Source organism: Nostoc sp. NMS9 (genome assembly GCF_017114995.1).
GTDB lineage: Bacteria > Cyanobacteriota > Cyanobacteriia > Cyanobacteriales > Nostocaceae > Nostoc.
Window position 1 is genome coordinate 1 of the sequence record NZ_JABXKL010000051.1, and the last position, 40,526, is coordinate 40,526.

46 protein-coding genes and 1 pseudogene are annotated in these 40,526 nt (G+C 41.7%); 28 read left to right on the forward strand and 19 right to left on the reverse strand.

Going from position 1 to position 40,526, the window contains the following annotated elements:
* The first annotated feature begins 196 nt into the window (after nucleotides 1-196).
* Both HWQ40_RS16070 and HWQ40_RS16075 read left to right on the forward strand, forming a co-directional pair.
* Complete coding sequence (locus HWQ40_RS16070) at nucleotides 197-1,108, forward strand: hypothetical protein (RefSeq protein ID WP_292779554.1); 912 nt, start codon at nucleotides 197-199, stop codon at nucleotides 1,106-1,108.
* A gap of 33 nt (nucleotides 1,109-1,141) precedes the next feature.
* Nucleotides 1,142-1,420, forward strand: coding sequence for a zinc-binding dehydrogenase (locus HWQ40_RS16075; RefSeq protein WP_334985565.1), 279 nt, complete (start codon nucleotides 1,142-1,144; stop codon nucleotides 1,418-1,420).
* A 523-nt stretch (nucleotides 1,421-1,943) separates the two neighbouring features.
* Here HWQ40_RS16075 and HWQ40_RS16080 read toward each other — a convergent pair.
* From HWQ40_RS16080 to HWQ40_RS16095, 4 genes are all read right to left on the reverse strand, one after another.
* Complete coding sequence (locus tag HWQ40_RS16080; protein WP_292779486.1) at nucleotides 1,944-2,312, reverse strand: type II toxin-antitoxin system PemK/MazF family toxin; 369 nt, start codon at nucleotides 2,310-2,312, stop codon at nucleotides 1,944-1,946.
* Nucleotides 2,306-2,536 carry a DUF2281 domain-containing protein gene (locus tag HWQ40_RS16085; protein ID WP_292779488.1) on the reverse strand — a complete coding sequence of 77 codons (231 nt, stop codon included), beginning with the start codon at nucleotides 2,534-2,536 and terminating at the stop codon, nucleotides 2,306-2,308. Before HWQ40_RS16085 ends, HWQ40_RS16080 begins: the two co-directional genes overlap by 7 nt.
* 84 nt (nucleotides 2,537-2,620) lie before the next feature.
* Nucleotides 2,621-4,012 carry an asparagine--tRNA ligase gene (gene asnS, locus HWQ40_RS16090; protein WP_292779490.1) on the reverse strand — a complete coding sequence of 464 codons (1,392 nt, stop codon included), beginning with the start codon at nucleotides 4,010-4,012 and terminating at the stop codon, nucleotides 2,621-2,623.
* Between the two features lie 2 nt (nucleotides 4,013-4,014).
* Nucleotides 4,015-4,377, reverse strand: coding sequence for a hypothetical protein (locus tag HWQ40_RS16095; protein ID WP_292779493.1), 363 nt, complete (start codon nucleotides 4,375-4,377; stop codon nucleotides 4,015-4,017).
* A 128-nt stretch (nucleotides 4,378-4,505) separates the two neighbouring features.
* Between HWQ40_RS16095 and HWQ40_RS16100 the strand changes: the two genes are divergently transcribed.
* Nucleotides 4,506-4,781, forward strand: coding sequence for a DUF6439 family protein (locus HWQ40_RS16100; RefSeq protein WP_292779496.1), 276 nt, complete (start codon nucleotides 4,506-4,508; stop codon nucleotides 4,779-4,781).
* A gap of 79 nt (nucleotides 4,782-4,860) precedes the next feature.
* Here the strand turns inward: HWQ40_RS16100 and HWQ40_RS16105 are convergent, their stop codons facing one another.
* Entirely contained in the window at nucleotides 4,861-5,310 is a 450-nt protein-coding gene (locus HWQ40_RS16105) for an anti-sigma regulatory factor (protein WP_094348589.1), read from the reverse strand.
* Between the two features lie 394 nt (nucleotides 5,311-5,704).
* A complete protein-coding gene (gene rlmD / locus HWQ40_RS16110; protein ID WP_292779499.1) occupies nucleotides 5,705-7,111 on the reverse strand; it encodes a 23S rRNA (uracil(1939)-C(5))-methyltransferase RlmD in 1,407 nt (468 codons plus the stop codon).
* A gap of 169 nt (nucleotides 7,112-7,280) precedes the next feature.
* Between rlmD and apcD the strand changes: the two genes are divergently transcribed.
* From apcD to purF, 5 genes are all read left to right on the forward strand, one after another.
* Nucleotides 7,281-7,766: an allophycocyanin subunit alpha-B gene (apcD, locus tag HWQ40_RS16115; protein ID WP_292779501.1), complete on the forward strand. Its 486-nt coding sequence runs from the start codon at nucleotides 7,281-7,283 to the stop codon at nucleotides 7,764-7,766.
* A 714-nt stretch (nucleotides 7,767-8,480) separates the two neighbouring features.
* Nucleotides 8,481-8,795 carry a hypothetical protein gene (locus HWQ40_RS16120; RefSeq protein ID WP_292779504.1) on the forward strand — a complete coding sequence of 105 codons (315 nt, stop codon included), beginning with the start codon at nucleotides 8,481-8,483 and terminating at the stop codon, nucleotides 8,793-8,795.
* A complete protein-coding gene (locus tag HWQ40_RS16125; protein ID WP_292779507.1) occupies nucleotides 8,782-9,174 on the forward strand; it encodes a type II toxin-antitoxin system death-on-curing family toxin in 393 nt (130 codons plus the stop codon). The genes HWQ40_RS16120 and HWQ40_RS16125 overlap by 14 nt, the downstream gene beginning before the upstream one ends.
* A gap of 43 nt (nucleotides 9,175-9,217) precedes the next feature.
* Complete coding sequence (gene purL / locus HWQ40_RS16130) at nucleotides 9,218-11,623, forward strand: phosphoribosylformylglycinamidine synthase subunit PurL (protein ID WP_292779510.1); 2,406 nt, start codon at nucleotides 9,218-9,220, stop codon at nucleotides 11,621-11,623.
* 424 nt (nucleotides 11,624-12,047) lie between these two features.
* The gene (purF, locus tag HWQ40_RS16135) at nucleotides 12,048-13,547 is read left to right on the forward strand and encodes an amidophosphoribosyltransferase (protein ID WP_292779513.1); all 1,500 of its coding nucleotides are present in this window, start codon (nucleotides 12,048-12,050) and stop codon (nucleotides 13,545-13,547) included.
* Between the two features lie 146 nt (nucleotides 13,548-13,693).
* Here the strand turns inward: purF and lysS are convergent, their stop codons facing one another.
* Complete coding sequence (gene lysS / locus HWQ40_RS16140; RefSeq protein WP_292779516.1) at nucleotides 13,694-15,232, reverse strand: lysine--tRNA ligase; 1,539 nt, start codon at nucleotides 15,230-15,232, stop codon at nucleotides 13,694-13,696.
* Between the two features lie 101 nt (nucleotides 15,233-15,333).
* On the opposite strand from lysS, the gene HWQ40_RS16145 reads away from it, so the two are divergent.
* The 3 genes from HWQ40_RS16145 (at nucleotide 15,334) to HWQ40_RS16155 (ending at nucleotide 16,540) form a co-directional block, all read left to right on the forward strand.
* Entirely contained in the window at nucleotides 15,334-15,498 is a 165-nt protein-coding gene (locus HWQ40_RS16145; protein ID WP_292779519.1) for a hypothetical protein, read from the forward strand.
* A 380-nt stretch (nucleotides 15,499-15,878) separates the two neighbouring features.
* Complete coding sequence (locus HWQ40_RS16150) at nucleotides 15,879-16,112, forward strand: EF-hand domain-containing protein (RefSeq protein WP_292779520.1); 234 nt, start codon at nucleotides 15,879-15,881, stop codon at nucleotides 16,110-16,112.
* 188 nt (nucleotides 16,113-16,300) lie between these two features.
* Nucleotides 16,301-16,540, forward strand: coding sequence for a Uma2 family endonuclease (locus tag HWQ40_RS16155; RefSeq protein ID WP_292779521.1), 240 nt, complete (start codon nucleotides 16,301-16,303; stop codon nucleotides 16,538-16,540).
* An 18-nt stretch (nucleotides 16,541-16,558) separates the two neighbouring features.
* On the opposite strand, the gene HWQ40_RS16160 is transcribed toward HWQ40_RS16155, so the two are convergent.
* From HWQ40_RS16160 to HWQ40_RS16180, 5 genes are all read right to left on the reverse strand, one after another.
* The gene (locus tag HWQ40_RS16160; protein WP_292779522.1) at nucleotides 16,559-16,984 is read right to left on the reverse strand and encodes a hypothetical protein; all 426 of its coding nucleotides are present in this window, start codon (nucleotides 16,982-16,984) and stop codon (nucleotides 16,559-16,561) included.
* Between the two features lie 76 nt (nucleotides 16,985-17,060).
* A complete protein-coding gene (locus HWQ40_RS16165) occupies nucleotides 17,061-18,182 on the reverse strand; it encodes a geranylgeranyl reductase family protein (protein ID WP_292779523.1) in 1,122 nt (373 codons plus the stop codon).
* A gap of 134 nt (nucleotides 18,183-18,316) precedes the next feature.
* Complete coding sequence (gene frr, locus HWQ40_RS16170) at nucleotides 18,317-18,865, reverse strand: ribosome recycling factor (RefSeq protein ID WP_292779525.1); 549 nt, start codon at nucleotides 18,863-18,865, stop codon at nucleotides 18,317-18,319.
* The gene (gene pyrH / locus HWQ40_RS16175; RefSeq protein WP_069074277.1) at nucleotides 18,852-19,580 is read right to left on the reverse strand and encodes a UMP kinase; all 729 of its coding nucleotides are present in this window, start codon (nucleotides 19,578-19,580) and stop codon (nucleotides 18,852-18,854) included. Before pyrH ends, frr begins: the two co-directional genes overlap by 14 nt.
* 71 nt (nucleotides 19,581-19,651) lie before the next feature.
* Nucleotides 19,652-20,206 (reverse strand): thioredoxin family protein, encoded by a 555-nt coding sequence (locus HWQ40_RS16180; protein ID WP_292779527.1) that lies wholly within the window; start codon nucleotides 20,204-20,206, stop codon nucleotides 19,652-19,654.
* Nucleotides 20,207-20,674: 468 nt separating this feature from the next.
* Between HWQ40_RS16180 and HWQ40_RS16185 the strand changes: the two genes are divergently transcribed.
* Complete coding sequence (locus HWQ40_RS16185) at nucleotides 20,675-21,601, forward strand: alpha/beta fold hydrolase (RefSeq protein WP_292779529.1); 927 nt, start codon at nucleotides 20,675-20,677, stop codon at nucleotides 21,599-21,601.
* A gap of 200 nt (nucleotides 21,602-21,801) precedes the next feature.
* Here HWQ40_RS16185 and HWQ40_RS16190 read toward each other — a convergent pair whose 3' ends face one another.
* Together HWQ40_RS16190 and HWQ40_RS16195 are read right to left on the reverse strand one after the other, a co-directional pair.
* Entirely contained in the window at nucleotides 21,802-22,476 is a 675-nt protein-coding gene (locus HWQ40_RS16190; RefSeq protein ID WP_292779530.1) for a hypothetical protein, read from the reverse strand.
* A gap of 119 nt (nucleotides 22,477-22,595) precedes the next feature.
* Entirely contained in the window at nucleotides 22,596-23,297 is a 702-nt protein-coding gene (locus tag HWQ40_RS16195; protein ID WP_292779532.1) for a diacylglycerol/polyprenol kinase family protein, read from the reverse strand.
* A 61-nt stretch (nucleotides 23,298-23,358) separates the two neighbouring features.
* Here HWQ40_RS16195 and yidD point away from each other — a divergent pair, with 61 nt between their 5' ends.
* From yidD to ychF, 3 genes are all read left to right on the forward strand, one after another.
* Nucleotides 23,359-23,595, forward strand: a complete 237-nt coding sequence (gene yidD, locus HWQ40_RS16200; RefSeq protein WP_292779533.1) for a membrane protein insertion efficiency factor YidD — start codon at nucleotides 23,359-23,361, stop codon at nucleotides 23,593-23,595.
* A 199-nt stretch (nucleotides 23,596-23,794) separates the two neighbouring features.
* Entirely contained in the window at nucleotides 23,795-24,022 is a 228-nt protein-coding gene (locus HWQ40_RS16205) for a hypothetical protein (protein ID WP_292779534.1), read from the forward strand.
* A 45-nt stretch (nucleotides 24,023-24,067) separates the two neighbouring features.
* Nucleotides 24,068-25,159 (forward strand): redox-regulated ATPase YchF, encoded by a 1,092-nt coding sequence (gene ychF / locus HWQ40_RS16210; RefSeq protein WP_292779535.1) that lies wholly within the window; start codon nucleotides 24,068-24,070, stop codon nucleotides 25,157-25,159.
* 273 nt (nucleotides 25,160-25,432) lie between these two features.
* Here the strand turns inward: ychF and HWQ40_RS16215 are convergent, their stop codons facing one another.
* Nucleotides 25,433-25,717, reverse strand: coding sequence for a zinc-binding dehydrogenase (locus HWQ40_RS16215; RefSeq protein WP_334985545.1), 285 nt, complete (start codon nucleotides 25,715-25,717; stop codon nucleotides 25,433-25,435).
* On the opposite strand from HWQ40_RS16215, the gene HWQ40_RS16220 reads away from it, so the two are divergent.
* The gene (locus HWQ40_RS16220) at nucleotides 25,697-26,005 is read left to right on the forward strand and encodes an NIL domain-containing protein (RefSeq protein WP_292779536.1); all 309 of its coding nucleotides are present in this window, start codon (nucleotides 25,697-25,699) and stop codon (nucleotides 26,003-26,005) included. The two genes, HWQ40_RS16215 and HWQ40_RS16220, sit on opposite strands and share 21 nt — an antisense overlap.
* A gap of 76 nt (nucleotides 26,006-26,081) precedes the next feature.
* On the opposite strand, the gene HWQ40_RS16225 is transcribed toward HWQ40_RS16220, so the two are convergent.
* Both HWQ40_RS16225 and HWQ40_RS16230 read right to left on the reverse strand, forming a co-directional pair.
* Complete coding sequence (locus HWQ40_RS16225; RefSeq protein WP_012407592.1) at nucleotides 26,082-26,759, reverse strand: response regulator transcription factor; 678 nt, start codon at nucleotides 26,757-26,759, stop codon at nucleotides 26,082-26,084.
* Nucleotides 26,760-27,365: 606 nt separating this feature from the next.
* Nucleotides 27,366-27,560, reverse strand: a complete 195-nt coding sequence (locus HWQ40_RS16230) for a hypothetical protein (RefSeq protein ID WP_292779538.1) — start codon at nucleotides 27,558-27,560, stop codon at nucleotides 27,366-27,368.
* 294 nt (nucleotides 27,561-27,854) lie between these two features.
* Between HWQ40_RS16230 and groES the strand changes: the two genes are divergently transcribed.
* The 3 genes and pseudogenes from groES (at nucleotide 27,855) to HWQ40_RS16245 (ending at nucleotide 30,797) form a co-directional block, all read left to right on the forward strand.
* Nucleotides 27,855-28,166: a co-chaperone GroES gene (groES, locus tag HWQ40_RS16235; RefSeq protein ID WP_094348596.1), complete on the forward strand. Its 312-nt coding sequence runs from the start codon at nucleotides 27,855-27,857 to the stop codon at nucleotides 28,164-28,166.
* 109 nt (nucleotides 28,167-28,275) lie between these two features.
* Nucleotides 28,276-29,910: a chaperonin GroEL gene (gene groL, locus HWQ40_RS16240; protein ID WP_292779558.1), complete on the forward strand. Its 1,635-nt coding sequence runs from the start codon at nucleotides 28,276-28,278 to the stop codon at nucleotides 29,908-29,910.
* A gap of 82 nt (nucleotides 29,911-29,992) precedes the next feature.
* A pseudogene (locus HWQ40_RS16245) lies at nucleotides 29,993-30,797 on the forward strand (DUF4351 domain-containing protein).
* 151 nt (nucleotides 30,798-30,948) lie between these two features.
* Here HWQ40_RS16245 and HWQ40_RS16250 read toward each other — a convergent pair.
* Complete coding sequence (locus HWQ40_RS16250) at nucleotides 30,949-31,746, reverse strand: ParA family protein (protein WP_292779540.1); 798 nt, start codon at nucleotides 31,744-31,746, stop codon at nucleotides 30,949-30,951.
* A gap of 99 nt (nucleotides 31,747-31,845) precedes the next feature.
* Here HWQ40_RS16250 and HWQ40_RS16255 point away from each other — a divergent pair, with 99 nt between their 5' ends.
* The 9 genes from HWQ40_RS16255 (at nucleotide 31,846) to HWQ40_RS16295 (ending at nucleotide 40,122) form a co-directional block, all read left to right on the forward strand.
* Nucleotides 31,846-32,631 (forward strand): class I SAM-dependent methyltransferase, encoded by a 786-nt coding sequence (locus tag HWQ40_RS16255; protein WP_292779542.1) that lies wholly within the window; start codon nucleotides 31,846-31,848, stop codon nucleotides 32,629-32,631.
* Between the two features lie 60 nt (nucleotides 32,632-32,691).
* Nucleotides 32,692-33,630, forward strand: a complete 939-nt coding sequence (locus tag HWQ40_RS16260) for a radical SAM protein (protein WP_292779543.1) — start codon at nucleotides 32,692-32,694, stop codon at nucleotides 33,628-33,630.
* Nucleotides 33,623-34,906, forward strand: coding sequence for a photosystem II assembly protein (locus tag HWQ40_RS16265; RefSeq protein ID WP_292779559.1), 1,284 nt, complete (start codon nucleotides 33,623-33,625; stop codon nucleotides 34,904-34,906). The genes HWQ40_RS16260 and HWQ40_RS16265 overlap by 8 nt, the downstream gene beginning before the upstream one ends.
* Nucleotides 34,907-34,983: 77 nt before the next feature.
* A complete protein-coding gene (locus HWQ40_RS16270; RefSeq protein WP_292779544.1) occupies nucleotides 34,984-35,823 on the forward strand; it encodes an urease accessory protein UreD in 840 nt (279 codons plus the stop codon).
* Nucleotides 35,824-35,886: 63 nt separating this feature from the next.
* Nucleotides 35,887-36,189: an urease subunit gamma gene (ureA, locus tag HWQ40_RS16275; protein ID WP_292779545.1), complete on the forward strand. Its 303-nt coding sequence runs from the start codon at nucleotides 35,887-35,889 to the stop codon at nucleotides 36,187-36,189.
* A gap of 124 nt (nucleotides 36,190-36,313) precedes the next feature.
* Nucleotides 36,314-37,051: a hypothetical protein gene (locus tag HWQ40_RS16280; RefSeq protein ID WP_292779547.1), complete on the forward strand. Its 738-nt coding sequence runs from the start codon at nucleotides 36,314-36,316 to the stop codon at nucleotides 37,049-37,051.
* 41 nt (nucleotides 37,052-37,092) lie between these two features.
* Nucleotides 37,093-37,398 carry an urease subunit beta gene (locus HWQ40_RS16285; RefSeq protein WP_292779560.1) on the forward strand — a complete coding sequence of 102 codons (306 nt, stop codon included), beginning with the start codon at nucleotides 37,093-37,095 and terminating at the stop codon, nucleotides 37,396-37,398.
* A 51-nt stretch (nucleotides 37,399-37,449) separates the two neighbouring features.
* On the forward strand, nucleotides 37,450-39,165 hold the full coding sequence (gene ureC / locus HWQ40_RS16290) for an urease subunit alpha (protein WP_292779548.1): 1,716 nt from the start codon (nucleotides 37,450-37,452) through the stop codon (nucleotides 39,163-39,165).
* Between the two features lie 3 nt (nucleotides 39,166-39,168).
* Nucleotides 39,169-40,122 (forward strand): transposase, encoded by a 954-nt coding sequence (locus HWQ40_RS16295; RefSeq protein ID WP_292779550.1) that lies wholly within the window; start codon nucleotides 39,169-39,171, stop codon nucleotides 40,120-40,122.
* A gap of 93 nt (nucleotides 40,123-40,215) precedes the next feature.
* Here the strand turns inward: HWQ40_RS16295 and HWQ40_RS16300 are convergent.
* Nucleotides 40,216-40,526 (reverse strand): ATP-binding protein (locus HWQ40_RS16300; protein WP_292779552.1); only part of this gene is annotated, 311 nt, incomplete at its 5' end.

Genomic DNA, 40,526 nt, shown 5'->3' on the forward strand with positions numbered 1-40,526 from the left:
TCCGCGCTTCCTAAATATTCTCGAATGGCTGGTACTTTATTTTTTCGCAAGTCCCTTGGTTGATTGATGCAAGTGCAAATTGTCTGCATTTGATATGATTGAGCATCGACTAATACCCTCCTCTTACGGAGTGTGGGGCACTGGAAAGAGTTTTTCTAACCCAATGCCCAATGCCCAATGCCCAATCCCTTTTAATATGCCTCGGTTTGTTAGGTTAATCATCAATATAGTAGTCTTAGGTGCATTGTTATTCATATCCCAGCAAGTTTGGGCGCAAGACTGGCGTCCGGTTCGCGGTGGCATCCCTTTCGGTATCAGTGGTATAGCTTTGATAGAGCAACAAAGCAATAGGCTCGATTTTCTGATTGTCCATGACAACAAACAAAAAAAACAAGGTCGTTTAGCAATTATTACGATTAAAGGTAAAAGGCAGCCTGAATATTTCCCCTTGAATTGGCCAAATAATACAGAATTGCCCATTGACTTAGAAGCTTTAACATCTGTTCCAGAGAAAACAAAATCTTCTTTTATCGCTTTAAGCAGTTCTGGGAAAGCTTATCACATCCGGTTCGAGCCTGCCAACAAAACCATCTCAGTTCTCAAAGAATTCAGTCTACCAGAAATTATTCAAGGGAATAATTTTGAAGCATTTGGATTACAAAATATAGATAGTAAATTAATTGCTATTTGGGGGCATCGAGGTGAAGGAGAACAACCAGCAACTATTTTTTGGGGAATATTTGACTTGGCTAAATATCAAATTACCCTCGCAGGTTCTGCCAATCTGAAAGTACCGTTTCCATCTGGCAATGTTCGCCATATTTCAGATATTAAAGTAGACCCCGTAGGAATTGTATATATCACTTCAGCAAGTGATGCTGGAGATGATGGCCCATTTCAGTCAGCTGTGTATGTCGCTGGTTACTTGGGATTGCGTGGCAACAAAATTGTATGGCAGCAAAATTCTCAATTTGTTCCTCTCTACCGCTCTGATTATCACAAAATTGAAGCTATGGAACTTGTTCCCGGTGCAGAAGGCGGTGTAGTGGTTGGTACAGACGACGAGAATTTGGGTTCTTATGTGTACATTGTGGGTGGAAGTAGCTGAACAGAGATCGGCAGAAGAAAGGAAGGACAATCAATCGCTTGTCGATCACAAGCAAAAGTTGAATTTCTCAAGCAGCTTGGCTGTCATCGAGCGATTAATTACTCTCAAGAAAATCTTGATGAAGTTCTCAAAAAAGAATATCCCCAAGGCATTGACTTAGTTTATGAATGCGTTGGGAGTGAGTTGTTTGATATATGTGTTGATCACCTGGCACGGCGCGGTAGATTAGTTATCGTCGGATATATTTCTGAATACTTATCATCCGAACTAGAGTTGGTAAACCGTCCGAGAATATACAACAAATTAACGTGAGTTCGATGGTTATAAAAAGGCAAAAAGCTTGCTAGATATGAAGCATAAGAAATTGAGTAGGTATTGCGATCGCTAAGATTGATTGAGAATCGGCAAAAAAGTCACAAAAAAACACCGAGACTAAAAATATCTTAGAAAAATCAACGTTAGGGCTTAGTCTACCATTGTATCTCGCCTCTCAAGTTACTGAATTATCTATTGAGCAAGTTCAAGTTTTACAAGAAGAGATTAAAAAATCTTAATTTTAATTAATTGCTTTATAAAATACGCGGCTACACAAGCAAAACCTGCATTCGCAGTTTTCAAAGTTTTTATTAATTCGCGCAGACGGACTTGGTTTGTATAGACGCGATTTTTAATCGCATTATTTAAATTTTCAAACTAAAATTCAGCATTTTGCGGTGTATGAGGAAAGGGAATCACATCACAAATATTTCCTATACCCGTTATAAAAACCCAACCTAAAACTAGCATGGGGAACGGTTCATCACCACACAAATAATGTGATAATATCTAATATTTATCAATCATTATTATTGTTTATAATCCTTAAGCCAAGGATAGTACACAAAGCTATTGCCAACTTATCTAAATAATTATCATCTAAATGATCAATCACTCTGATAATTCTTGATTTATCAACAACCCGAAGTTGCTTACAAAGCACAACAGAATCTTGGCTTAAACCACCTATACCAGCAGGTACAAACACATGAGAGGCTAAAATAGCGCATCTAATTTTTGAGGTGCATGGTGCGATAATGGTATGGGGACTAACAGAATTTGCCCGATCAATTTGCACTACTACAACAGGTCTAATGCCTGCTTGTTCTGTCCCAATAACAGGATTGAGATCACACAAAAGGACATCTCCTCTTGAGATATCTACCACTGAATTTCTCCACGCGCCAAGCGTTCTTCATAATCTTTTAAATTAGATAAATAGTCAGAAAAATCTGATTCCACTGTTTCCAATGACTCGCTAAACTGAAGCCATAGTTCCCAGTTATTACCGCTATGCTTTATTAATAGGAAGTCGATAAAATCACTTACTTCCTGAACTAAATCTTCTGGCATTTGCCGGATTTTACCAATGGTTTGGTCTTGTATGTTCATGATAAATATTTTCAGATGGATTTCTATTTATTCACAAAAATCAAAAACCTGGCGATTAGAAATGGCCAGGTCTAAAATTTAAAACTAAAACTCTGCACTTTGTGGTGTACGCGGAAACGGAATCACATCACGAATATTTCCCATACCAGTCATAAATTGCACGAGCCGTTCAAAACCTAGTCCAAAACCAGCGTGAGGGACAGTACCATAACGACGCAAATCGAGATACCACCACAAATCTTCTGGGTTTAACCCTTGTGCTAAAACGCGGCGTTCTAAGACTTCTAGGCGTTCTTCGCGCTGGGAACCGCCAACAATCTCGCCAATTTTGGGTGCGAGAATATCCATTGCGCGGACGGTTTTTTCATCGTCATTCAAGCGCATATAAAATGCTTTGATTTGCGCTGGATAATCTGTAACGATCACAGGCTTTTTAAATAATTGTTCAGCTAAGTAACGTTCGTGTTCTGATTGTAAATCTAAACCCCAACTCACAGGATATTCAAATTTGACATCAGCTTTTTCTAAAAGTGCGATCGCTTCTGTATAACTTAAGCGTTCAAACTGATTATTAATAATATTTTCGGCTGTTGCCAACACAGATTTATCAATGCGTTCATTGAAAAATTCCATATCTTCTGGGCAAGTTTCCAACACATATTTAAAAATGTGTTTGAGAAACGCCTCAGCTAAATCCATATCACCTTCTAAGTCACAAAAAGCTATTTCTGGCTCAACCATCCAAAATTCTGCTAGGTGGCGCGAGGTGTTGGAATTTTCTGCACGGAAGGTAGGACCAAATGTGTAGACGTTAGAAAACGCCATCGCCATCACTTCTGCTTCCAGCTGGCCGCTAACTGTTAAATATGTGGGTTTAGCAAAAAAGTCTTGGCTGTAATCTACTGCTTGGTTTTCTGTGCGGGGAATATTCTTTAAATCTAAACTGGTAACGCTAAACAGTTCACCCGCGCCTTCGCAATCGCTAGCAGTGATGATCGGTGTGTGTACCCACAAAAAGCCTCTTTCTTGGAAAAATTGGTGAATTGCTGTTGAACAAGCATTTCTGACGCGGAAAACTGCACCAAAGGAATTGGTACGCGATCGCAAATGTCCAATGGTTCGCAGAAACTCAAAGGAATGGCGTTTCTTTTGCAGGGGATATGTATCGGGATCAGCTTCTCCGTAAACTTTCACCGTCTCGGCTTTCAACTCAATTCGCTGTCCTTTACCCAGAGAAGCCACTAATACCCCTGTGGCCTCGACAGCAGCACCCGTATTTAATTTTTTCAATATAGCTTCATAATCTGGCAAATCCTGATTAATCACGACTTGCAAATTAGCTAGTGATGAGCCGTCATTGACTTCAATAAAAGCAAACCCTTTTGACTCACGTTTCGTCCGCACCCAGCCTTGCACTTGGAGGGACTCATCAGGTTGGCCACTTCGCAATATTTCTGCAATCCGTCGATTTACCATATTTATCCAGCATAAGACTTTAATATCCAGCCTATGATAACGCCCATTCCACCAAAGCGGACGACTTGCCAGAAAGGTTTTTTGAGGCTACGCCAAGAAAACAACTGGCTTTCTAAGTTTAGTTCTAGCATTTCCAACTGCCGTTGAATTTGCCGTAACTCTGCTTTGATTTCTGGTGTCTGAGATTTATTGTGCTTTAGTTGATCGCGGCGCTGTTGCCATTGTGCCTGTTGTTGGCGATCGCGTCGCACTTGATCGTAACGTTCTCTCAAGGATAGGAGCGATCGCTCTACTTCCTCTAGTTCTTGTTCAAAATCTGGTTCGGGATTTTCTGCTGACGGCTGTGATTGTTTAGACGGCTTCATGTACAAGTAGTAAACTAAGATTAAATGCGACCTGCCAACAGTCAAAATTAAAACTATGAGTTTTTGACTCAGCACGGGCTAAACGCCCCGCTTCCGCTAACAGCACTCATCACTCAGCACTCATAATTATGTCTCAATCTACTCAGCTGCCTAAAACCAGTCAACTGAATGAACTTACTACTCTGGAACTAGCTCAAGCCCTTATGGAAAGGCTGACTATTTCCCCTAATGATTGGCATCGCCTCAAGTCTAACCGCAATTCCCGCGCTAATGAACAAGTGGCAGCAGCAATTGTGTATCTTTTAAAGAATCAGCCAGAAGAAGCTCAAGCTAGATTACAACAAGCAGTTGGTTGGTTAGATCGCTCCATTTGTGCCCCTCCCTGTCCGACTCACGGAAAATAGAGAGTAGGCAATAAAAATCAATCAACCAATAACTTTCTCCCCTTCCCAGACGCGATTAATCGCGTCTCTACTAGCCCTGTTATCGCCGCAGAGATAATCCCCGGCGATTTTCCATTTGTTTACAAAGCCTCAATTCTGTTCCTTTGCGGTTCCACTCTACCTGATCAAAAATTTGATGCAGAAGACATAAACCACGGCCATTTTCTGACTCATCTGGTGGAAGATAGTCTGTTGGTTCTTCATTACTAGTAGATGAAGGAGTAAAGCCACTACCCTGGTCTGATATTATCCACCAATATTGATTATCTATTACGGAAAAACGAACTACAACTGTTTTACTCGGATCGAGATTATTACCATGTTTAGCTGCGTTTACTAGGGCTTCTTGAAGTCCTAGCCGCAGTTCTGCTTGTAATCGTGCTGGAATTTCTGCCAACAATAAGTCTAAGATGGGACAAAGGTAGAGGGTTGAGGCAAAACTAATAGTGCCCCAATAACGTCCAACTGGACGGAGTGAAATAGTAATCACAAGAGAAACCCCATAGCTTTCAGTTAGCTAGACATCAGTTTGCTATTACAGTCACCCTGATAAAACTTGAGGTGGTCATGCTGCCTTCAAACTTGCGTCTTTAAAACTAAATTTTGAAAATGCTAGGGAGCATTGGCTCTATAACTATGAATTGGGATTGTTTAGGTATATAATATCGGCTGGAATAAGTTTGATAATGAAGTCAGCAAATTAAGAATATGCTGTTAATTTTAGAGAGTATTGTCATACTCTAGTTAGTTGCCGATTTATAATTTACACAATCTTCTTCATGTTTTTAAGAACCCATGCAACTTGAATTTATTTAAACAAAATGAATTTTTATTTTTGGCTTAATTCAATTTTAGCATCTTTAGTATGCACTAGACTAAAATTTTCAAATTTCAGTTTTTTTGAAGGAATTACTACCCTTGTCAAAATGTGATAGCACAAGAAAGGCGGCAGTTTCAACATGAGCAGTTTGAGGAAAAAAATCAGCAGGTTGTACCCGTGTGATGGTATATTGCCCATCTTGGCAAAGCAATTTCAGGTCACGGGCGAGGGTAGCTACTTTACAGCTGACGTAAACGATCCGAGATGGTTTCAATTGCCGTAAAGTATCTATGACTGCGCGATCGCACCCCTTACGTGGCGGATCGAGTATTACTACTTCTGGTATTGTGCCCATTTTGGGAAGCAATTTCTCTACTGCGCCGACTTGGAATGTCACATTATCAATTCCGTTGCGGTGGGCATTCAAAATTGCTTGTTCTACTGCTGCTGGTTGCACTTCTAATCCTGTAGCAATACGTACTTTTTTGGCGAGGGGTAAAGTTAAAGTCCCAATACCACAGTAGGCATCAACTAGGAACTCATGCCCTTGAAGATTGAGTTCTGATTGAATTACCTGCAATAGTGCCTCTGCTGTTTCGGTATACACTTGGAAAAACGTATCTGGGCGTACTTGAAATTCCAGTCCAGCAAAATTTTCACGCAGGTGGGGTACTCCAGCGATGCAACGGGTTTCTGATCCAAAGATAGCATTTGTGCGATCAGAGTTGCGATTGAGCGACACTCCCACTAACTGCGGATAGCGCTTTAACCATTCCTGGGCTTGGGTTTCAATTCCTGATAAATTCCAGTCCTTCACCACCAAAGTCAGCAACATTTCCCCTGTGTGTCGGCCAATGCGTAAACCGAGATGGCGAATTTTTCCTTGGTGGCGCTGTTCATCGTAAATTTGCCAACCTTGCTGTTGAATATCCTGTTTAACTTCGGCAAGTAAGGGATTTAATCGTGAGTCTTGGACTGGACATTGATTTAAATTAATTAATTGGTGACTACCTTTTTGATAGTAGCCAGCCTGTACTTGTCCTGTTGCTGATGTGCCCAGAGGATATGTAGATTTATTACGGTAGCCGAAAGCAGAAGGGGCGGCGAGTACCGGATCTACTGGTGATTGGGCAAAACCGCCAATGCGTTCCAAAGCTTGAATAACTTGATTTTGCTTGGCTACTAGCTGGTAATCATAATTAATATGCTGCCACTGGCAACCACCGCACTTATCAGCCACAATACAACTGGGTCGGATACGGTGAGGAGATGGTGACAATAGCTGTTGGAGCTTACCGTGGGCGTATTTAGGTTTAACATGAACTAAGCGGACAATGGCGCGATCGCCTGGGACAGTATCTGGGACAAACACTACACGTTCATCAGCGCGTCCCACACCATCGCCTGTATCACTCAGGTTAGCGATCGTCACTTCAATTAATTCACCCTGTTGCCAAATTATTTTTGTCATTTGTCATTTGTCATTAGTCATTGGTCATTGTCCCCTTCATTTCGCCTACTCCCTACTCCCTACTTTCCCCAAACAGATAAATTCAATACATAAGTAGCTCCTATCCCTTCACTTGTGTACCTCCAACTCGCTAAACTAACAGATAATATTTCAGGTGATTTCAATAATCATGACTGTAATTAGCCAAGTTATTCTCAAAGCTGACGACGAACTGCGTTATCCCAGCAGTGGCGAACTTAAAAATATCAAAGACTTTTTGCAAACCGGCGTAAAAAGGACGCGGATTGTGGCTACCTTAGCCGAAAACGAAAAAAAGATAGTTCAGGAAGCAACCAAACAACTTTGGCAGAAGCGTCCTGACTTTATCTCCCCCGGAGGTAATGCTTACGGTGAACGCCAACGCTCTCTATGTATCCGTGATTTTGGGTGGTACTTACGCCTAATTACCTATGGTGTACTTGCCGGTGATAAAGAGCCAATTGAAAAAATCGGTTTGATTGGTGTGCGGGAAATGTACAATTCATTGGGCGTTCCCGTGCCTGGAATGGTAGAAGCGATTAATTCCCTCAAAACAGCCTCCCTTAGCTTACTGAGTGCAGAAGACGCTGCCGAAGCAGCACCTTACTTTGATTACATCATTCAAGCGATGTCTTAATACAAAGTGTGTGCTGGTTCTAGGAATATACTTTCGGTCTACTAGAGTGAGTGCCAGGTATTAGCACTCGATAGGCATAAAATCCCCAATTTGATCATACCTTCCCCACATTTGGTAGTGGCTGTGGCAATATCTCTGTCAAGTTACCAACCAGTTGTGGGGAAATTTTATGGATATGGGCATGGGGCACTTGTACTGAGTGCGTAGCTCTCGTAGAGAAGTATTGGGCATTGAGCATTGGGCATTGGGCATTGGGCATTTAACTAATGACTAATGACTAATGACTAATGACTAATGACAAATACAAAAAACCGACAGTCCTTGATTAAGGCTGTCGGCTATTAAGTGTGTTCCCTATTAATGACTCGGCTAGAGTTCAGTTGTCATTAATTATGCCTAGTTACCGATCGCTGGGAGACGATCCTAATCATCGATATGTGTGATTCTCGTCACTTGATTGTTACATCTAAACTGCATATACCCGAATAATCTCTGAGTGGACACTAGATTCACGTAAGTAAAGGAGCTAGAAATTTCACTGAGATTAAAAAATCAAGTTATCTTTAAAGACTAAAGCATTTGGTGTAAGATGGATATCCGTGCCTAAAAGCTTCGATTACTGTTGACCTGGAAGCCCTCACTCAGCGCGATAAGCTAGAGTTAGCAGCAGAACTGATTCACAACGTCTTGCAACAAACCTAGCTTGGGGTAAGGATGGCAACAGATCAAAAGCACAGCAATTATTTATCAGAAGCCGAAAGCCGTTTGCGTCAACTTTCTCCTGAAAAGTTGCGAGTAGCAGTTGCAATTATTGCTTATCTACAAAAAACAGAAGAAAACGAAGCTACTGAAAAAATCTTATTAAATATTCCTGATTTTGCCAAATATTTGCGCGAAATTGAACAAAATGAAGACAAATTAGAAAATACTGCCTCAAATCATATTGCCTCAGATGAAGAAGTATGGCAGACTTACTTAGCAGTTGAAAAAAAATGGGAAGAGGTATTCCTTCAGCTTGCAGACTCTTAAATTTCTCACTATTTCTCAAGTCTTAGATATTCACCAACGCCAAATTCAAAGATTTGGTGGAACATCAGGTGCTAGAGACGAAGGTTTGCTAAATTTAGCACTAGCACAACCTCAAGCTACTTTTGGCGGTGAACTTCTCCATCCAACAATTCATAAGCAAGCAGCAGCGTACCTTTACCATTTAGCAATGAACCATCCGTTTATTGATGGCAATAAGCGTACCGTTTTCGCTGTTATGCTTACTTTTTTGAACTTAAATGGCTACACTCTCAACCTATCTCAAGAGCAAGCTTACAACTTGGTGATTCAAGTAGTTCAGAAAGAAATATCCAAAGAAGAATTATCTGCATTTCTGGAACTGTACTTACAGGGCAAGTAAATCGATAGAATAATGCTCTGTCCCCCCAGAGTGCATTACTTCCATGACTGCAACCTCAAAACCAGCCTTTTCCCCCCAAGAAATTGCTGCTGAAGGTCTTAAACCAGAAGAATACGCAGAAATTGTCCGTCGGCTAGGCCGTCATCCCAACAAAGCTGAACTGGGAATGTTTGGCGTGATGTGGTCAGAGCATTGCTGTTATAAAAATTCTCGACCTCTACTCAAACAATTTCCCACCGATGGCCCCCGCATCCTGGTGGGGCCTGGTGAAAATGCTGGTGTTGTAGACTTGGGTGATGGACTCCAACTAGCTTTTAAGATTGAATCTCACAACCATCCCTCAGCGGTAGAACCCTTTCAAGGAGCTGCAACGGGAGTCGGAGGTATTCTCAGAGATATTTTTACAATGGGTGCGCGTCCCATTGCCCTATTAAACTCGTTACGCTTTGGTTTCTTAGAAGATCCCAAAACCCAACGACTGTTTAGCGGTGTGGTGGCAGGAATCTCTCATTATGGTAACTGTGTGGGAGTACCCACCGTTGGCGGCGAAGTTTACTTTGACTCTGCTTACTCTGGAAATCCTCTGGTGAACGTTATGGCACTAGGGTTGATGGAAACGCGAGAAATCGTCAAATCTGGAGCATCTGGCTTAGGCAACCCCGTGTTGTATGTTGGTTCCACCACTGGGCGCGACGGCATGGGAGGCGCGAGTTTTGCTAGTGCAGAATTGAGCGATCAATCCATAGACGATCGCCCTGCTGTGCAAGTTGGCGATCCCTTTTTGGAAAAGTCGTTAATTGAAGCTTGTCTGGAGGCATTTAAGACGGGTGCAGTTGTCGCCGCCCAAGATATGGGAGCAGCGGGAATCACCTGTTCTACCTCAGAGATGGCGGCAAAAGGCGGTGTAGGAATTGAACTAGATTTAGATAAGATTCCCGTCAGAGAAATAGGGATGGTTCCTTATGAATATCTGCTTTCGGAATCTCAAGAACGAATGCTGTTTGTTGCTCATAAAGGGCGCGAGCAAGAATTAATCGAAATTTTCCATCGGTGGGGACTTCAAGCCGTTGTCGCCGGGGCAGTCATCGCTGATCCTATTGTGCGAATTCTCTTTCAGGGTGAAGTAGCAGCAGAAATTCCCGCTGAGGCTTTGGCGGAGAATACCCCACTATATAACCGGGAGTTACTGGCAGAAGCACCAGAATATGCGCGTCAAGCTTGGGAATGGGCTGCTGATTCCCTACCTCCTTCTACAACTGCTGGAATAGAACTTCCAGGAGGACTGCAAAGTTGGAATGATATTCTCTTAACTTTGCTCGATACACCCACGATCGCTTCTAAAAATTGGGTATATCGTCAGTATGACCATCAAGTACAAAATAATACAGTCATGCTGCCAGGTGGTGCAGATGCAGCTGTTATTCGTTTGCGCCCCCTTGAAGAGGATAGGGGGCGAAGGAGCGGGGGGGCAGAGGAGCAGAGAAGAATTCACAATGTCCAACGCGGTGTTGCGGCTACGGTAGATTGTAATCCTCGTTATGTTTATCTTGACCCCTACGAAGGAGCTAAGGCAGTAGTGGCAGAAGCTGCACGCAATCTTAGCTGTGTGGGCGCAGAACCTCTGGCGGTGACGGATAACCTAAATTTTGGCTCTCCAGAAAAACCCATTGGTTACTGGCAATTGGCAGAAGCTTGTCGCGGTTTGGCGGAAGGTTGTCGAGAATTGGCAACACCAGTCACAGGCGGAAATGTCTCTTTGTACAATGAAACTCTTGATTCTCAAGGCATCCCACAACCCATTTATCCCACTCCTGTTGTCGGTATGGTGGGCTTGATTCCTGATATAACCAAGATTTGTGGTCAAGGTTGGCAAGCATCCGGCGATGTGATTTATCTTCTCGGATTGCCTCTGGCATCTAAAATCAGTTTGGGAGCATCTGAATATTTAGCCACTATCCACAATACTGTTGCCGGAAAACCACCACGGGTAGATTTTGACTTGGAACGTCGCGTCCAGAAAGTTTGTCGTGAAGGAATTCGTAATGGTTGGGTACGTTCAGCCCACGATTCTACTGAGGGAGGAGTGGCGATCGCCATAGCCGAATGTTGTCTTGCTGGCAATCTTGGTGCTGAAATCAATTTAGAAATAGCACCAACACAGTTAAACCGCCTTGACGAGGTGTTGTTTGCCGAAGGTGGTGCCAGAATTTTAGTTTCTGTAGCATCAGCACAACAAGAAATTTGGGAATCATATTTACAGGAACATCTGAGTCGAGAATGGCAGAAACTGGGTGTAGTTGGTAATTTTGAGACGGGTTTGAGGGTTTTCACCACTGATAACCAAACCTTAATCAAAGTTAGTATCGAAGATATGAATGATCGCTACTTCCATGCGATCGCCAGACGTCTCGCCATCCATACCACTAACCCTGAAGAAGTTAGGAGTTGAAAGTGAAGAGTTAGGAATAAAAAGCATAACTCCTAACCCCTCACTTCTAATTCCTCACTCTTTTATTAGCGTCTCTGAGCAAATTTACGGTACTGTTTTAATGGATGGTTAAAGATTTGTTAAGAACTCCGCAGCCATCTATATAATCCCAGTGACTGACTACCAATTTTAGATTTTGAATTTTAGATTTTGGACTTTCCTGCGGAACGCTACGCGTAGCTTGCTTCTTTGAAGGAGTATGGCTACGCTCAGTCGAACGATTAGGGGCGTTGCTTTTAGTTCATATTTTGCTCTTACTGGGCAAAAAAATCTAAAATAGCCATTCTTAAATCCCAAGCCGCATCCTTACTACGGTGCGATCAATCCAAAATCGTCAATCTCAAATCCAAGATTGATTGACCCCCCCATCAGGAGCAAAGCTAGCATGATTTCTATTCATTCTGTCACTTCGGATGAATACCCCGACCAGACCAACAACCCAATCAATAGTCATGAAAATCAGCCTGACAAGCCAGAAGAAGCTTGTGGTGTTTTTGGGATCTACGCCCCAGGAGAAAACGTTGCTAAACTGACCTACTTTGGATTGTATGCCCTCCAGCATCGGGGTCAAGAATCAGCTGGTATTGCCACTTTTGAGGGTACAAAGGTACATCTCCACAAAGACATGGGCTTGGTGTCTCAAGTTTTCAATGAATCTGTCTTGGATCAATTGCCCGGTAGTCTTGCTGTTGGTCACACTCGTTATTCCACCACAGGTTCTAGCCGCAAAGTTAATGCCCAACCTGCAGTACTAGAAACCCGTTTAGGTTCATTAGCTCTTGCACACAATGGTAATTTAGTCAATACTGTGCAATTACGTCAAGAGTTGCTTGAGAATAAATGTAACTTAGTCACAACAACAGACTCAGAAATGATCGCTTTTGCGATCGCCGAAGCCATAGATACGGGCACTGATTGGCTAGAAGGTGCAATTCAGGCATTTCACCGTTGCCAAGGAGCCTTTAGTTTAGTTATTGGCACTCCCGTCGGCGTTATGGGTGTTCGCGACCCTAATGGAATCCGCCCCTTGGTAATCGGCACTTTGGCTGGTAATCCAGTCCGTTACGTTTTGGCTTCCGAGACTTGTGGTTTAGACATCATTGGAGCCGAATACCTGCGAGACGTAGAACCAGGTGAATTAGTTTGGATTACTGAAGAAGGTTTAGCTTCTTATCATTGGAGCCAAAAGTCCGAGCGGAAATTGTGCATCTTTGAGATGATTTACTTTGCCCGCCCTGATAGCGTTATGCACAACGAGAGTTTGTACAGCTACCGGATACGGTTAGGGCGGCAACTAGCTCAAGAATCTAATGTAGATGCCGATATTGTTTTTGGTGTTCCTGATTCTGGTATACCTGCTGCCATTGGATTTTCTCAAGCTTCTGGTGTCGCCTACATGGAAGGACTGATTAAAAATCGCTACGTTGGGCGAACCTTTATTCAGCCAACCCAAATGATGCGCGAGTCGGGTATCCGCATGAAACTCAACCCCCTCAAAGATGTACTGGCAGGGAAACGAGTAATTATTGTAGATGACTCGATTGTACGGGGTACTACCAGCCGTAAACTAGTCAAAACCTTACGTGACGCAGGTGCAGTAGAAGTACACATGCGAATTTCTTCTCCGCCTGTAACTCATCCCTGCTTTTATGGCATCGATACCGATTCTCAGGATCAGCTAATTGCTGCTACCAAGTCAGTAGCAGAAATTGCCGAGCAACTGGAAGTAGACAGCCTCGCCTATCTGAGTTGGGAGGGAATGCTAGAAGCGACACGAGAAGATACCAATAGTTTCTGTTCTGCCTGCTTCACCGGAGATTATCCCGTGGCGATTCCTGAGCAAGTGAAACGTTCTAAGCTGATCTTAGAAAAAGTAGTGGTATAAAGACTGGGGGATTAGGGAGATGAGGGATGAGTAATAACTTTTAACTCCCATTAAAGCCGAAGAACCCCACCCTGCCAAAGCTAGGCTTTGTCTCCCCTCCCCGAAAGCGAGGAGGGGATTAAGGAGTGAGGTGCAAGGTTATTCAATTACGAATTGTTACTGCTGGCTTCATCTGGGGATGATTCTGATTTTTCTGGCTTGAGTAAGGGGAAAGCGATCGCATCCCGAATACTGGCACAATCAGTTAATAACATCACCAATCGATCGATTCCAATCCCTAAACCACCTGTAGGCGGCATACCATATTCCAAAGCAGTCAGAAAGTCTTCATCTACACCTTGGGCTTCTAAGTCGCCAGCAGCTTTCCGCGCCGCTTGTGCTTCTAAGCGTTCTCTTTGATCGATAGGATCGGTAAGTTCTGAGAAGCTATTCCCAGTTTCTCGCCCGACTATAAATAACTCAAATCGTTCTACCAAACCAGGTACAGAACGGTGAGGTTTTGCTAGGGGCGAAATTTCTACAGGGTAATCAATTACAAAGGTAGGTTGAATTAAATTAGCTTCTACTTTCTCTTCAAAGGCTAAATTTAGTAACTTACCAATTGATTGGGCTTCATCTACACCAGGAATAGCAGCATTTTTGCCTGCTGTTTTTGCTTCTTCCAAAGTTTGGAAGGAATTAAAATCCAAGCCCGTAAATTCTTTAACTAAATCGTGCATTGTCACCCGCCGCCAAGGTGGTGTTAAATCTATTGGTTCCCCTTGGTAGGTGATTTCCAATGTGCCGAGTACCTCTTGGGCAACAGTAGTAATAATCCCTTCTGTCAGCGCCATCATATCGTTGTAGTCGGCGTAGGCTTGGTAAATTTCAATCGTTGTAAATTCGGGATTGTGTCGAGTCGAAATTCCCTCATTGCGGAAAACTCGCCCCAATTCAAACACCTTTTCAAAACCACCCACAATCAGCCGTTTGAGATGAAGTTCTGTAGCAATTCGCAGATACAACTCCATTTCTAAAGTGTTGTGGTAAGTGATAAATGGACGTGCGTCTGCACCTCCAGTCTCACTTTGCAAAACCGGTGTTTCAATTTCCAGAAAATCCCGCTGTTCCAAATAGCGGCGAATACCGGCAGTAATTTGGGCACGACGGCGGAAAGTTTGCCGCACTTCCGGGTTAACAATCAAGTCAACGTAGCGTTGACGATAGCGCTTGGCAACATCCGTTAATCCATGCCACTTGTCGGGTAGGGGCAACAGGGATTTAGTGAGGATAGTATATTGTTTAACGTAGACAGATAACTCGCCCTTTTCAGTCCGTTTAATAGTACCTTTGGCTCCTAATATGTCGCCTGCATCTGTAAGTTGCTTCAGGTGATTGAAGGCATCAGCATCAATATCTGCCATACCTTCTTGGATGCGATTTTTATCCAGATAAAGCTGAATTGTACCGGTTTCATCTTGCAAGGTGAAGAAAGCCAATTTACCGAAAACGCGACGCGCCATAATGCGTCCGGCTATGGCAACTTCTAAATCAACTTCTTCACCACTGACTAAATCGGCAAACTTTTCTTGCAACTGCGCTGCATGATGGGTAGATTCCCAACGATAGGCATAAGGGTTAGTCCCTAGCTGCTTGAGTTGTTCTACTTTCTCCAGCCTCGCGGCTCGGATATCTTCTTCCGACATGATAACGAACTAAATAGGGCAAGATTAATTATAGATGCTGCCAAAGTTGAGAGTAAGGGATAATCGCCTAAAAGTGATGTGCGATGGCTAAAGGAAATACAATGACACAAACTAGAGTGCGCTTGTGGACTGTAAACGAATATCACCGCATGTTTGAAACCAGTATTATTACAGAGGATGAACGAGTAGAACTGATTGATGGGCAAGTTATCCCGATGAGTGCCAAAAATCCCCTTCATGCAGCGACAACACTAGTGTGCATCTGAATTATCTCAAGCGATCGCTAGTAGAAGTTGCCTTAGTTCGGGTGCAAAATCCCATTCAGTTGAGCCAATACTCCGAACCTGAGCCAGATATCGCTAAAATCTTGTTGCCACACTCTCCCACGGGCCATAGTACTCCCATTTCCCGACATCCCACACATAACTGTAATTTTTTTTTGCTTAATACTTGACAGTTTTTAGTAGTATATTTTACTGTATACATAGCGTGTTGAAAAATCTATAGTGGGCGGTCAAGTCTCTTATAAAAAAACATTGCCAAGTATAAAAATTTCATTAAATTTTCCTTAACTGTCTTAACTGTCCTTGCGTCTTTGTCAAGATTTTGAGATATTAAATTGAAAAATCAATTCAGATAGAAACTTATGACAACCGAGCAAGAGCTTCAATCTCTTTTTAATACCTTAGATGGCGATCAAGACGGCAAAATCTCCATTAATGATCTTTTTTTAAGTCCTGGCTTAAGTGCAATCATCTCATCAGAAACAAATACCACTAGTCCCCAGGAGTTACTAGTAGAGTATGATTCAGACAAAGACGGTAGTATTACCTTTGAAGAGTTAAAGGAAGCAGTTGAGAAAGCAAATAATTTAAACTAGCAGTCAAAAAATCAAGGCCACACTCACCCCAAAATCCCTCTCTAGCCCACACTAAATCCCTCTCTAGGCAACTATTGAGGGATTTGCCTTTATTTGCTCCTTAGTGACACTTTGCTATCCTCAAGAATTCATTCTAGCTAGTAATAACCTACCATCGACTCTGTAGCCACCTCTGTGAGGGTTTTCGATTGGTTAATGGTTTTGACTATTCAACATTAGAGACAGATCGCAAACAAAAAGTGCCTCTTTATACTACAGCAGGAATTGCTGACTACTGGATTTTGGATGTGAATCAGCGTCAGGTTTATGTTTTCCGCGAACCAAGCTTGAAAGGTTACAATCTTGAATTTATTTTGCAGAAAAATGCAACGTTATCCTTGATTGCATTTCCAGAAATTGAAGTCCAGATTAGTCAGTTGTTTCCATAAGTTCTACAAATCCAACCTTTATTTCTCTCCTATTGTCAGCAAATGTCTAGATGAAATAGCTTTCATTTTCAAGTTAGTAAATTGCACGATCGCCTTTACCAAATCTTGCTGTTCTGGTTGTAAATTTAGTTTTTCTAGCGCTTGCTTGATATTATTACCAGCCCGGAGATTGTGATTAAGTTGGTCACGCTGAGATGAGTTTAACACTGCCGCAACTTCCCTATTTCTTCTCTGACGCACAGCCTGGAGTTCCTGGCGTTGTAAGGGAGTTAGCCTAATGTCCGACGAGGTGGAGTAGCTTGCAGTTTTGGTACTTTGGGCAAAAATAACACCATAAGTCGTATTAATTTGAACGGGTGCAGCTAAGGCAATTCCCGGCATGAAGAGGACAAGAGCAAGAATATTAGCGAACATAGACAGCCGTTTTGTCAAGTAAATTGCCATATTGAGAAATACCTAGTACAATCTGGCGGAAGTTTGCCTACCTTTAACAAGTTGCTCAAGTAACTTATCTGGTTAATTAACCTCCAAAACCAGAAATTAAACGCTTCAGGGCACGACCAGCAACATCGCCATACCGCAGTTCTCCACACATAATCTTACCCATGATCTGGGGAGCCGAGGGATGCTTAACACCAACTTTGTAGCCAATGTTGGAAAACCGATAGAATGCTCCAGCTAATTTTTGCGCCCAAGCCATTTCAGCACCCAACTCTTCATTAATGGCTTCGCTATATTTTTCTAAAGCGTTAGTGTCACCAGAAAGTGCTTCATTAATGGTTGCGGCTGCGAGTAAACCACTAAAAATTGAGGGGCGAATGCCTTCTGCTGTCATGGGATCAACCACACAAGCAGCTTCCCCAGCTAAAACCGCATTTTGGGTGTGCAGCTTTTGATTACCATCCCAAATACATAGGGGATGACCATATTGTTTGCCGGTTTTGAGGTCTACATTCAACGATTTGGCGTACTCATCCAAAATCTTTTTGAAGTCCTGGGGTTGACGACCAATAAACGTCCCGACACCTATGGAATAACCATCAGCTTTGGGGAAGTTCCAGAGATAGCCGTTTTTGACCAAGCCAAACTCAAAATGAATTACGGGTTGATTTTCTATAATGCCAGGGATTTCTGCCTCTAAAGCCCCTGTGAGCAAACGTTTACGTTCTTTGAAACCTAGCCATTTTGCCATTGATCCTTTGGCACCATCAGCCGCGATTAAATAGCGACCTGTAACTGGGCCATTAACTGTGTTAACTTGCCAATAGTCACTTTGAAATTCAATACCAGTTACTTCCGTACTATCTCGTAGTTCAGCCCCTTGCTTCTGTCCTTGCTGCACTAGGAAATGGTCAAAAATATCTCGTCGCACCATCCAGACTGGTTCTTTGGTGGCGATTTTTGCTTCCACGGGGTCGCCCAATTTCCAGGTAAAACGAAGGGAGTTGGCTTTCACAGAAATCGCTGGGCTAAAATCAAAGTCAAACCATTGAGCGATCGCTGGAGATACACCACCACCACAAGGTTTATATCTTGGCAGAGATTCTTTTTCCAACACTAATACTGAGCGACCTTGTTTGGCTAAATGATATGCAGCTGTTCCACCAGCTGGCCCAGCGCCGACGATGATGCAGTCGTACATATTGAATTTTTGCTCCAGAATTAGTTTATTTTCTATTGAGATACTCGATCAATTTTTGTTAGATACCTAAGAAATGATAAAGGCTGAAGAATTTATCCATTATCCTTCAGCCTTTATGCTTAAGACTTTAGACTTTAAACAGTCGTGATGTCTTTTTCTTTTTCTGCCAACAGCGCGTCTATTTTGGCGTTATACTCGTTTGTCAGTTTTTGCAAGTTGTCTTGTTGGTCTTTTGATTCATCTTTGGAGATTTCAGAGGCTTTTTCCTGTTTGCGAATGGCGTCTATGGCATCGCGGCGAATGTTGCGAATAGCAACACGACCCTCTTCAGCATACTTGGATGCCATTTTGACGAATTCTTTACGGCGTTCGCTCGTTAAGGGCGGAATATTCAACCTGATTACAGAACCGTCGTTACTGGGTGTTAAACCCACATCTGAGAGGGAAATAGCCTTCTCAACGATGTTTAGGGTGTTGCGCTCGTAGGGTTGAATTAAGATTGTCGTAGCATCCGGCGTGCTAATATTTGCCAGTGATTTTAAGGAAGTAGGCGAACCGTAATAGTCCACTAATACCTTATCTAATAGACTCGCATTGGCGCGACCAGTGCGAATCGAGTTAAAAGCTCGTTGAGTTGCCTCAACGGTTTTTTGCATCGTACTTTCAGCTTCAGCTAATTTCACAAGAACCTCCCACAAGGGTGCCGATGGATTCTCCCAAGACTGCTCGGTGGATGTTACCTCGCACCGTTAGGTCAAATACTAGAATTGGGATATTATTTTCTTTACACAAGGCGATCGCAGTACTATCCATCACCCGCAAATCTTTGGCTAAAACGTGCGCGTAGGTTAAGCTATTGTAACGCTTGGCGTCAGGATAAATATGAGGATCGGCATCATATACTCCATCTACTTTGGTGGCTTTAAAAATTACCTCAGCATCAATTTCTGCGGCTCTTAATGCCGCAGTAGTATCTGTAGTAAAAAAGGGATTTCCAGAACCAGCACCAAAAATTACCACCCGCCCTTTTTCAAGATGACGGATGGCACGACGACGGATATACGGTTCCGCTAATTCTTGCATAGCGATCGCAGTTTGTACTCGCGTCTGTACTCCTATGCGTTCTAGCGAATCTTGCAGCGTCATGGCATTCATTACCGTGGCAATCATCCCGATATAGTCAGCGGTTGCCCTGTCCATCCCCGCTGACGCTGCTTTGACGCCACGAAAAATATTGCCGCCGCCAACAACTATGGCGATTTGAGTACCAGTGGCTATCACCTCTGCTAATTCTTGTGCTATTCCTTTGACCACTTCGGGATCAATGCCATAGCCCATGTTGCCCATTAAGGCTTCACCGCTCAGTTTGAGTAAAACCCGTCGGTAATTCGTTCCCATGAAGTTACGCTTTATCAAAAAAGTTGCAATTGCCTCCAATTTAAGATAGCAGTTACAGGGACTATCTATGTCTAGTTACGCCAAATCAATGTAGTGCCGACTGGTTCTGTTTGTGGTATGGCTATTTCTTCACCTTTAAACAGAGAAGCGATCGCAGTTTTCAAATAATTCTCTCCCACTGATAATGGTTCTTGGGGATGATTATCAATTTTACCTTTGTAACGGACTATACCATTAGTATCGATGAGAAAAGCCGTTGGTGTTTTTGTTGCACCGAAACTACCGGTTACATCTTGCGTTGAGTCCCACAGGTAGGGGAAGTTCAACTGGTGACGTAGGGCAAAAGCTTTCATGTTTTCAAAGCTTGACCTAGTGTCGTAGTCAACATTACTACCATTCAGTCCAATTAGTGTGAAGCCTTTTGGGGCAAATTCGGCTTGAATGTTTTTTAGTCTGCCTAAATACCGGTCGACATAAGGGCAGTGGTTACACATGGAAATAACGCCGACTGCTCGGAACTTCTCAAGATAACGCCTGAGATGGTGTACTTGACCATCAATTCCTGGCAATTCAAAATCTGGTGCGTAGCTCCCAATGGGAGTATCAATTGTTTCTAGTAGATTCATAATTTCTGGCTCGCAGAACTAGGAACAAGAAAAATATTGTTAAATTCAGCGTCAGTTTCCAGTTGCAAACCACCCCTTAGCCGATGCCTCATATTCGCCAATCTTATAGACCCAATTTGCGATCGTAAATTGTGAAACTACTGAATATAGAACTGATGCTAATTCACTCACATCTACAAAATAGCCCAAATATTACTCATATTAGAGAAGTTATGATTCCTAATACTGACATAATCTCAGTTGTGAGTAAATTACCTCTATCAAAAAGACGAAAACTCTCTACACTGGATAAAATTATCAGCTTGATGCTAGTATTATCAGCCTAGAAGCTTTTGTGGTATATGTATAGGCTATCACTAGAGCAAAGGATGTATTTTGAAAATCTGATAAATTTTATGCAAATTAAAAATAATTTTACTTGTGCCTTGCTGCTGAAAAACTTTTAGCATTGTTTACATCAAATTTACCATGACAACCTCAAGTTCAAAAACATCACTTAACTCTACAAAAACCTGGATTTGGCAAGATTTTCCAATCTGCTATCAAACCCAAGGAACTACTGGGCCAGCTGTTGTCCTGGTGCATGGATTTGGTGCTTCTTGGTGGCACTGGCGAAAAAATATTCCCGTATTAGCGGAAAATTGCCGTGTTTATGCGATCGATTTGATTGGTTTTGGCGCTTCTGCAAAACCTCAACCTGGTGAAAAAATTACTTACACACTAGAAACCTGGGGACAGCAAGTAGCAGATTTTTGCCGTGAAGTAGTGGGTGAGCCAGCTTTTTTAGTCGGAAATTCCATTGGCTGTATTGTAGCTATGCAATCAGCAGTAAGCAACCCAGATATTGCCTTGGGAGTTGCTTTGCTCAACTGTTCTTTACGGTTGTTGCACGATCGCAAACGGGTAACTTTACCTTTATCTCGTCGTTACGGAGCGCCTCTACTGCAACGTCTATTATCTATCAAACCAGTTGGTGATTTCTTTTTCAATCAACTCGCCAAACCGAAAACAGTGCGGAAAATTCTGCTGCAAGCTTATGCGAATGCTGAGATGGTGACAGATGAGTTGGTAGATATTCTCACTTCACCAGCAAGCGATCCGGGGGCTGGTGCTGTGTTTCTTGCCTTTACTTCTTATTCTACAGGGCCACTACCTGAAGAACTTTTACCACTGTTAGCTTGTCCTGTGATTATTTTGTGGGGAACGGCCGATCCGTGGGAACCAATTAAATTAGGAAGAGAATTAGCTAACTTTCCGCAAGTAGAAAAGTTTATTCCTTTAGAGGGAGTGGGACATTGTCCACAGGATGAAGCGCCGGAGTTAGTCAATCCGATTTTACTCGATTGGATTTTGGAGCAAAAGACAGTAATAGACTCGGCAAAGCTAGAGGAATAATTTACATCAAGCTAACCCCCAAATTTATAGAATGTATATTGAAAATTGATTCTTCTTCTGCAATAAGTTAAAGGGAAAATACAGAAATCATATTTGGTTTTTGAAAAATTATAAGTATATGTAGTAGCTTGGTTAGGCTTGATGATTTGAGTATTATTAATTACCCATACTCTCGTTGTTTACATACAAAATTAATTTAATTAGTCTTTATGAATGGGTAATCCTAGCCAGTCACTTAGTTCAGTAGCTAACCAATCAAGTTCATCTTCAGACACCAAAGATATAGAAATTCTGTATTTATATTCCCCAGCAAAAATAATAATTTCAGATTCATATATACTACCCAAGTAGTCAGGTGCATAGTCAGGTAAAGAATTAAGTTTTATATGACGTTTAATACGTTCTAATTTGTTAATATCTTGCCTGTGATTAGAGTTATCTTCATATATCTTCACTCCCCAGATTTCATGACTTAAAGAAATTTTTTGCTGATTAATCTCTAGTCGTGTATTTGCCAATATCTTGACAATATAATTGGCAAATATAAAGAACATGGCTACGGCAAAAGTCCACCAAGGAATAGAGAATAAAGCTAAGACAATTTTAGAAGACAAATCAGCCCAATAAATACCAAAGAGAATTGCAACCAAGGTTATACTAGGAATCATAAACATTACCCCAAAGGTAATTAGAGTCACATAAGCTTTGCTAAGTCCTGGTGAGGGAAAGATGATTTCCAGAGACTCTTCATCTTTCCTTAATATGACTCTACTATTTTGTGGTTTTGGAATATCTGCCATGAAATCTCGTTTGCGCTTTCCAGTTGGTTTCTCGGCTGCGTCTCTGAAGATAGATTTGATCGCGTCAATGAGCATAAAAACAGCGATTCCAAGTCTAGACACTTAGAGTAGACGTGGACAGTTCGGCGCTTCCTATCTTCTAGAATAGCTAGTATTTTATTTCTTTATCAGTCCCTTAGTACTCAAGGCAATTACTAACTCAAAACTAACTGACTTAAGAAGAAAGCAAGGGCTGCACTACCCAAAGGAACTGTTAAATTGTCAATACCCAAAAATGAAACAGCCTCTAAAGCAGTAGCTATAACTGCCACTATCAGCGATATCGCCCAAGTTTGCCAACTGTTTCCTTGAGTTCCAACTAGAATCAAACTACAGACAACATAGCTAACGAGCATCATAGTTAGGGAGCCTTCCCAACTTTTTTCTGCCCCAAAAACTTTATACTTGTGTGTACCAAAGCGTTGCCCAATTAAGGCTGCTAATCCATCTCCCCAAGTCATTACCAAAATTCCGAGTGCTGCGTACTGGGGTTGTTGCAAGTACCAGAACCAGGCAACTAAAATACCGAAACTGACAGAGTAAAAAAATGTCCCTAAGCTTTGCCGTCCAACACTATTAATACCAGGAAGAATGGGCAATCGGTAGGATAATAAAGTGATTGCACTCGCTAAAATAGAAGCTGTAATCCCTACGCTAGCGGGAATATCTAGCCACCAAGCGATTAAAATCACATTACCAGTGCCAATATGAACTATCTTCCGCACGATTTCTGGCTCGTTGGCGAAGCGGTTTACCACCCATGCAATTAGAAGGATGAGTAACACCCAGATTGCAGCCAACGCAATTTGCAGCCAGAAAACCGGAATTGAGGTGAAGTCAGAAAATGTAATTAACAAAGATGCAACAAAATGAGAATTTTTACCCCTGTTACTAATTTATAAGATTTGGGTAGCTGCAATGAAATTATTATTGATTTGGCTGATTCGGGGCTACCGAATGTTTATCTCGCCGTTGTTTCTCCCGACTTGTCGCTTTCAACCAACTTGTTCGATGTATGCTATTGAAGCTATTGAACGATTTGGAGTGTTACGTGGTAGCTGGATGGCAACTCGGCGGATTTTACGCTGTCATCCGTTTCATCCAGGTGGTTACGATCCAGTGCCAGAGGTGGTAGAAAAGGTTAAGGAGCAATAATTTAGTACAAATGGTGGCGAATTGAGGATTGGAGTTTAAACGCAAAGGGGCGCGGAGGGAAGCGCAGAGGGACGCTGAAAATGACAAGAGCGGTAAATTATTAAAGGATGTGTTCGTGGGTATAGCTATTTGGGGAGATGTCAATAGCTGAGGTTGTCATCTAGCGTGGGAAGGTTGAATAATTTAATTTAGACTTCTCATGATTAATCTTACTGCGATTTCTATACCCGAACCACAAATTCCTACTCCTGGTCCGAACCCGCTACCTAGTCCCAATCCTGAGCCTAATCCACTACCTAGTCCCGAACCTGTACCGGGGCCAGCAATACCCCAACCCTTACCGGGGCCTGTACCAGAACCAGTACCTGCTCCCATTCCTCAAACAGTTCCAGCACCAATTCCCCAAACCATACCGGAACCTGTTTAGATTACCTTGGTAATGTAATCCAAAATCCCAAATCTAAAATCCAAAATGCTAAGAGCCGGAATTGTCGGACTTCCCAACGTCGGAAAATCTACTTTATTTAATGCTGTAGTTGCTAATGCTAAGGCAGAAGCAGCTAACTTCCCTTTTTGCACGATTGAACCGAATGTCGGCGTTGTCGCAGTACCGGATGAACGGTTAAATGTTCTTGCTAAGATTGCCAGTTCGGCACAAATTATCCCGGCGCGGGTTGAATTTGTGGATATTGCCGGTTTAGTTAAAGGTGCTAGTCAGGGTGAGGGACTAGGGAATCAATTCCTGTCCCACATCCGGGAAGTTGATGCGATCGTCCATGTGGTACGTTGTTTTGAAAATGACGATATTATCCACGTTGCTGGTTCTGTTGACCCAGCACGAGATATTGAAATCATTAATATAGAACTGGGTTTATCAGATTTAGCACAAATTGAGCGGCGAATTGACCGCACTCGCAAACAAGCTCGTACCAGCAAAGATGCACAGTTTGAAATCACAGTTTTAGAAAAATTAGCTGCGGCTTTAAATGAAGGTAAATCGGTGCGTCAGATGAGCTTGAATGAAGAAGAAACAGAAATTATTAAAGGATTAGAACTGCTCACTTATAAACCGATTATCTACGCCGCTAATGTATCTGAAGATGAGTTGGCAACTGGTAATCATTTTGTGGAAACAGTGCGACAAATTGCAGCAACAGAAAATGCCCAAGTTGTGATAGTTTCGGCTCAAGTTGAAGCTGAATTAGTGGAATTACCAGAGTCAGATAAAGCTGATTTCCTCGCATCTTTAGGTGTGGAAGAAGGTGGTTTGAAATCATTGATTCGGGCAACTTACATGCTTTTAGGCTTGCGGACATATTTTACCTGCGGTCCCAAAGAAACCCGCGCTTGGACAATTAATGCGGGAATGTCTGCACCTCAAGCTGCTGGTGTAATCCACAGTGATTTTGAACGGGGATTTATTCGCGCTGAAACTGTCGCTTATAAAGACTTGGTAACAACTGGTTCGATGAATGCGGCGAAGGAGAAAGGGTTAGTTCGCAGTGAAGGGAAAGAGTATGTTGTGCAAGAAGGGGATGTAATGTTGTTCCGATTTAATGTGTAGAGGTAATTAATGAGTGGCCGTTATCGATAAGATAATGGTCAACCTACACCAAGTTGCGATCGCCCTAAAAATATTGACAAAGTATTCGATATATGCATATTGATGCTTAAGTAAACTGCTTGGCGATCGCAAATAAACAAGCTTTACCCAAAATATAGTTGCAAGCCCTAATTAGGTCAAATAAAATTAAAGGCGCTCTCCAAAAGGGGAGCGTTTTTTAGTGTCATTAGTCAGTTGTTAGTTTTTATGAGTGGTATAGGTTGATAATTGTTGTTAAAAACGAACAATAACTTTACCGCAATTTCGACCACTATATAAGTATTCCACAGCGTCAACGATAGACTCCATTCCTCTGAATTGTGTTGAATCAACAGCAGGTTTAATTTTACCTGTCGATAATAGTTCCATCAGTCGAGACTGTTTCTCTTGTAAATATTCTGAATAGTCAACGAAGAGAAAGCCACGTAGCGAGGCTCTAGTGTTAAAAGAATTGTGCAAAGTAAAACCCTCATCCCAGAAGTCGAGTAGGAAGCTAGAATGGCAATTCCAAATAAACAAGTAAAATCTAATACAGATATTTTAGATAATAGACGCACCCAAACTCGTATCCAAGTTCGCATTCCTAAAGACTTGTATGAAGAACCAATCATTTCACGACTGGTTTCTCACTATGGGGTCATAGTCATTATTGCTGATGCTCAGGTAAGCGCAAACGTGCCACAATATAGCTGCTTCGATCTGGAACTGCGAGGTACTGTTTCTCAGATTGAAAGCGCCCTAACTTACCTGGATGAACTGGATTTAGAAGTTTTGCACCAATCCAGCCCTGAAGAAGATGGTTGGTAGATTTAGTTAGGAGTTAGGAGTTAGAAGTTAAAAAATTCATAATTCATAACTCCTAACTTTTAACTCTTAACTTTGTTTAAGCCATTTGATTTTCAATCGCCCACCGCGCTAGTTCAGTACGGTTGTGGAGATTAGTTTTGCCCAACATATTGGACACATGGCTTTCAACCGTGCGCTGACTAACATTTAGTTCTTCAGCAATTTCCCGGTTAGCTAAACCCCTAGCCACAAACTGGACTACTTTGAGTTCGGTTGGGGTTAATTGCACATCGAAGGGAACCTGGATACGGGAACCGTTTTCGCCTCCTTTTGCTTGGTGTTCTTTCCAACGGATAGTTTGTTTCAGCGAGGATTCAACTTGCGCTACGAGTTCTTCTGGTTCAAAGGGCTTGACCATATAAACATCAGCACCTTTGTTCAGACCTTTAACTCGGTCTGCACTTTGTCCCTTAGCTGAAAGGAAAAGAACCGGAATCCAGCTGGTGCGTTCGTTTTGCCGGACTTGTTCCACAAAAGTATATCCGTCCATTTCCGGCATCATCACATCGCAGATGATCATGTCTGGAACATCTTGCTCTAAAATTTCCAGAGCTTCACGTCCATTTTCAGCGGTGATGACTTCATATCCCCGGAATTCTAAGTAATCCTTCACCAGCAAGATGAGGTTAGGGTCATCATCAATCAATAGAAGTCGTTTGTGATCTTTCATGCTGGGCTCTTTCATAGCAGTGGCACTTGTCGCGCTTCGGTCCATCAAAGTCTTGAATATTTATCCTCTATGGTGGGTTATTCGAGATGTTGTCCTTTTTCCTACTTAACTTGCCTTTGCTGTCTCGAAGTCTCAAAAATGCCGAGCACTTTCAATAGACTAGTAGCTGGATAGCAAAAGTCCAGCAAGGATACGTATAGCAGTAGTATCTATAATGCGCTATTATATATCGCTTTGAAAGGGGCGGGGTAAAAAACACTGATTAAATAATAATCTTTCGGACTCACAAGTAAGTATTGGCTTAAAGATGACCCTACCTCAAAACCAACCCGCACTTTCTTAAAGCTTACTGCTATACCATATCCTTTGGTTGTTAAACCTCTATGAGATGTTCACAAGAAACTAGGGAAGTTTCTGGCAAAAGATGGATTGAAAACGCATATTCTTCTACCACCTTATTGCCTATTCAGTGTTCTCGGATGATCCGCAGAGTAACTTCCGGGTTTGCTTGGCGATACCAGACACCATCAGCGTAAATCACCATTATGGGTCTAGAACAAGAAACACGCAAGCAGTTGGCTTTAGTTTTATAGACGCAAATAGAATGACTTTAGTGCGGCTCATCGAGTTTTAAATCTTTAAGTCGCTTTTTTAAGTAATCCCAGAATTCCAGACTAGCTCGTTTTGAGCAGCAATTGCCTGGTCAGCGCAAATAAAAATGTGTTGCTGAATTTTTGTAAGTCCTAAACTTTCTACACAATTACTCAGGGTCTTATGTTCCAAAGATTGAGTGTTTTTGGGAATTTGATGGTTGGACTGGATCGCTGTCACTGTATTGTTACTCATCGAGCGGCTCCCTGATTACAGTTCTATAACAATTTGCAAGCTTTGCAAATAAAGTTGACTGGGGAGTAGGGAATGGGGAAGAATTCTCATAACTCTTAACTCCCCACTCCCTACTCTCTTCGTAACTTACAGAACAAAACCTGAAAGGTAGAAATAATTAAGCATTTATACTTAAGTATATCTTTAACCTTCTAGTTCGGGAACCCGTACTCAAGGCATTCTTGCCATTGGACGCCATTTTTCGGTAAATTAGCACTCAGGAGTTGAGAGTGCTAAACTCTGGAGAAAATAATTATGGCAGCTTTATCTCTAAGCGTTTCTACAGTTAAACCTTTAGGCGATCGCGTTTTCGTAAAAGTGAGCGCCTCTGAGGAAAAGACCGCAGGTGGTCTGTATTTGCCCGATACCGCCAAGGAAAAGCCCCAAGTAGGGGAAGTAGTGGCTCTTGGTCCTGGCAAGCGTAATGACGATGGAAACCGTCAGGAATTGGAAATTAAAGTCGGCGATAAGGTGCTGTACTCTAAGTACGCTGGCACTGACATCAAGCTTGGCACTGAAGAATATGTACTGCTTTCTGAAAAAGATATTTTAGCAGTTGTTATCTAGTGGTCATTAGTCATTGGTCATTAGTCATTAGCCAATGACAAAGGACAAATGACAAATGACAAATGACGAAGAACAAAAGGCAAATGACAAAGGACAACTAACAATAATTATGGCAAAGCGCATTATCTACAACGAAAACGCCCGTCGCGCCTTGGAACGAGGCATTGACATCCTGGCTGAGGCTGTAGCTGTTACCCTTGGCCCCAAAGGTCGTAACGTAGTCCTAGAAAAGAAATTTGGCGCACCGCAAATCGTCAATGACGGTGTAACGATCGCTAAAGAAATCGAATTAGAAGACCACATTGAAAACACTGGCGTAGCTCTGATTCGTCAAGCTGCTTCTAAGACCAATGATGCTGCGGGCGATGGCACCACAACTGCTACCGTTTTAGCTCATGCGATCGTCAAAGAAGGCTTACGGAACGTTGCAGCTGGTGCTAATGCGATTTCGCTGAAGCGTGGTATAGACAAAGCTACTGCTTTCCTGGTAGAAAAAATTGCTGAACACGCCCGTCCAGTGGAAGATTCCAAAGCCATTGCCCAAGTTGGTGCGATCTCGGCTGGTAATGACGAAGAAGTTGGTCAGATGATTGCCCAAGCAATGGACAAGGTGGGCAAGGAAGGCGTAATTTCCCTAGAAGAAGGGAAATCTATGTTCACCGAATTGGAAATCACTGAAGGGATGCGCTTTGACAAAGGCTACATCTCTCCTTATTTCGCTACCGACCCTGAGCGGATGGAAGCGGTTTTTGATGAGCCTTTCCTACTGCTGACCGATAAGAAAATTGCTTTGGTACAAGACCTGGTACCAGTGTTAGAGCAAGTAGCTCGTGCTGGTCGTCCTTTGGTGATTATCGCCGAAGATATTGAAAAAGAAGCTTTGGCAACCTTGGTAGTAAACCGTTTGCGCGGTGTACTCAATGTAGCTGCTGTTAAGGCTCCTGGCTTTGGCGATCGCCGCAAAGCACTACTAGAAGATATCGCTGTTTTAACTGGTGGTCAACTAGTTACCGAAGATGCTGGTTTGAAGCTAGATAACACCAAGCTGGACAGCCTGGGTAAAGCTCGCCGGATCACCATTACCAAAGACAGCACTACAATTGTTGCCGAAGGTAACGAAGCTGCTGTTAAGGCTCGTGTCGAACAGATTCGTCGTCAAATCGATGAAACCGAATCTTCTTACGACAAAGAAAAACTGCAAGAGCGTCTTGCTAAACTCTCTGGTGGTGTCGCTGTGGTGAAAGTTGGTGCAGCGACCGAAACCGAAATGAAAGACAAGAAGCTGCGTTTAGAAGACGCTATCAACGCCACCAAAGCTGCTGTGGAAGAAGGTATCGTTCCTGGCGGTGGTACAACTCTGGCTCACCTTGCTCCTGAATTGGAAGTTTGGGCAAAGAGCAATCTTAAAGATGAAGAGTTGATTGGTGCGTTGATTGTCGTTCGCGCCTTACCTGCACCTCTGAAGCGGATTGCTGAAAACGCCGGTCAGAATGGTGCTGTGATCGCTGAACGCGTCAAAGAGAAAGAATTCAACGTTGGCTACAATGCTGCAACAAACGAATTCGTCGATTTGTTAGCTGCTGGTATTGTTGACCCTGCTAAAGTGACTCGTTCTGCTCTGCAAAACGCTGCTTCCATCGCTGGTATGGTGTTGACAACCGAATGTATTATAGTTGACAAGCCTGAGCCTAAGGATAGCGCTCCTGCTGGCGCTGGTGCTGGCGGCGGAGACTTCGATTACTAATACTTTCTAGTTACATAATTTGTAAAACAGCTGCTTCCTGATAGAGGCGGCTGTTTTTTTATGTCAAAAGAAGAGGAAAAGGGTGAGTTACGACAACGCTTGTAAATATTTAGCTGAACAGTACCCTGCTGATTTTGTGCGTTGGTTACTTGGGGTAGAGGTGCAACAAATTGAAGTCTTAAAAACGGAACTCACGCTTGAACCAATTCGCGCGTGATTCTGTGACATTTTTGCAAGCAGCTAACCAAATTTTGCACATTGAATTTCAAACTTTGGCGAAATCTAATCCGGCGCTTAATTTCCGAATGCTCGATTATTCTGTGAGGTTGAAGCGTCAGTACCGTTGTCCTGTAGTGCAAGTGCTAATCTTTTTGCAAGAAACTACTAACGAAATGGCTTTTACTGAAGAATATCGGGACAACACGACAATTCACCAATATCAGGTTGTTCGTCTTTGGGAGCAAGATTCAACACTATTTTTAGTTAATCCGGCGCTGTTACCTTTAGCAAGTTTGACGCGAACTAACTCGCCACAAACTTTACTGGCACAAGTCGCGGAACAAGTCGCTACAATTCCAGATAGGGAGGAGCGACAAAATATCGCGGGTTGTGTAGAAATTCTGGCGGGTTTGCGGTTTGAAAAGGATTTGGTTCGGCAATTTTTACGGGAGGATATTATGAAAGAGTCTGTAATTTATCAAGATATCGTTCAAAAGGAAGCGTTTAAATTGATTAGTCGTCAGCTTAAACGGCGTTTTGGTGATATTGATGAATCATTAGTTGAGCAGGTTCGGAATTTATCTGCTGAACAGTTAGAGGAGTTAGGAGAGGAACTGCTTGATTTTTCGGAAATTGCTGATTTGGTAGCTTGGTTAGAACAGCAATAGAAGAATTAATAAAAATAATTTACTTTTGAAGTTGCATATTTTATAACTTGTGCGATCGCCCTTAATAAATTTGTGGTTTGTGATATGTCCATTTATTTACTTTACTCTCTGAATCACTTCTTGGGCAAAATCTTTTAGAGAGTCATACAAATCACCATATTTTTTTATATGTCAACTTTTCTTCAAAATCTAAATTTTTAGCTAATTGTGCTCTTTCAGCAATTTTAGTTTTAAATACTGATGGAAAATCAGAGCTATTCATAATCAACTCGACCAATTGATTTTCATTAGCTCTAGATACATTAAATCTAGATATTAAAGTTCCTAAAGATTTTAAATTATGCCCATTTTCATTATTAAACTTTTTAATATGTCTTAGGATTAATCTTAATCCACCAATTGACATACGGTTAGGGGTGCAAGGCAAAATACAAAAATTACTGGCTAAAAATGCACTTTTAATTGTTTTGTTAATTGTTGGTGGGCAATCAATCAAAACATAATCATAATTTTTAGATAGAATTTTTAGAAGTTCTTTTAGTAAATCAATCGGTTTTAATCCTAGATTATAATAAAATCCTTCCGGTAATTCTTCTTGAATTTCAAATAATATAGGGCTACTAGGTATAAGGTGTAAAGATTTAAATTTAGCTTTTATATTAGAAATATCTCGTTTAGCTATAAAGTTATCATTATTCAAATTATCCAAATAATCTTTAGGTTGTTTAAATAAATAAGGTAAAGTCAACTTATTCCTTTCAAATTGGCTAAACCATACATCTTCTGACATTAAAATATTCGTTAAATTACATTGAGGATCAAGGTCAATAACCAGCACTCGCTTACCATACATGGTATCGCCTGCTAAATATTCCACTAATGCCATAACGATGGTAGTTTTGCCAACTCCACCCTTGAGATTGCAAATGCTTATCACTTTAGCTGTCATAATTTCTGGTAGATTGACGCATTTCATGGGCTACAGTTCTATGTTTCCCTGAAAATATGCCCAAGTAACAGGTTCATTTTTACTTTTCCATAAAAACCCATGAGCCAACTTAATCCTGAAACAACCCCCTTACACACCTTAAACCCACTCAATCGATTTTCTGACAGAGCAGAGGATTATGTAAAATATCGACCAAGCTACCCCGCAGATGCAATTGATATTATCTTGGAAGGATTAGGTGAAAATTCACAACTCGTAGCAGCAGATATTGGTGCAGGTACAGGAATTGCTTCCAGACTGTTAGCTGAACGAGGGGTTAATGTCATAGCCATAGAACCAAATGCGGCGATGCGAGAAGCGGCTGAAGCACATCCTTTGATAGAGTTTCGTGATGGAACAGCAGAATTTACCCAACTCCCTGATAATTCAGTTGATTTAGTTACTTGTTTTCAAGCTTTCCACTGGTTCAATCCCGAAGCAACTTTATTGGAATTTCACCGCATTTTAAAACCATCAGCACGCTTGGCTGTGGTGTGGAATAACCGCGATCAAGAAGATGCATTAACCACAGAATATAGCCGAATAGTCCGCGAAGCATCTAATAATCACCCAGCAGAATCTAGAATGCAGTCCGTAGAGCCACTGTTAGTAACTCCTCATTTTATTAATATCCACGAATATAATTTTACTTACAGGCAACAGTTAGATTTAACTGGACTTATTGGACGAGCAATGAGTGTTTCTTACCTTCCGCGTGAAGGTTTGGGATATGAACAGCTTATTGATAGGTTTCAAGAATTATATCAGCGCTTTCATGATGAAAGTGGTTTTGTGTATATGGTCTATCGCACTAGCGTACACCTTGGTGAAGTAATTTCAAAATAAAAATGGGAATCATAAGAAGTAGGGTGCGTTAATTCCCTCTCAATAAATATCAGGATTTACATGGCACAACCAAAATATGAAGGTTATTGCGAATGCATTCCTACTAAATTAGTCAGAGAAAAGTTTGGAGATGTCAATGTTTTTGCCCAAAATGCTAAATCACTCTTAACAAAAGCTACTGGTTTTATTGGTAATTATGATTTTACTCTAAATCCTTACAGGGGATGTCAATACGCTTGTAGCTATTGCTATGCTGCTGCATTTAGCCCTAATACTCAAATGCGCCAAGATTGGGGTAAATGGGTAATTTTTAAGGAAAATTCTGCTGAAATTTTAGCGAAAGAATTAAAAAAATGGTATGAAAAAAATCCCCAGACTCCTCCTAGTATATACATGAGTAGCGTTACCGATCCTTATCAACCACTTGAGTCTAAACATCAACTGACTCGTCGGTTGTTAGAGGTAATGCTAGATATGGGGATTGACGGTTATCCAACTCCAACTTTGGTGATTCAAACTCGTAGCCCAATTATTACTAGAGATATTGATTATTTACAACGATTTAAGCGATTGCGAATTAATATGAGCATTCCCACTGGGAGCGAATTAGTAAGAAAAGATTTTGAACCGCGATCGCCCAGTATTAAAGCCAGACTAAATGCTATCACTAAAATTAAACAAAGTATTGATTATTATAAAGGTTTTCTTCCTCAAATTTCTATTACTATTACCCCTCTACTTCCTACTTTGCCAACTGATGAGTCTACTTTCATTGACAAACTAGCCATCGCCGATAGAGTTGTAATTCAAACTTTTCATGCTAGCCAAAGTCGTTCTCTCATAGCATCAACTCGCCAAGAAGCTGAAGAAATTAAGCAAAAATACGCTTGGTGGTATGAGGATGAGAAATTAAGCTATAGGAAATTTAAGGAAAAGTTAGTTTCTCAGCTTCCAGGTGTAGAAATTATGGAAGGTAAAGAAGGATTTGGCTATGAATAATCCTATCGCAAATTGGTGGCGAAGTCAGCAGTTCAAATTATCTTTAAAACGCGGGGATATCCGAAGTGCAGTCCAACTATTGCAAGAGATTCAAAAATCAGGTGCAAGATTCTCATGGTTAGAAAAACTATTTAAGGATAAACTTCAATTTGAACGTTATTCCCAAGAATACAAACGGCAAACAGAAACTTTAAGTAAACAACTAACAGAAGCATCTCAACAAAAAGATGATCTTATATTAATCCCAGATGAGGAATTTGTTAAATATATCTATAAAGTTTTCAATTTCATACAGCACGATGAATATAAACTGCAATCTACTGGTATTGATGAACGGATATTTGATGATTTGGAATCAAGGCTAGTTGAATATCTCAAAGAAGAATTTAGTAAGATTCCTGAAAAACAGTTATTTATTAAGCTAGAAGATGCTCTTGAAGATATTAATAACTTAAAAATTGGACAAGACCCAGACTACCGTTTTAGTCTAACTCCTCATGTGTACTTTATGAAGTATTTTTTAGAAAATGTATATTGCATATATTTAGCTTGGTTTCTCATTTACCAGGATGCTTTACTACCAAGTAAGGTTAATATCCTTGATATTGCAGCAGGCCCAGGAACAGTTGCTTATGGTTTAGCTTTATTTCTCCAAAGTAGTAGCGGTTTTTTTCATATCCCGCAAATGCACATATCTTATTACTCTTTAGAAAAACAAGATGCCTTCCAGTTTCGTGGACTTCAGTTTTGGCGACGATATATAGAGTCGCGTCTAACTCCTGTGAATGCTTTCTTCCGCTTTGTTACTACTGATATTTTTACTTGGAAGACTCAATCGAATAATCTACCCAAAGATTTTTTCGACTTTATCGTAATTTCTCACTGCTTCTTTGCAGATCCAGCTAAGAGGGTTGAAGCTAATAATACTTACAAGGAAATATTTGCCACAAGCTTAAAAAAATCAGGTTATATTCTGCTAATTGTGCAAGATAAAAAGTTATTCAAAGTTTACGATGTTCACCAATTTGAAAACCAAGAACAGGAAAAAAATGTAGTGGATAAATTTCTGGCAGAACTTGGATTAGAGTTAGTCTGGTATAAATATCTAACCTCAACAGATTCAAGAAAACCTTTGTCCGGTGTTGAATTTGGTAAATTTGCTCGAGAAAAATTACCAAAACAACTGTATATGAGTCCAATACTCCAACAGTATTTTGGTCAGAAGCATCAGTTACACTATACATTAGATGATTATGTAATCTTGGCGAAAAAATAATGATAAATTGCAGGTAAAACACTAAAGAATGCATTAAATAAATATAAGGTATCTGAACTTTAATCTTGAATTTATAAATGACCTGCAATTCACAAATAGCAGAAGGTTGGCATGGCAAACTTAATTTAGTCTATGCCGATCGCCAGGGTAGAACCCAATTAATTTACAATTACCAACAAGCGCCCCTGAAGGTACAACGCCCATTCTATCCAGAAGGGGAAAAAGTTTGTCATAACGTAATTTTACATACAGCCGGGGGAATGGTGGGAGGCGATCGCTTATCCTCTAACATCCACCTCCAACCCCAAACCCAAGCCTTAATCACTACAGCTGCTGCAAGCAAGATATATCGTAGTAATGGCTTACAAGCTAGACAAAGTATCCAGATGCAAGTTGATGCTGGTGCTTGTTTAGAATGGTTGCCGCAAGAGACAATTTTATTTAACGCTGCGATTTATCGGCAAGATTTACGGGTAGAATTAGCAACCGGGGGCAGTTGGTTAGGCTGGGAAATCACCCGATTTGGTCGCAGTGCTAGAGGAGAAAAATTCTTGCAAGGGGAATGGCGATCGCACACGGAAATTTGGCAGCAAGGTGTTCCTTTGTGGATTGATCGCCAATATTTACCAGGTAGTGAAGATGTTTTTCACAGTCCTCACGGCTTGGCAGGAAAACCAATAGTAGGTAGTCTAGTTTGGGTTGGTAGTGCAGTTTCAGCAGAAATTGTCGAAAAAACGCGAAATTTATGGAATGGGGAAGGGGAAGCGGGTGTTAGCCGATTACAACATGGATTATTGTGTCGATATCGCGGTTCTTCCACATCTGAGGTGAGAAACTGGTTTATTAATGTTTGGCAGCTGCTGCGAGTTTCTTTTTTGAATCGTGGTAATTGTATACCAAGAGTGTGGCAGCTTTGAACGAACCACGAAGGCGCGAAGGACGCGTTCGCGCAGCGTCTCGAAGAGAAGGAGGAGGTATTAATGCAACTTACGCCGCAGGAAAAAGATAAGTTATTAATTTTTACAGCTGCTTTATTAGCAGAAAGACGGAAAGGAAGGGGTTTAAAACTGAATTATCCCGAAGCGATCGCTTATATTTCTGCTGCCATTTTAGAAGGTGCAAGAGATGGGCAAACTGTAGCTGAATTAATGAGTTATGGTACAACTCTATTAACGCGGGATGATGTCATGGAAGGGATATCAGAAATGGTGCATGAAGTGCAAGTTGAAGCAACTTTTCCTGATGGTACAAAGTTAGTGACAGTACATAATCCAATTCATTAAATTTACTTTATAGTGTGTTACTTTAAAGACAAAAGTCTTTTATAGACATTAATTAATAATCAAGTATATAATTTAACACATTAATTAAAAGTATACTGCTTGATGATAGTCAAGCATAAAGGCAATGAATACAGGAAACACTGGCTTTACAGCAACTATTATAACCACTGCCATAACTACTGCCTTTGCCGTTGTAGCCGGAATAGTTAATCACATTATGTCTGGCAACAGAGACAGAGAAAATCAGCAGACAACTGCATCGTTAAAATATACTGAGCAGCAGCTAGAAGAACTATATGGGCCACTTGCTTTTCTGATCTGGGAAGGTAGATGTACTTATACAGATTTAGTAAAAAAGTTTCTAGAAATGCGCCGTCAAAAACAAAACAATGGTGATAAAGATGATAAGATAGTTCGCTTGCCAAACGAAGAAGAAATTAAACATAAAGGTGATAAAATAGGCCCCTTGCAAAACCAAGAAGAAATTAAACTCTGGATTTTTTGGATAGAAAAAGATGCTTTTCCTCGCCATGAAAAAATTAAAAAGCTTTTGATGACAAAGACACACTTAATTGAAGGTGAAATAATGCCAGAAAGTTATCTAAAATTTTTGGACTACCATAATTCCTGGAAAATAGAACATTTGCGGTGGCAAGAACAGCAAATTAAATATTCGGGGAAATCAAAATTTGACTTTCCATTAGAATTTGAAACTGAGGTTCTTAAAACTTTTAAAAACCTTAAGCGTCAACAAGCAAACTTTTTAAAAGCTAATCATGACTTACGCAAAAAGAGCCAAATTTACGCAAAAACAGCCAAAAATATTAATTTATTGAACCGCCAAGACGCCAAGAATTCGTAGATTGTGCGTAATTTCTATTTAAATGAAATATTGGATTGAACATGATACCAGGAGAAATCATTACACCAGCAGGTGAAATTGAACTAAATGTTGGTCGTCCAACTGTAAAATTGCAAGTGTCAAATACAGGCGATCGCCCCATACAAGTTGGTTCCCACTATCACTTTTATGAAGTTAACACCGCCTTAAACTTTGACAGAGAACAAGCGCGAGGAATGCGCCTCGATATCCCCGCCGGAACCGCAGTTCGCTTTGAACCAGGCGATGCAAAAGAAATAACTCTAATCCCCCTCGTTGGTACTCGCCAAGTCTACGGCTTCAACGCCAAAATTAACGGAAACCTCTAAAAACTCTCCGCGTACCTCCGCGTCCCTTTGCGTTAAAAAAAAGGATTTTATATGCCTTACAGAATGGATCGCCGCGCCTACGCCGAAACTTATGGCCCAACAGTAGGCGATCGCATCCGACTTGCAGACACAGAATTATTTATTGAAGTTGAACAAGATTTCACCACCTACGGCGATGAAGTGAAATTTGGCGGTGGTAAAGTCATCCGAGACGGGATGGGACAATCCCCCATTTCTAACGCCGATGGTGCTGTAGATTTAGTAATTACTAATGCCTTAATTCTCGATTGGTGGGGTATTGTCAAAGCAGATATCGGCATTAAAGATGGCAATATTTTCAAAATTGGTAAAGCTGGAAATCCTTATATTCAAAATAATGTAGATATTATTATTGGCCCCGGAACTGAAGCCTTAGCTGGTGAAGGAATGATTCTCACTGCTGGCGGTATTGATGCCCATATTCATTTTATTTGTCCCCAACAAATTGAAGTGGCGATCGCTTCTGGTATTACCACCATGATCGGCGGCGGTACTGGCCCCGCTACAGGTACAAATGCCACTACCTGCACCCCCGGACCTTGGAATATTTACCGAATGCTGCAAGCTGCTGATGCTTTTCCCGTCAACTTAGGATTTTTGGGTAAAGGTAACGCCAGTCAACCCCAAGGACTTGTAGAACAAGTAGTCGCTGGTGCAATGGGGTTAAAACTACATGAAGACTGGGGAACCACACCCGCAGCAATTGATACTTGCCTTAGTGTTGCGGATGAATATGATGTGCAAGTAGCGATTCATACTGATACCCTGAACGAAGCCGGATTTGTCGAAGATACGATCGCCGCTTTCAAGAATCGTACCATCCACACCTACCACACCGAAGGCGCAGGCGGAGGACACGCACCAGATATCATCAAAGTTTGCAGCCAAGCCAATGTTCTGCCATCTTCCACCAATCCCACACGTCCTTACACCCTCAACACCTTAGACGAACACCTGGATATGTTGATGGTATGCCATCACCTCGACCCAGCGATCGCCGAAGATGTCGCTTTTGCGGAGTCTCGCATCCGCCGAGAAACCATTGCTGCGGAAGATATTTTGCACGACTTAGGCGCATTTAGTATGATTTCTTCCGACTCCCAAGCGATGGGAAGAGTGGGCGAAGTTATAATTCGCACCTGGCAGACATCTCACAAAATGAAGGTGCAACGCGTAACTCTTAACCCACAAGGAACAGAGCAAAAAGCAGATAACTTTAGGGCAAAAAGATATGTTGCTAAGTATACTATTAATCCAGCGATCGCTCACGGAATTGCTCAATATGTGGGTTCAGTGGAAGAGGGAAAATTAGCAGATTTATGTTTGTGGCGTCCGGCATTTTTTGGCGTGAAACCAGAAATAGTGATTAAAGGCGGAATGATTGCATGGTCGCAAATGGGCGATGCTAACGCCAGTATTCCCACACCGCAACCAGTGTATATGCGGCCGATGTTTGGTAGTTTTGCAGGGGCGCGTCATGCCACATCATTAACTTTTGTTTCGCAATCAGCTTTAGAGAACGAAATTCCCAGCCAGCTAGGTTTACAAAAGGCAGCAGTTGCAGTTTCTGGAACACGCCAATTGAGTAAGCGGGATATGAAACTGAATGATGCACTACCACACATTGAAGTTGATCCAGAAACATACCAAGTCAGGGCAGATGGTGAGTTGCTGATTTGTGAACCTGCGACAATTTTACCAATGGCACAGAGGTACTTTTTGTTTTAGTTCATGACCGAGCAACTTACTGATTACGATAGTCCTTGGAAGGAAGTCATTGAGCTATATTTTCCCCGCTTTCTGGAATTCTTTTTCACCCAAGCCTATGCCGAAATCGACTGGACGCGACCCTATGAATTTCTGGACACAGAACTGCAACAGCTAGAACCGGATGCAGAAATTGGGCGGCGTTTGGTCGATAAAGTTGCAAAAGTTTGGCTACTGGATGGAGAGGAAGCTTGGGTATTGGTTCATGTGGAAGTCCAAGGGCAATATGACAGCCAATTTGCCGAACGGATGTACACATATAATTACCGTTTATTTGACCGCCATAAAAAGCGAGTTATTAGTTTAGCAGTTTTAGCAGATGAACAAGCGAATTGGCGACCTTCCAGCTACAGCTATCAACTGGGCGGATGTCGCGTCAGCTTAGAGTTTCCTGTGGCGAAACTGTTGGACTATGAGCAAAGGTGGGAAACCCTAGAGCGAACAACCAACCCCTTTGGTGTAATTGTGATGGCGCATCTCAAGACCAAGGCAACGCAACGAAACCCACAAAATCGGCTACAGTGGAAACTAAGCCTAGTCAGACGGCTGTACGAACGGGGATATAGCCGGGAAGATATTCGGGAATTATTTCGGTTTATCGACTGGGTGATGGTTTTGCCAAAAGAGTTGGCACTTAGTTTTAAAACAGAAGTAAGAAGTTACGAGGAGGCAGATAGAATGCGGTACGTAACTAGTATTGAAAGGCTAGCAAAAGAAGAAGGAATTGTCGAAAATGCTAGAGAAAGCTTGATTGCAGTGTTAGAAACACGATTTGGAGAAGTGCCAAGCTCTATTGTCGAAGTTATCAATAAGATAGAAGAACCATCTGTGCTAAAAACGCTTCTAAAAAGTGCGATCGCAATTCTTTCCACAGCAGAATTCCAGCAAGTTTTAGATAGTCTCAACTCTGAGAAATAAATATAGATACCGAGCGCCTTGTTGCCAGATATCGCTCTAGTGCAATCAGGTTTTAGGTAAGATGTGATTGCAAATTTATAAATGAGCAATCTTCTATTCTAACGCTGATGAGTCTTCAAATTCAGGCTGAATAATCCTAGGATATTGATACAGTGGTACGGTGAAAGTGACTGTTGAGCCAAGTCCTTCGCCCACGCTGTAAAAATTTAGTTGACCATCCATAGCTTCTATGAGTTTCTGGGATATTGCCAGCCCTAAACCTGTACCGCCGTAATGGCGAGTTCGGGAGCCATCCACTTGAGAGAATAATTGAAATAGTTTATCTTGTTTGTCCAAAGAAACACCGATGCCAGTGTCTGCCACACGTACTCTCACCATGCCAGGAAATTGCTGATCTTGAAAGT

Coding starts and splice junctions, on each gene's coding strand:
- HWQ40_RS16070 (WP_292779554.1), top strand. CDS start 197: ATGCCTCGGTTTGTTAGGTTAATCATCAATATAGTAGTCTTAGGTGCA.
- HWQ40_RS16085 (WP_292779488.1), bottom strand. CDS start 2,536: ATGAACATACAAGACCAAACCATTGGTAAAATCCGGCAAATGCCAGAA.
- asnS (WP_292779490.1), bottom strand. CDS start 4,012: ATGGTAAATCGACGGATTGCAGAAATATTGCGAAGTGGCCAACCTGAT.
- HWQ40_RS16095 (WP_292779493.1), bottom strand. CDS start 4,377: ATGAAGCCGTCTAAACAATCACAGCCGTCAGCAGAAAATCCCGAACCA.
- HWQ40_RS16100 (WP_292779496.1), top strand. CDS start 4,506: ATGTCTCAATCTACTCAGCTGCCTAAAACCAGTCAACTGAATGAACTT.
- rlmD (WP_292779499.1), bottom strand. CDS start 7,111: ATGACAAAAATAATTTGGCAACAGGGTGAATTAATTGAAGTGACGATC.
- apcD (WP_292779501.1), top strand. CDS start 7,281: ATGACTGTAATTAGCCAAGTTATTCTCAAAGCTGACGACGAACTGCGT.
- HWQ40_RS16120 (WP_292779504.1), top strand. CDS start 8,481: ATGGCAACAGATCAAAAGCACAGCAATTATTTATCAGAAGCCGAAAGC.
- purL (WP_292779510.1), top strand. CDS start 9,218: ATGACTGCAACCTCAAAACCAGCCTTTTCCCCCCAAGAAATTGCTGCT.
- purF (WP_292779513.1), top strand. CDS start 12,048: ATGATTTCTATTCATTCTGTCACTTCGGATGAATACCCCGACCAGACC.
- lysS (WP_292779516.1), bottom strand. CDS start 15,232: ATGTCGGAAGAAGATATCCGAGCCGCGAGGCTGGAGAAAGTAGAACAA.
- HWQ40_RS16145 (WP_292779519.1), top strand. CDS start 15,334: ATGACACAAACTAGAGTGCGCTTGTGGACTGTAAACGAATATCACCGC.
- HWQ40_RS16150 (WP_292779520.1), top strand. CDS start 15,879: ATGACAACCGAGCAAGAGCTTCAATCTCTTTTTAATACCTTAGATGGC.
- HWQ40_RS16160 (WP_292779522.1), bottom strand. CDS start 16,984: ATGGCAATTTACTTGACAAAACGGCTGTCTATGTTCGCTAATATTCTT.
- HWQ40_RS16165 (WP_292779523.1), bottom strand. CDS start 18,182: ATGTACGACTGCATCATCGTCGGCGCTGGGCCAGCTGGTGGAACAGCT.
- pyrH (WP_069074277.1), bottom strand. CDS start 19,580: ATGGGAACGAATTACCGACGGGTTTTACTCAAACTGAGCGGTGAAGCC.
- HWQ40_RS16180 (WP_292779527.1), bottom strand. CDS start 20,206: ATGAATCTACTAGAAACAATTGATACTCCCATTGGGAGCTACGCACCA.
- HWQ40_RS16185 (WP_292779529.1), top strand. CDS start 20,675: ATGACAACCTCAAGTTCAAAAACATCACTTAACTCTACAAAAACCTGG.
- HWQ40_RS16190 (WP_292779530.1), bottom strand. CDS start 22,476: ATGCTCATTGACGCGATCAAATCTATCTTCAGAGACGCAGCCGAGAAA.
- yidD (WP_292779533.1), top strand. CDS start 23,359: ATGAAATTATTATTGATTTGGCTGATTCGGGGCTACCGAATGTTTATC.
- HWQ40_RS16205 (WP_292779534.1), top strand. CDS start 23,795: ATGATTAATCTTACTGCGATTTCTATACCCGAACCACAAATTCCTACT.
- ychF (WP_292779535.1), top strand. CDS start 24,068: ATGCTAAGAGCCGGAATTGTCGGACTTCCCAACGTCGGAAAATCTACT.
- HWQ40_RS16220 (WP_292779536.1), top strand. CDS start 25,697: ATGGCAATTCCAAATAAACAAGTAAAATCTAATACAGATATTTTAGAT.
- HWQ40_RS16225 (WP_012407592.1), bottom strand. CDS start 26,759: ATGGACCGAAGCGCGACAAGTGCCACTGCTATGAAAGAGCCCAGCATG.
- HWQ40_RS16230 (WP_292779538.1), bottom strand. CDS start 27,560: ATGAGTAACAATACAGTGACAGCGATCCAGTCCAACCATCAAATTCCC.
- groES (WP_094348596.1), top strand. CDS start 27,855: ATGGCAGCTTTATCTCTAAGCGTTTCTACAGTTAAACCTTTAGGCGAT.
- groL (WP_292779558.1), top strand. CDS start 28,276: ATGGCAAAGCGCATTATCTACAACGAAAACGCCCGTCGCGCCTTGGAA.
- HWQ40_RS16250 (WP_292779540.1), bottom strand. CDS start 31,746: ATGACAGCTAAAGTGATAAGCATTTGCAATCTCAAGGGTGGAGTTGGC.
- HWQ40_RS16255 (WP_292779542.1), top strand. CDS start 31,846: ATGAGCCAACTTAATCCTGAAACAACCCCCTTACACACCTTAAACCCA.
- HWQ40_RS16260 (WP_292779543.1), top strand. CDS start 32,692: ATGGCACAACCAAAATATGAAGGTTATTGCGAATGCATTCCTACTAAA.
- HWQ40_RS16265 (WP_292779559.1), top strand. CDS start 33,623: ATGAATAATCCTATCGCAAATTGGTGGCGAAGTCAGCAGTTCAAATTA.
- HWQ40_RS16270 (WP_292779544.1), top strand. CDS start 34,984: ATGACCTGCAATTCACAAATAGCAGAAGGTTGGCATGGCAAACTTAAT.
- ureA (WP_292779545.1), top strand. CDS start 35,887: ATGCAACTTACGCCGCAGGAAAAAGATAAGTTATTAATTTTTACAGCT.
- HWQ40_RS16280 (WP_292779547.1), top strand. CDS start 36,314: ATGAATACAGGAAACACTGGCTTTACAGCAACTATTATAACCACTGCC.
- HWQ40_RS16285 (WP_292779560.1), top strand. CDS start 37,093: ATGATACCAGGAGAAATCATTACACCAGCAGGTGAAATTGAACTAAAT.
- ureC (WP_292779548.1), top strand. CDS start 37,450: ATGCCTTACAGAATGGATCGCCGCGCCTACGCCGAAACTTATGGCCCA.
- HWQ40_RS16295 (WP_292779550.1), top strand. CDS start 39,169: ATGACCGAGCAACTTACTGATTACGATAGTCCTTGGAAGGAAGTCATT.